Raw genomic sequence first — 42,671 nt, 5'->3', positions numbered from 1 at the left:
GCGCGTGAAGGCCCCCTTCCCTCGGCTGAGCCGAGGGAAGGGGGCCTTCACGCGCTCCCGCGGCGAGCCGGGCCCGCAGGTCGCCGCGGTAGGTACCTGAGAGAGGGTTTGCCCTAGCGACCCAAAACACTCCGAGCGCGACCAGCCCGTCGGACAACCGTGAAGTCACGCCACTTACCCCTCTATAAGTCTCGCGGTAGTTCGCGCTGCCGACTACCGCGTTCAGAGGACTGAACGCGGGTCGGGGCGGTCACTGGGAGGTGGGGAAGTTGAAGCCCGCGGTCCCGCGCCCGGCCGTGTGCGGCCAGCGGGTGGTGACGACCTTCGCCCGCGTGTAGAACCGGACGCCTTCCGGGCCGTGGATCGGGCTGTCCCCGATGAGGGAGTCCTTCCAGCCGCCGAAGGAGTAGTAGGACATCGGCACCGGGATGGGGACGTTCACCCCGATCATCCCCACCTTGACCTCGCGCTGGAACTTCCGCGCCGCCTCGCCGCTTCCGGTGAAGACGGCGGTCCCGTTGCCGTAGGGGTTCGCGTTGATCAGCGCGATTGCCTCGTCCACAGTGGACACCCGGACGATCCCGAGTACCGGCCCGAAGATCTCCTCGCGGTAGGCGGCCATCTCCGCGGTCACGTGGTCCAAAAGGGACGGTCCGACGAAGAATCCCTCCTCGTGGCCATCGACCCGCAGTGCCCTGCCGTCGACGACCACGGTCGCACCCTGCTCCGCGCCGAGGGTGACGGAGTCGATCACCCGCTGCCGCGCGGCCTGGGTGACGACGGGGCCCATGTCGTTGCCGTCGTCGTGGCCGGGACCGACCTTGATCTCGGCCGCCTTGCGTTTGAGGATCTCGACGAGTTCGTCGCCCGCCGAACCGACGGCGACGCCGATGGAGATCGCCATGCAGCGTTGCCCGGCGGAACCGAACGCGGCGGCCGTGAGGTGGTTCGCGGCGTAGTCGAGATCGGCGTCGGGCAGGACGACGGCGTGGTTCTTGGCCCCGCCGAGCGCCTGCACCCGTTTGCCGGTGGCCGTCGCGCGTTCGTGGACGTACTTGGCGATCGGGGTGGACCCGACGAACGACACGGCGGCGATGCCGGGGTGGTCGAGGATCGCGTCGACCGTGACCTTGTCCCCGTTGACGACGTTGAACACGCCGTCGGGGAGACCCGCCTCGGCGTAAAGCTCGGCGACCAGCCGGGACGCGGACGGGACGCGTTCGCTGGGCTTGAGCACGAAGGTGTTCCCGGTCGCGATGGCGATCGGGTGCATCCACAGCGGGACCATGATCGGGAAGTTGAACGGCGTGATCCCGGCGACGACCCCGAGCGGCTGCCGGAAGTCGTGCACGTCCACGTCCCGCGAAACCTGGCTGGAGAAGCCGCCTTTCAGCGCGTCGGCGATCCCGCAGGCGTACTCGACGATCTCGCGGCCGCGGACGATCTCGCCGCGCGCGTCGTCGAGCACCTTCCCGTGCTCGGTGGAGATGATGCGGGCGAGTTCGTCCTCGTGTTTCACCAGCAGCTCGCGGAAGGCGAACATCACCTTCGTCCGCTGTGACAACGACGAATCGCCCCATGCCTCGAAAGCCTTGCCCGCGGCCGACACGGCGGTGTCCACATCGGACGGTTCCGCGAGAAGCACCTCGGCTCGCGGGCGCCCCTCGGCCGGGTCGTACACGAGGGCGGTGCGGGTGGAGCCCGCCGTCGTCGCGGTGCCGTTGATCCAGTGTTCGATGGTCTTCACGCGTTGTCCTCCACAGGTGTTCACAGCAGCCCGACGGCCGTGTCGACGGCCTTGGCGACGTCGCCGTCATGCGGGTAGAGCAGGGACCGGCCGACCACGAGGCCCTGCACGGTCGGCAGCGCGAGCGCCCGCTGCCAGGCGGCGAACGCCGCGTCGGGATCCTTGACCTCGCCGCCGAGCAGGACGGCGGGCAACGTCGAGGCGGCCAGCACCCGCTCCATGTCCTCGACCACCGGGAGTTTCAGCCAGGTGTAGGCCGACGAGCGGCCGAGTCCGGAGGCGATGGTGATGGAGCGGATCACGGCCTCGGGGGAGAGGTCGTTGCGGAGGCGTCCGTCGACCCAGTCGGCGAGGAACGGCTCGACCATCGCGATCAGTTTCCGGTCCGCCAGCTCGTTGATCGCGTTCGCGGTGTTCTCGAGGACGGCGGGCGTCGCCGGGTCGGTCAGGCAGATCCGGGTGAGCGTCTTGCCGCCGTCGAAACGCATCCGCTCGATCGCTTCGGCGTCGTAGCAGGCGAACCGGTCGTCGACCTCGAAACTCGAACCGGCGAGCCCGGTGCGGTTCATCGAACCGATGACGGTTTTGCCGTCGAGGACGCCGAGGATCAGCAGATCGTCGATGATGTCCGGGGTCGCCAGCACTCCCGTGACGCCGGGGCGCTCCAGCGCCAGGCAAAGACGGTCCAGGAGTTCGCCGCGGTCGGCCATCGCGAGGGGATCGGAGCCGACGCCGTTCGCGCCGCGCGCCGGATGGTCCGCGGCGATGATCATCGCCGCGCCTTTGTCGTTGAACGGCGATTTCGCGCGGACCCGGCTGGCGGCGGCCGCCGCGATGGCCTCCGGATCGCGGACCCGCGCCGCGACTACCCGCCGTACTGTGTCGGACACTGTTCGTTCCTTCCGTCTCGCGTGATTTCTCGACCTTCGCAAGAGGTCAGGAACTTTGTCAAGACATATGGACATAAGGTCATAACGACCATGGCGTCTTCGCGGTAGGCTCCGCGCATGAATCCCTGGGAGCCTGGCGAGATCGAAGTGGAGCCGAACCGCCCGGAGCCGCTGTACTCCCAGGTCGCCCGGCAGCTCCGGGCCGCGATCGAGGACGGCAGGCTGCCGAACGGCGCGCGGCTGGACAACGAAGTGGAACTGGCCGCGCGGCTCCATCTGTCGCGGCCGACCATCCGGCAGGCGATCCAGTCACTGGTCAACCAGGGGCTGCTGGTCCGCAAACGCGGTGTCGGGACACAGGTCGTCCGCACCAAGGTCGCCCGCCCGCTGCGGCTGAGCAGCCTCTTCGACGACCTCAGCGAACTCGGCGACAAACCCGAGTCCGTCATCCTCCTCAACCAGGTCGAGCCCGCCGGTGAGGACGCGGCCGAGCGGCTCGAGACACCGGGCCTGACCCATGTCCGGCGGCTGAAGCGGGTCCGCTCGACCGACGGCGAACCGCTGGCGATCATGAACAACTACCTGCCGGACGGCATCATCGACCCGGACGACGACGAACTGCGGGACAAGGGGCTCTACCAGCTACTGCGTTCCGCGGGCGTCCGCCTGCACGCCGCCCAGCAGAACGTCGGCGCCCGGGAGGCGACCGAGGAGGACGCCGCGCTGCTGGGGGAAAAGCCGGGAGCGGCACTGCTCACCATGCGGCGCACCACCTACGACGACGCAGGCCGGGTCGTCGAGTACGGATGGCACGTCTACCGCGCCTCGCGCTACTCGTTCAATCTCTCACTGACCAACAACGTCTGACGGCTTCGGCGCGGGATCGCGTTCCAGATCGGTCTCCAGCGCCGCGTACACCGACGGGCGGAACCGGCGCAGCCAGCCGGCGAGCGCGAGCCCGGCCAGCGCGACGGCCAGGAGCAGCCACGGCAGCTGCGGGACGACGCCGTTGCTCGACCCGGCGAGCGTCGGGAAGTTGACGATCGCCAGCGTCACGATGATCCCGAGTCCCACCGCGCCCAGTCCGGGCGCGATCAGTGTCTTCACGATCCGGCGGTCACGTGTGCGGCGGAAGTGGACCAGGATCGCCACCGCCGCGAACAGTTGCAGGGTGAGGATGCCGAGGGTGCCGAAGCCGGTCATGCTCGCGGTGAGGTCGGCGACCGGGTCGAGCCCGGCGAGCCGGAAGCCCAGCGCCACCACCGAGCCGAAGGCCAGCTGGACGATCGAGGCGTAGCGCGGCGCGCCGTTGCGCGGATCGGTCCTGCCCAGTGACCGCGGCAGCACGCCGACCCGGCCCAGCGCGTACAGATACCGGGTCGCCGAATTGTGCAGTGCCAGCAACGCCGCGAACAGGCTGACCACCAGGAGCAGCAACATCACCTTGGTCAGCGGGCCGCCGAGATACTCCTGTGCGACCGAGAGCACGAGATCCCCGCTCGAAAGATGCGCGACGGCCACGTCCTGCGCCTGTTCGGCACCGATCGCGCTGACCACGGCCCAGGTCGTGAACGCGGCGAACACGCCGATGAACCCGATGGCGATGTAGGTCGCCCGAGGGATCGTCCGTTTCGGATCCTTGGCCTCCTCGCCGAACAGCGCCGTCGCCTCGAACCCGATGAAAGCGTTGGCGGCGAACAACAACGCCAGACCGCCGGCACCCTGGAACAGCACGGACGGGCTGAACGCGGCGAAGGAGAAGCCGTGCCGGAACAGCACGCTGAAGTCCATGATCAGCAGGATCGACACTTCGAGAACGAGGGAAACGCCCAGCACCTTCGCGCTGACCGCGATGCCCCGGCGGCTGAGCAGGAGGACCAGCACGACCGAAAGCGCGCTCCAGAAGAGCCAGTCGAGGTGGAGCCCGAAGACGTCGTCGATCGCGGTGGAGGTGAAGAATCCGCTCGTGCCGATCGCGCCCGCGACGAAACAGTTGTAACCGAGCATCGCGACGAAACCGGCGACGAGCCCCGGAGTCCGGCCCAGGCCCTTGACCACGAAGGCGTAGAAGCCGCCCGCGCTGGTGAGTACCTTCGACATCTGCGCGTAGCCGACCGCGAACAGCAGCAGGACGACCGTGGCCAGCAGGAAGGCCGCGACCATGCCGCCGCCGTTCCCGACCGCGATGCCGATGGCCGCGATCACGACCATCCCGGTGAGCGGCGCGACCGCGGCGAGCACCAGGAACACGATGCCGGGTACGCCGAGGACGTTCTTGGCGAGGGACGTGCCGTCTCGGCTCATTCGCCGCTCCTCATCTCCGCTGGAGGAGCCAGTATGGGAGCGGCGGGGAGGCTGGGCTTTGTCTCTGTGCGCGTATCGCTTGCCCGCTAGCGCCGGGTGACGGCGGAAGGTGCGGAGTCCGCGTCCGTCAAGGCCGCCTTGCCGCGATTTACCGCTCACGGCAGCGAGCCGATCAAGCCGTGTGCGATTGACGCTCAGCGGCACCGGACCGCTTCGAGAGCTTCAGGTACACCAGCGCCCCCAGTGCCAGCGCCGCCGCGAACAGCAGATACCAGCCCGCCAAGATGAGGACACCGAACACCAGCACCGTCGCGAGCGCGGCGAGCCACCGCTGTTTCCCGCCGGACGGCAGAAGCCGGACCCCGGCGGCCATCGCGATCAGATAGATCCCGATCAGGCAGGCGTTCTCCGCGCGGAGCGCCTGCTCCAGTTCGAAGCCGGTGAGGATCGCGACGAGGAAGCTGATCGCGGTCCCCACGGTCACCACCAGCAGGCTGCGCCGAGGCACGTCGCCCGCCTGGCTGCCCTTGGCCAGCCACCGCGGCAGCGCGCCGTCGCGGCCCAGCGCGGCGCCGAGTTTCGCCATGCTCGCCACGAAGACGTTGAGCACCCCCAGCGTCACCACCACGGCGATCACGGCGGCGACCACGCGCACCGAAGTCCCGAGCCCTTCCCCGAGCATCGCCGCCAGCGGCGCCTGGGTCTCCCCGGCGCGCGGTCCGAGCACGAGAATCGTCATCCCGCCGACGGCGAGATAGAGCACGCCGATGATGACTATGGAGATTCCTGTCGCGAGCGGCAGGTCCCGTTTCGGTTTCCGGAAATCGGGAGCCAGATGCGTGACGGTTTCCCAACCGGTGAAGGACCACACCAGCAGGCTGATCGCGGTCGCGATACCGGCGAATCCGTGCGGCGCGAACGGCTGGAGATGGGCGCTGTCCGCTTTCGGTGCCGCGACCACCACGGCGCCGACCAGGAGAACGGCGAGAAAACCGGTGAGCACCAATTGCACCCTGCCCGACAGGTGCACCCCGAACAGATTCACCCCGATGGCGATGAGGATCAGAACGGCGGCCAAGACCATCGTCATGGTCCGGCCGCCACCGGCCAGTTCGGTCACATAGGTCGCCCCGAACGCACTGGCGGCGGGCATTCCCGCCAGGGTGCCGAAATAGAACCACCAGCCGGTCACCGCGGCCGTCTTCGGCCCGAACGCCCGCGAGGCGAACGTCGCGGGCCCACCGGCGTCCGGATGACGGCCTGCCAGCGCGCCGAAGGTCGCCGCGACCGGCGCGGATACCAGCACCAGTACCAGAAAGGCGATCAGCGAGGCCGGACCCGCCGCCTTGGCGGCGAGTGACGGGAGGACCAGCAAGCCGGTGCCGAGGACCGCGCCGACGTACAGCGCGACACCTTGCGGCACCGTCAGATGCCTGCTCTTCGATCGGGACGGCTGCTCGACCGTTGATCGACTCATCTTCAGCTGATACCCGGCGAGCGCTTCGGGTTAACTGCCGGTGGAGAACTTTGTCGCGGGAAACGACGGCCACCCGTGCGGCGGCTCCAGAATCTCGATGGTCGCCTGGTCGACCAGGAAATACTGCCCGCCGTCCTCGCGCGGATTCGTATACGCCGCCGTCGCGACCGATCGGCCGAAATCCGCCATCACCGCGATGGGATAACCGCCGTCGAAGATCTCGCCGTGCGCGGCCGTGGCGACGGTTCCGGTTTCGTACCAGGTGACGAAGTACTGCGCCGGTCCGGTTTCGAAGACGCGCAGTGTCGCCTCTTTCTGCCGGACACCGGCGAAGTCACCGGAAACGCCCGTCCAGATCATCGTCGTCCGGTCCGCGTAGTGCTGCTCCAGCACGTTCCCGGAGCCGTAGTGGAAGTTCGCGCGAAGCTCGACGAGGTCGGTGCTGAGCGGATGGGTCCCGGTCACCGGGAAGAAGCGGACGTCGAGTCGCACGGGCTGAACCTCCGGATGGCGTGTTTCCGCAGGTTTATCAGCCCGTGGCGGCTCGATCGTTGTCCGGCGAAGCGATCCTGTTGTCGCTGGACGCGAGGATCAGCCGAACATGCCGGGCTGGTAGTCGCCGGCCGGGGTCCTGGCGATGACGTTGAGCCGGTTGTACGCGTTGATCGTGGCGACCAGCGCGATCAGGGCACCGATCTGCTCGTCGTCGTAGTGCTTGCACACCTGCGCCCAGGTCTCGTCGCTGACACCGTGATGCGCGTCGGCGATGCGGGTGCCCTCCTCGGCGAGTGCCAGCGCCGCGCGCTCCGCCTCGGTGAACACGTTCGCTTCCCGCCAGGCGGCGACCAGGTTGAGCCGCACCGAGGTCTCGCCGGCGTGTGCGGCGTCCTTGCTGTGCATGTCGGTGCAGAAACCGCAGCCGTTGATCTGGCTGGCGCGCAGCTTCACCAGCTCCTGGGTCGCGTGCGGCAGCGAGGACTCCTCGATCGGACGGCTCGCGGCGCCGAGACGCTTGGCGTACTTGACGATGACGTCGTTCTCGAACAGGTTGACTCGCGGTTCCATGATCTTTCCTCTCCGTCGGTTCTGCACACATGACGATGGGGCCGGAGGGGTTGTGACAGCTTTCGAAGTGACGCCGATCACTCCTCTGGGAGACGACCGGTTCGCTGATCATGCACATCTGAACGCGTCAAATGCGTGAAACTGCGCTCTCGGAGCATTGACGTTGCACAAAACTGCACCTAACGTGACAGCTATTGCGCACAACTGGCACGGATGGGGAGTTCATGAGCGGGACCTTCATGGCGGCGGAGATCGCGAGCCAGCCCGGCTGCTGGCGGGACGCGGGGGCGCTGGCCTCGGCCAACAGTGATCTGCTGCCGCCCCCGGGCGCGCGGGTCGCGATCGTCGGCTGTGGCACCTCGTGGTTCATCGGCCAGGCGTACGCCGTCCTCCGCGAGTCCGCCGGACTCGGCGAAACCGACGCTTTCGCCGCGTCGGAGTTTCCGGTGGGTCGCGGTTATGACCACGTCGTGGCGCTGACCCGGTCGGGGACGACGACCGAGGTCCACGCCTTGCTGGCGAAGCTGCGAGGCAAGACGCCGACCATCGCGATCACCGGCGTGCCCGGTGAGATCGAGGGCGCCGCGGACACCATCGTCGACCTGTCCGTCGTGGACGAGCGCTCGGTCGTGCAGACCCGCTTCGCCACCACGGCGCTGGCGATGCTGCGCGCGCACCTCGGCGAGGATCTGGACGCGGTCGCCGACCAGGCCGAACGCGTACTGGTCGAACCGCTGCCGGACGCGCTGGTCGGCGCCGAGCAGTTCAGCTTCCTCGGCACCGGCTGGTCTGTCGGCATCGCGAACGAGGCCGCGCTCAAATTCCGCGAGGCGTGTCTGCTGTGGACGGAGTCGTACCCGGCGTGGGACTACCGGCACGGCCCGATCAGCATCAGCGAACCCGGCCGCGTGACCTGGATGTTCGGTCAGGCGCCGGACGGGCTGGCCGACGACGTCGCCCGCGCGGGCGGTCTGTTCGTCGAGAGCGGCCTGGACCCGCTCGCGGACCTGGTCCGCGCGCAGCGGGTGGCCGGGGCGATCGCGGCCCGCAAGGGGCTCGATCCGGACAACCCCCGCAGCCTCACCCGCTCCGTCGTCCTGACCTGAGGCAGCCGTGATCGTCACCGTCACGCCGAACACCGCGCTGGACGTCACGTACACAGTGGACGGTCTGCGGCCCGGCGAGGTGCACCGGGCGCGGGACGTCCGGCTCCGGGCGGGTGGCAAGGGGGTCAACGTCGCCCGCGTGCTCCACGCGCTCGGCGCCGACGTCCGCGCGATCCTGACCGCGGGTGGTGCGACCGGGACCGCCGTCGTGGACGACCTCACGGCGGTGGGGGTCGCCGCGGATGTCGTCCCGATCGCCCGCGAAACCCGGCGCACCACCACGGTCCTGGCGGGCGACGGCTCGGTCACGCTGCTCAACGAGCCGGGGCCGCGGCTCGGTGGTGACGAATGGCAAGCGTTTGCGGCGGCCGTCCGGGCCCGGAACGCGGACGTGCTCGTCTGCTCGGGCAGTCTTCCGCCGGGAGCAGGGGGATACGCCGAACTTCTCGGCGCGGCACCGTCCATTCTGGACACTTCCGGCGAGGCGCTGCTCGCCGGACTGGTCGGGCGCCCGTCCGTGGTCAAACCCAACGCCGACGAACTGCGCGAGGTCACTGGTCTGCGTGATCCGGTGGCCGCCGCGGCCGAACTCCGCAGGGCCGGGGCGGAATCGGTCGTCGTCTCACTCGGAGCCGATGGCCTGCTGGCGGTCACGCCGTCCGGCACCTGGCACGCCGCACCGTCCACTGTGCTGCGTGGCAACACCACCGGCGCGGGTGACGCCGTCGTCGCGGCGCTGGCGCTGGGATTGAGCCGCGCCGAATCGTGGCCCGACATCCTGCGCCGCGCCGTCGCGTTGTCCGGGGCGGCGGTGCTCGGCCCGCTCGCCGGCGACGTCGACCTCGCGCACTACCAAGCCGAACAGGGGCTGGTCGCCGTGCGCGCCCACCCGGATTAGGAGAACCTCATGCCTCTGGTGGGAACCGGGGAGATCGTCGGAGCCGCCGCGGCGGCCAGGCACGGCTGCGGCGCGTTCAACGCGATCCAGCTCGAACACCTCACCGCGATCGTCGACGGCGCGGCCGCGGCGGAAGCGCCGGTGATCGTGCAACTGAGCCAGAACGCCGTGAAATACCACGGCTCGCTGGCGCCGGTCGGTACCGCGGCGCTGACCGCCGCCAGGGCCGCGGCCACCCCGGTCGCGGTCCATCTCGACCACGCCGAATCGGTCGACCTCGTCCGTGAGGCGGTGGCGCTCGGCTTCGGCTCGGTCATGTTCGACGCGTCCAAACTGGACTACACCGACAACGTACGCGCGACCCGGGAGGTCGCCGCGTACTGCCACGACCACGGAGTGTGGATCGAGGCGGAACTCGGCGAGGTCGGCGGCAAGGACGGCGTCCACGCTCCGGGCGCGCGCACCGATCCGGACGAGGCGGCGGAATTCGTCGCTTCCACCGGGGTGGACGCGCTGGCGGTGGCGGTGGGCAGTTCGCACGCCATGCTCACCCGCGACGCGGCATTGGACTTCGAGCTGATCGCGCGGCTACGGGACCGGGTACCGGTGCCGCTGGTGCTGCACGGCTCGTCCGGCGTCCCCGACGAGGGGCTGGCCGAAGCGGTGCGGGCCGGGATGACGAAGATCAATATCGCCACCCAGCTCAACAAGGTGTTCACCGTGGCGGCGGTCGACGACTGGCGCGCGCATCCGGAACGGGTCGACCCGCGGAAGTACCTCGGTGCCGGCCGGGCGGCCGTCGCCGTCGAGGTGCGGCGTCTGCTCGGTGTGCTCAAACTTGGGCGTGCTGAACCGGAAAAGGTGACGATTGAGCAGACTTTGCGCGATTGACTGTTGACATGTGCGTGAAACCTCACAAAACTGCGCAACAACAAGCAGAACTTGTGTGATCTTCGATCCAGGTGGTGGCGGATGCGGGTAGGCAAGCTCACGGCATTGACGGCAGGGGCGGCGCTCCTGCTCGCGGGATGCGGCGGCGGGGACGCGGGTGGCGGCACCGGCGAGAACGCGCTCCCGGGAGTCGATCAGTTCCTCAACGCGCCTTGTCCGGAGGCGGCAGTGAAACCCGCTACGGACAAGGAGTTCACGTACTGGTCCATGTGGACGGCCGACGAGCCGCAGGGCAAGGTCCTGCAGAAGGCCTTCAAATGCTTCCAGGAGAAGACCGGTGTCAAGGTCGACGTGCAGTGGCTGGGCCGTAAGGCCTACACCCAGAACCTGGTGCCCGCGCTGAACACCGACGCCGTGCCGGATCTGTTCGACCAGGACGTCAGCAAGGTCGGCGCGGCGATCATGACGCCGGGCGGCACGCAGAGCGTCGACGACGTGTTCGGCATGAAGGTCGGCGAGGGGGACAAGACCGTCAAGGACGTGCTTTCACCCAGCTCGTACGACTTCCCGCAGAACAAGGACCGCGAGGGCCACAACTTCATGGTCCCGTACACGATCCAGTCGAGCGCCTGGTGGTTCAACAAGGACACCGCCGGTGACATCCAGCAGCCGAAGACGATGGACGAGCTGATCGGGCTGTTCGACAAGGCCAAGACCGACGGCAAGGCCGCGATCAGCCTCGACGGCGACATCCCGTTCTACAACATGTACTTCTACACCCAGCTCGCCGAGCGGTACGTCGGCCCGGGCGGGCTGTACAAGGCGGCGACCGACAAGACCGGCCAGACGTGGAAGACCGACCCCGGTTTCCTCAAGGCCGCGACCGAGACCGCGAAGCTGCCGAAGTACTTCATCGACGGCTGGGACGCGGCGAAGTTCCCGCAGGTGCAGCAGCGCTGGGCCGACGGCGACTCCCGATTCCTCTACGTCGGCAGCTGGGCGCCGAGCGAGACCCGGGAGTACCTGGACAAGCAGGGTGCCGGAACGAAGATCAACTACGGTTCGTTCCAGTTCCCGATGCCCGCCGGCGCCACGCACGACACCGTCGAGCAGATGTCGATCGGCTTCTCGGTCACCAAGAAGGCCAAGCACGCCGAGGCGGCCAAGGCGTTCATCGCCTACTTCCTCAACAAGGACCTGCTTTCCGGGATCCCCGCGGTGGCCGACAACCTGGTGCCGCGCGCCGACCTCGCCGTGCCGGACGACCTCAAGCAGGTCAAGGCCGCGATGGACGACCCGAAGAAGGAACACGTCCTGCAGTACGACGGGATCGACGGCATCGCCGGTGGCAAATGGCAGACCGACGTCTTCGACCCGGCCGACATCGCGTTGCTGAAGGGGCAGCTCACCCCGGAGCGGTTCGTGGACCAGCTCGCCACCAAGGGCGCCGAGTTCTGGAAGAACCAGGGTTGATGGCCACGGTCACGACGACGAAGGTGCGGGTCCCGGAGGCCGGGGCCCACCTGCGCCGCAAGAAACGGCTGTTCTGGCCGTTCGCCGCACCGGCGCTGGTGCTGTACCTGGCCTTCCTGGTGCTGCCGACGATCGCGACCGTGGTGCTGAGTTTCACCAGCTGGGCGGGCGCCGGGGACACGCCGGAACCCAACGGCGTCACCAACTACACGCAGATGTGGTCGAGCGACTCGTTCCAGTACGCCTTCCGCAACACACTGGTCTACGTGTTCCTCGGCGGGATCGGCACGTTCGCGCTGGCGTTCCTGTTCACCATGGTGCTGCGGGACATGAAGGGCGGGAAGACCGTCCGCGCGATCCTGTTCTTCCCCAACATCGTGGCGCCGGTGGCGCTCGGGATGTTCCTCGGCTTCGTGTTCAAGTACCAGCCGGGGAAACAGGGGCTGGCGAACTACGTGATGGAGAGCCTCGGCGCGGACGCGACGAAGTTCCTCGCACCGTCCAATGTGACCGGTGTGGTGACGGCGTCGCTGATCTGGGCGAGTTCGGGGTTCTACATCACCATCCTGATGGCCGCGGTCGACCGCATCCCGCCGTATCTCTACGAGGACGCCGAGCTGGGCGGCGCGTCGCCGTGGCAGAAGTTCCGCAACATCACCCTGCCGATGACCTGGGACGTCGTCGGCGTCGCCGGGGTGCTGTGGACGATCAACGCGCTCAAGATCTTCGAGCTGGTGTTCGTACTGGCCGGGCCGGGCACCTACGCCCCGCCCAACGAGGCCTGGACGCTGGGGATCTACGTGTTCGACCGGACCTTCGGCTCGAACGGCACCCCGGACTTCGGCGCCGCCTGTGCCTGCGCGGTGGCGATGATCGCGCTGGTGTCCGTGCTCGTCGTCCTGTTGCGCCGGTTGATGCGCCGTGACGCGATCCAGTTCTGAGGGAGACGACATGTCCGTCACCGACGTCGAGGCGCCAGCGCGGCCCTCGCCGAAACCGGTGCGCAAGCCACCGCGCAAACCGCGCCCGGCGCCCGGCTCCAAAAAATTCAGCCCCTTGCGGGTGCTCGGTTCCACCATCGTGTGGCTGTTCACCGCCGGGAACATCCTGGTGCTGTACTGGCTGCTCACGGCCTCGTTCAAGACGCCGGTGGAGATCTTCACCAAACCGTTCGCCCTGCCCTACCAATGGTTCCACGTCGGCAAACCGTTCCGGAACTTCATCTACGCCTGGAGCAACGCCGGTTTCGGCGACGCCGTGGTGACCACCGTGGTCCTGGTCGGACTGGCGACGGTCGTGACGGTCGCCGTCTCGGCACCCTGCGCGTACGCGCTGACCCGGTTGGGGGTCCGCGGCGCCGGACCGATGACCAACGTCGTCGCGATCGGCATGGGTGTGCCGTTCCAGACGGTGATCATCCCGCTGTTCGTGGTGCTCAGCAAAGTGCATCTGGACAACGAGTACGGCCTGTTCGTGCTGTACGTGGCCCTGTCCATCCCGTTCACGGTGTTCCTGATGACCGGTTTCTTCCGGTCGCTGCCGGACGAACTGGAAGAGGCGGCCGCGCTCGACGGCGCGTCGCCGATGCGCACGTTCTTCTCGGTCATGCTGCCGCTGACGCGCGGCGGCATGATCACCGCGCTGACGCTGAACGCCATCGGCCTGTGGAACGAGACCCTGCTGGCGATCGTGTTCCTCAAGGACCAGGCGCATTTCACGCTGTCCCGCGCGCTGTTCACCTTCTACGGGGCCGCGAGCTACCAGTCGGAGTACGGCGGCCTGATCGCCGGGGTGGCGATCGTCGTGCTCCCGATGCTCGTGCTCTATCTCGTGCTCGCCCGCCGGATCATCACCGGCCTGACCCTCGGCGCCGGAAAGTAGGACCTGATGGCCACCGTGACCTTCTCCGACACCACGCGGTTCTACGCCGGGGTGGACCGCCCGGCGGTCGACGGCCTCGACCTCGAGGTCGCCGACGGCGAATTCCTGGTACTGGTCGGTCCTTCCGGCTGCGGGAAGTCGACGACACTGCGGATGCTCGCCGGGCTGGAAGGCGTCGACGACGGATCCATCCACATCGGCGACCGTGACGTCACCGAACTGCCGCCGAAGGACCGGGACATCGCGATGGTGTTCCAGAACTACGCGCTCTACCCGCATATGACGGTGGGGGAGAACATCGGCTTCCACCTCAAGCTGGCCAAGCTGGGCAAGGCCGAACGCGAGCGCAAGGTGCGCGAGGCCGCGGCCGTGCTCGACCTGACCGAGTACCTCGACCGCAAACCCGCGAAGCTGTCCGGCGGGCAGCGGCAGCGGGTCGCGATGGGCCGGGCGATCGTCCGCGAGCCGAGTGTGTTCCTGATGGACGAGCCACTGTCCAATCTGGACGCCAAGCTCCGGGTGCAGACGCGGACCCAGATCGCCTCCCTGCAGCGGCGGCTGGGCATCACGACGCTCTATGTCACACACGACCAGGTCGAGGCGATGACCATGGGGGACCGGGTCGCCGTGCTCAAGGACGGGATCCTGCAGCAGTGCGACACCCCGGTCGGGCTGTTCGCGCGGCCGGTCAACGTGTTCGTCGCCGGGTTCATCGGCTCGCCCGCGATGAACCTGCTGGAGACCACTGTGGACACCGATGGTGCCGTCGTCGGCGGCACGCGGCTGCCGCTGACCCCGGAGCAGCGGTCGGCGTTGACCGGACCCGGCATCGTCGTCGGCGTGCGGCCCGAAGGCTGGACGATCGGGGACGGCGGCTACGAGGCCATCGTCGAGGTCGTCGAGGAACTGGGCAGCGATCAGTACCTCTACTGCCGAGACGGCGACCGTGTGCTGACCGTTCGCACCCCGGGGATGGCTCCGTGGCAGCGCGGTGAGCCCATCTCCCTGACGCCGCAGCCGGGCGCGGTGCACCTGTTCGACGCCACGACCGGCGACAGGCTGCCGGACGCATGACCCGCCTGTACCGCACCGGGCTGGTGCTGCCTGCCGCCGAACTGGGCCCGGAGAACCCGTTGCCACCGCTGCGGAAACCCGAGGCGGTGGCGAAGGTGTCCAATGTGGACGAGCTGCCACCGGACCTGGCGGAGGGCATCGGGTACGGCCGCTTGGACACCACTCTGCCGTGCCTGCTGCAGGACGGCTATACCCGCGAGCGCACCGAACGCGAGCTTCCGGCACTGGTGCTGGAGAACGACCGGCTCCGTGCCACCGTGCTGCCTTCACTGGGCGGACGGCTGTACTCGCTGGTCCACAAACCGTCCGGCCGTGAACTGCTCTACCGCAACCCGGTGTTCCAGCCCGCGAACCTGGCCCTGCGGGACGCGTGGTTCGCCGGTGGCGTCGAATGGAACCTCGGCAGCACCGGGCACACCACGCTGACCTGCGAGCCGATGTTCGCCGCCGAGATCGAAGGTCCGGACGGCACGCCGGTGCTGCGGCTGTGGGAGTGGGAACGCACCCGTGATCTGCCGTATCAGATCGACTTCTGGCTGCCCGAAGGTTCGGACCATCTGCTCGTGGCGGTGCGGGTGCGGAATCCGCATCCCTACGACGTCCCGGTGTACTGGTGGTCGAACATCGCGGTCCCGCGGAACGACGGCACACGGGTGCTGGCACCCGCGACGCAGGCATGGCACTACGGTTATTCGGGGCGGCTGGATCTGGTCGACGTGACCGGAGACCTGACCTACCCGGCCCGCGCCGAAGCCGCGGCGGACTACTTCTTCGAGGTGGCCGGAAAGCCGTGGATCGCGGCCGTCGAGGGCGATGGCACGGGGCTGGCTCAGCTCTCCACCGGACGGCTGCGCGGCCGGAAGCTGTTCCTGTGGGGCGAATCCGCCGGTGGGCGGCGCTGGCAGGAGTGGCTGGCTCCCGGCGCGGGCGGCTATCTGGAGATCCAAGCCGGTCTCGCACGCACGCAGCTGGAGCACCTGCGGTTGACGGCGGGGGAGAGCTGGGACTGGCTGGAGGCCTACGGACCGGTCTCCGCGGATCCCGCGCTGGTGCACGGAGACGACTGGGCAGCGGCTCGCGAGGCGGTCGCAGCCGGTCTGCCGTCGGCGGAAACCCTGGACGATTACCACGACGCCTGGCGGAAGATCGCCGACGTCACCCCGGAATCCTTCCTGGCCACCGGATCCGGCTGGGGCGCGCTGGAGAACCGGCGGGCGCCGATGTGCCTGCCCGGGACGCCGTTCCCGGACGAATCGCTCGGTCCCGACCAGGAGCCGTGGCTCGCCTTGATCGACGGAACACCGCCGGACGGCGATCCGCTCGCCGTTCCTCCGCCGACGCTGGTGAACCGGTACTGGGCGGATCTCATGGAGTATGCCCCGAAGAACTGGCTGACCTGGTATCACCGCGGCGTCGCACACTGGGCGGCCGGACGGCATTCGGACGCCGTCCGCGCCTGGCGCGAGTCCGTCGCCGCCGACGAGAACCCTTGGGCGCTGCGGAATCTCGCGGTCGCCACGGCCGGCCCCGAGGCCGCCTGGCTGTACCGGCGAGCGGTCGCCCTCGCGCCGTCGTTGCGCCCGTTGGTCATCGAGGCCATCGCGGCGCAACTCGCCGCCGGGCTGCCGGGAGAAGCGGCCGCGTTGCTGGACGGACTTCCCCGCGAAGGCCGGATCGCCTTGCTGGCCGCCCGTACCTGTCTGGCACAAGGCGATATCGCCGGGGCCAAGGCCATTTATGGCGACGGCTTCGAGGTCGCGAACATCAGGGAAGGGGAAACGTCGCTTTCGGATACCTGGGCGGCGGTTTCGGAGGAACCGTTGCCGGCACAGTACGACTTCCGAATGAAGTGAGCGGCCGGGCCGCTGACCGGCGTGCCGCTCGCGGTGGACAACCGCGATGCAGCATACTGCTCGAAACAGTGGCCAACAGCGCAACCTCATGCGCGATAGGCCGCAGCGAGCTAGGAGTGGCGCGAATGGCCCGGCACGAACGGCTGAGCACCCTGCTGGACCTGCTGGGGCAGCGGGAAAAAATCGACGTCGAGGAGGTGGCCGAGGAGCTGAACGTCTCCGCGGCCACGATCCGGCGTGACCTCGACCACCTCGCGGAACAACAGCTGCTCACCCGCACCAGGGGTGGCGCGGTGGCCAACGATCTCGCCTACGACCTGCCGTTGCGGTACAAGACCGCACGGCATGTGCCCGAGAAGCAGCGGATCAGTGTGGCCGCGGCGGCGCTCGTGGCGCAGGGCATGGTGGTCGGCCTCAACGGCGGGACCACCACCGCCGGGGTCGCGCGGTCGCTGGCCACGCGCTCGGATCTCGCGAGCCTGCGTGATTCGCCGGGACTGACGGTGGTCACCAACGCGCTGAACATCGCGCACGAACTGGCCGTGCGGCCGCATGTGAAGATCGTGGTCACCGGTGGGGTCGCGCGCCCGCAGTCGTTCGAACTGAGTGGCCCGCTGGCCACGCGCGTGCTCAGTGAACTGACGATCGACCTGCTGTTCCTCGGGGTGGACGCGTTCGACGCCGAGGCCGGCGCTTTCGCCCACCACGAAGGCGAAGCGAGTATCAACCGGCTGATGGTCGAACGGGCGGAACGCGTCGTCGCGGTCGCCGACGGTTCGAAGCTGGGGCGCCGCGCGTTCGCCCGGATCTGCGCGACACCGCAGGTACACGCCCTCGTCACCGATGTCAACGCCGACCCGAAGGTGCTGCGGGCGTTCGAGGCCGCCGGGGTCGAGGTCCAAGCCGTCTGACCAAGTCCGTGAAGGCCTCCTTGCCTACTTTGAGGGTCAGGGTCCCGGCAAAGTCGAGGTTGATCAAGGGCGAGCCGAGGTAGGGCAGGCCTGATTCTGGATGCCGCGGGGCTACAGGTGCGGTTTCGGAGGAATGGCGTGAGTGGCGATTCGGGTGAGGGCCACGTGTGTCTTAGGTACCTACCATCGGGCGACACGCGTGATCCGACGGAGAGCACGCGTGAGTGAACGGAGAACACACGTGTCGAAACCTGCCGCTCCCGCGTGTCATCCATCCAGGCACAGGTGTCCTCCGTCTGATCACACGCGCCATCCATCCAGCCACGCGAAACCACCCACTCGGCCCCTCGCAAAACCGCGCAAGATGCCCAAATCGGGGCATTTGTGTCTCGAAGAGTGCCCCTTATGGACAGTCCGGACCCGGCTGAGGCCCCTTGCGTGGGCCCGCTCCCGCCGCGCGTTCGTCTTGTCCCGCTCTAGAAGTGCAGCCAACCAGCACTTATGCAACTCTGCCGGAACCCTGACCTTGAGGGTAGGGAAGGAGGCCTTCACGGCTTTCGAGCACCCCTTGCCACATAAGGATCTTCGGGCGACCCGACGAAAGTCGGCAGCACCGCTTCGGCGGATGACTTTGCGCGATCCGTGCGCTATACAGAGACCATCTTGCGTATTCATGCGCGAAAGGTGTCTGGAATGAGCAGAGTTGCGCAATCCCTGAGTTGTTTGGCCGCAGTGGCCTTACTCGGGCTTTCCCCGGTCGCCGCCCACGCCGACCCGGCCGCGGCGGCGGCAGGCAAGCTGGGCGATCTGACCGGAATCTCCGGCGACGGCGCCACGGTCACCCTGAACTCGGGAAGCGCCGCGGTGCGCGTCAGCTTCCCGGCCGAAGGCGCCGTCCGGGTCTGGCTGGCCCCGGACGGCACGTTCACCGATCCGGCCGGAAGCAAGATCGTGCTGCCGCGCACGGGCGACCCGGTCACCCCGAAGAAGACCGACAAGGGGGACTACTGGGCGGTTTCCACCGCCAAGGCGACGCTGCGGGCGTACAAGCACCCGATGCGGCTGGCGCTGTACGACGGCGCGGACCGCAAGCGGCTCTGGGAGGAGTCGGCGCCGCTGTCCTGGACCGACAAGCAGACCACGCAGACCCTGGCACGGACGGCCACCGAGCAGTTCGTCGGCGGTGGTGAGCAGAACGGCCGGTTCAGCCACCGCGACCAGACGATCCGGATCTTCGCCGACTACAACTGGAACGACGGCGGCGCACCGAATTCGCAGCCGTTCTACGCCTCCACGGCGGGATACGGCGTGCTGCGCAACACCTTCGCGCAAGGCACCTACGCCTTCACCGAGCCGGTGCGCACCACCCACGACGAGCGCCGCTTCGACGCGACCTACGTGGTCGGCGAAGGCCTCAAGGACGTCATCACCGGTTACACCGATCTGGTCGGGAAGCCTTTCCTGCCACCGCTTTACGGGCTTGAGCACGGTGACGCCGACTGCTACCTGCACAACGCCAACCGCGGTGAGCGGCACACGCTGGACGCGGTGAAGATCGCCGAGGGGTACACCCAGCACGGGATGCCGAACGGCTGGATGCTGGTCAACGACGGTTACGGCTGTGGGTACGAAAACCTCCAGCAGACAGGCGAAGGCCTGCGCAAGAACAACATGCAACTCGGCCTGTGGACCGAGAACGGCGTGCCGAACCAGGTCGAAGAGGTCAAGGCCGGGGTCCGGGTCCGCAAACTCGACGTCGCGTGGGTCGGTCCGGGCTACCAGTTCGCGCTGGACGCCTGCGACACCGCGCACAAGGGCATCGAGGACAACAGCGACGCGCGCGGCTTCGTCTGGACGCCGGTCAGCTGGGCGGGCGCGCAGCGCTGCGGCGTGCTGTGGAGCGGCGACCAAGCCGGTTCCTACGACTACATCAAGTGGCAGATCCCGACCTACGCCGGTGCCACGACGTCGGGGATCGCGTACAACACCGGCGACATCGACGGCATCTTCGGCGGCAGCCCGCAGACCTACGTCCGTGACCTGCAGTGGAAGTCGTTCCTGCCGGTCTCGATGACCATGGACGGCTGGGCCGCGTCGGACAAGCAGCCGTGGCGCTACGGCGAGCCGTACACCTCGATCAACCGCAAGTACCTGCTGCTCAAGGAACGGCTGCTGCCCTACACCTACAGCCATTCCGTGGAAGCGCACCAGACCGGCGTCGGACAGGTCCGGCCGCTGGCACTGGAATACCCCGACGACCCGAATGTCTGGGGCGCGAAGGCGAAGTACGAGTTCTTGTCCGGCAAGGACTTCCTGGTCGCTCCGGTCTACGAGAACTCCACCGTCCGCAACGGCATTTACCTGCCGAAGGGGACCTGGGTCGACTACTGGAGCGGCAAGACCTACACCGGACCGACCACTGTGGACGGTTACGACGCGCCACTCGACACGCTCCCGCTGTTCGTCCGCGCGGGTGCCGTGGTCCCGATGTGGGCTGAGGGCACGAAGTCGTGGCAGACCCGGGACAAGGGTGTGCTCGACCTCGACGTCTACCCGCAAGGCAAGGGTTCGTTCACGCTCACCGAGGACGACGGCGTGACCAGGGCGTACAAGAAGGGCGACCAGGCGAAGCAGACGTTCACCGTGGACGCGCCGGCTTCCGGTCTCGGCACGGTGACCGTGGGAATCGGCGCCAGTACGGGCTCCTATGCCGGAAAACCCGCCGCGCGGAACTACCAGCTGACCGTCCACACGGGAAGCAAGCCCGGCAGCGTAATGGTCGGGATGTCGGCACTTCGGCAGTTCGGCAGCAAGGCCGAACTGGACGCCGCGCCGTCGGGCTGGTGGTTCGACCCGGCCACGGGCGGGGTCGTGCGGGTCAAGACCGGCGTGCTCGGTGCCGGTGCCCGGCAGGACGTCCGGCTGTTCGGCACCAGCGCGGTCGGCGGGATCTTCCCCGAGGACCGCAACGGTTCGGTCACCCTTTCCGTGCCGGCGGTCGCCGGTCCCGGACAGACCGCGACGGGCACACTGAGCTTCACCAACGGCACGCCACTGCCGGTGCGGGACGTCGCGTTCTCCGTTCCCGCCAACGGCTTCCGTGTCGAGGTGCCCGCCGGTCCACGGCTGGTGATGCCCGGCGCGACCGTACGGGTCCCGGTGAAGGTCACGCCGGACGCGGGCATCAAGCCGGACGACTACCAGCTCACCGCGTCCGCGTCGTACCAGGCGCGGCTGGGGGAGAACCGGGTCACCGACTCGGTGACGGTCACCGTCCCGCACGGTTCGCTGGCGGCTGCCTACGGCAATGTCGGGGTCACCGACGCGGCCCACGTCGCGGCGGGTGACCTCGACGGTGGCGGCAGCAGCTTCCGGGCGGAAGGGCTCGCCGAGGCCGGTCTCAAACCCGGCGCGGGCTTTTCCGCTCTCGGTGCTCAGCTGACCTGGCCGCAAACCGGTACCGGGCAAAAGGACAACGTCCTCGCGTCCGGCCAGACGATCGCCGTGCGTGGGACGGGCGCCAAGCTGGTGCTGGCGGGAACCGGCACCGGCACGGCGAAGGGCACCGTCGTCGTCCGCTACGCCGACGGCAGCACGAGCCAGGCGGAACTCGGCTTCCCCAACTGGTGCTGCGCGGATCCCGCCCAGTACGGCGCGACCACGGTGGCGACCGTGATGGGCAAGAACACCCGCGCCGGGGCCGCGTATCCGACCGTGCCGTACCGGGTGTTCGCGAACTCCGTCCCGCTGACCGCGGGGAAGGAGGTCGTCGCGGTGACACTGCCCTCGAACACCGCCATGCACGTGTTCGCGGCGGGCATCGCCTAGGTAACCGCTGTCCGTGAAGGCCTCCTTGAGGGACTCAGAGTCCCTCAAGGAGGCCTTCACGGATTCGTGCTCCGCTCGCTGAGCTCCTCCGCCCAGATCAACGTCATGTACTCGGGGTAGGGCTCTGCCCGCGTGTCCCGGTGCGGGTCCGGACTGACTGACGGAAGCGGGGGCGAGGCCAGGGTGTCCACAAAGGACACTTTTTGTCAGTAAGGCGTCCGCCTTGAGCGGTATGTGTGGTTTCGCGAGGGGGTCGTGAGTGTCAAGTGGTGTTCTAACCCTAATCAGCACTCACGACCCGACTCAAAACCGTACATACAGGCCCCGATCGGACACGGAGTTGTGTGACAGTGTCCCTTGTGGATAGTCAAGGGCGCGCCGCGTCTCGCCGGGGAGTACCTGACTGCAGCCAAGTAGCGAATGCCTCTTTGAGGGCTCGCATTTGCTTACCTACTGGTGTGGAGCTTGTGTGGGTGGCCGGGGCGGTCCGTGAAGGCCTCCTTCACTACCTTCAGGGTAGGGAAGGAGGCCTTCACGGCAACGAGCCGATCACGACACCTTTACCTCTCAAGAGAACCGTCCTCACGAGACCGGACCGCTTCAGACCGCCACTGGCGTCCACAACGCGTCGATGGCGCGTTCGGCTTCGGCCAGGCTGGCTTCGGCCAGCGGGATGAGGTCCGCCATCGCCGGGTTGGTCTTCGCCATGGTCAGCTCGGCGGTGACGAACCGCGGTTCGAGGCCGGTCAGCGAGACGCCGTGGGGGATCCACGATTGAGCGTGGTCCCAGCCCGCGCGCGGGGTGCCCTCGCCGTAACCACCGCCACGCGAGGTCACGACGATGAAGTCGCGGCCGCCGAGCAGGCCTTCCCTGGTCTCGGCGTCGACTGTCAGTCCGGGCACGATCAGATGGTCGACCCAGGCCTTGACCGTGCTCGGCGGGCCGAAGTTGTACAGCGGCAGGCCCAGCAGGATCGTGTCGGCCGCCCTGACCTCGCCGACCAGTTCGGTGATGAGCCGCCAGGCCACGGCCTGGTCCGGGGTGTGCTGCTCCGGTGGCACCGTCCTGGCGATGTGGGCCGCCGTGCCCAGGTGCGGCAGGGGTTCGGCACCCAGGTCGCGGTAGGTGACGGTGCCCTCCGGATGCGCGGCGCGCCAGGCGGCGGCCGCCCGTGCGGTGAGGCGGCGGCTGATCGAGTGCTCGCCGGTGATGCTCGAGTCGATGTGCAGCAGGTTCGTCATATCTACTATCTTGCACAGATAGTTTGTGTAACGCAAACCATTGATGTCACGGCGGTCATCATGGAGGGCACGTACACTTGACCGGTGTCCGAACTCCCGGTCGTGAACCAGCCCCCGCACCGCTGCGGCGCGCTGCTCGACCACGTCACCCGCCGGATCCGGCTGCGCAGCGAGTCCGTCCTGACCCCGCTGGGCCTGCGGCCGCGGCATCTCGTCGCGTTGACCGTGCTGCGTGACCTCGGCGGCTGTTCCCAGCAGGACCTCGCGAAGACGCTGGAGATGGACGGCACGAACGTCGTCGGGCTGTTGAACGACCTCGAGGCCGCGAACCTCATCGAGCGCCGGCGCTCGCCGGTGGACCGGCGCCGGCATATCGTCGAACTCACCGACGTCGGCACCAAGCAACTCGTCAAAGCCGAGTTCGCGCTCGCCGCGGTCGAAGACGAGGTACTCGGCGCGCTCGACGACGATCAGCGCGAAACGCTCTACACCCTGCTGTACCAGGCGGCGGGACACGCCGAGCCCGCCGCCTGCGCCGGGGCCGCCCACGAAGACCACTGCTAGGCCCCGGCTTCTGACTGTCCATACAGGACACAGCTCGCGTTCCCCCGAAGCCGACGTCCGCCGCTCATGTCGCCACGTTGCCCTCACCCCCAAGAGCCGCCTGCGATTTCCCTCGATAACTCCACAATCGAACGGCGGCCGTAGGAGAATGTCAGGGTGAGTGACGCAGACGCCCGATGGCGCAACACCACGCACGACTGGACCGGTTCGGTCGACGCCGAGCATTTGGCGCTGATCCGCCGGAACCCGGGGGAGTTCGCGCCAGGCGGGGTCGTGCACCTCGTCCTCGAAGTGCTCGCCTACGCGGCGGAGGAGGCCGAAAGCACCGGCGGTGGACATGCCGTCGTCACGGTCCATCCCGACGGGTCGGTCTCCGTGGCGGACGACGGGCGGGGCACCGCCACCCGCGCAGACGGGAAAGGCGGTTTCGTGAAGAAGCCGGTCATGTCGACCAAGGATCTGCGCTTCTTCGATTTCCCTGGCGCGCAACGGCTCCCGGACGGCCATCCGCGTCGTGGCCTGTCGGTCGTGGCGGCGCTGAGCGACTGGCTGGTGCACACCAACCGGCGCCTCGATGGCTCTTGGACCCAGCGTTACGAACGTGGCGTCCCGGTCACCGATCTCACGCCGATCGCGGACGACGGCACGACCGGCACGACGGTGCGTTTCCTGCCCGGACAGGAAGCAGGCCCGGTACGGCTGCCGGAGCTCGGCGTGTGGCGGTATCTGAGTGTGGAGGTCGTCGGATGAGAAGGTGCCTGACTCTGGCCGCGGCGGCCCTCGTCCTGCTCGCCGGGTGCTCCGGCGGCGAACCTCCGCAGGCGCCACCGAAAGCGGTCTACGACCTGCCCGCCCGGGAGGTCCGCCCGGACGAGACCGCACTGCACCTGGCGCCGGTGATGAACGGCGAGACCGAGTTCTCGGTGATCGGACTGGCCGCCGGGCTCCCCGGCCTCACCGGCAGCCACGCCGAGTTCGAGGCCAAGGGGCAGTTCGTCCGGCTCCGCCTGGTGGTGACCGGAAAGGGGCTGTCCGGCATTCTCTTCGACACGCGGCGCCAGCAACTGATCACCGATTCCGGTGCGGTGATCGCGGTCGACAACCAGGCCATGACGATCAAGCGGCAGCCAGACAAGTTCGAACTCGGGCGCGGTGTCCGGGTCGAGTTCGATCTCTACTTCGACCTCCCGAAAGAGGCGAAACCCGTGTCACTGCGGGCTTTCGGTGGCCCGACGCTCACCGACATGAAGAACCTCACCGGCACCGACATCAAGCTGACATGAGAAGGGCCCCGCCGCGAGAAGCGACGGGGCCCTTTCAACGGCGTCAGACGCCGAGGTCACCACCGAGATAGGCGGCCCGCACCTGCGGGTCGTCCAGCAGCTCGGCACCGCGGGCGCTCTTGACCACTTGACCGGTCTCCAGCACGTACGCGCGGTCGGAGAGCTTCAGCGCCTGCTGCGCGTTCTGCTCCACCAGCAGGACCGTGGTCCCTCGCTTGTTGATCTCGCGGATGATGTCGAAGATCTGCGCGATCAGCATCGGCGCCAGCCCCATGGACGGCTCGTCGAGCAGCAGCACCTTGGGTTTGGTCATCAGCGCGCGGCCGATGGCGATCATCTGCTGTTCGCCACCGGACATCGTGCCGCCGAACTGGGTTTTGCGTTCGTTCAGCCGCGGGAACAGCTCGTAGACCTCGTCGAGGTCGGCCTTCAGGTCGTCCTTGCGGGTGTAGGCACCCATCAGGAGGTTCTCCTGCACCGTCATACCGGGGAACACACCCCGGCCTTCCGGTGACTGGCCGATCCCGAGCTCGACCCGTTTGTGGCCGGGCGTCTTCGAGATGTCCTTGCCGTCGAAGAGGATCCGGCCGCTGGTCAGCGGACGCAGGCCCGAGATCGTCTTCAACGTCGTGGTCTTGCCGGCACCGTTGGCCCCGATGAGCGAAACGATCTCGCCCTCGTCGACCTCGATGGTCATTCCCTTGAGCGCGGCGATCTTCCCGTAGTGGACGTTGATGTCCTGAACCTCAAGAAGCATCTTCCGCCACCCCCAGGTAAGCCTCGATCACCTTTTGGTTGTTCTGCACCTCGTGGGGGAGCCCTTCTGCGATCTTCTGGCCGAAGTCGAGCACGGCCAGCCGGTCGGCGATCTGCATGACCAAGCCCATGTCGTGCTCGATGAGCAGCACGGTCCGGCCGTCGTCACGGATCTTGCGGATCAGCTGCTGCAACGAGTTCTTCTCCGCCGGGTTCATGCCGGCGGCGGGCTCGTCGAGCAGCAGCAGCTTCGGATCGGTCGCGAGCGCACGCGCGATCTCCAGACGGCGCTGGTCGCCGTAGGAGAGGTTCTTCGCGGTGTGGTGCTCCACGCGGCCGATGCCGACGAAGTCCAGCAGATCACGCGCCAGCTCGCGGCCCCGCTTCTCTTCCCTGCGGTGCACGGGCAGGCCCAGCGTCGCCGAGATCGCGCCGGTCTTGTGGTGCGAGTCGGCACCGACCATCACGTTCTCGAGCGCCGACATGTTGTGGAACAGCCTGATGTTCTGGAACGTACGGGCGATCCCGGCCTGGTTGATCTTGAACCGCTTCATACCGCTGACCTGGCCGCCGTTGAAGCGCACCTGGCCCTCGCTCGGCTGGTAGACACCGGTGACCACGTTGAAGACCGTGGTCTTGCCCGCACCGTTCGGGCCGATCAGCGCGAAGATCTCACCCTGGTTGATGGTGAGGTTGACTTCCTTCAGGGCCGTGACACCGCCGAAGCGCATCGTCACGTCGTCGAATTCGAGCAGTGCGCTCATTTGGTCACCTCCGCCGAAGCCTCGGAATCCGGACCCGCGACTTCGGCGCCCATGGCACCCATCCCGCCCGTTCCTTCATGTAGTTCCGCCTTGCGCTGCCGCGACGGCAGCAGCCCCTCCGGCCGCATCGCCATCATCAGCACCAGCACGGCGCCGAAGATCAGGATGCGGTACTCGGACAGGAACCGGAACCGCTCCGGGAGCCAGGCGACCAGGAAGGCGCCGAGGATCACGCCGGGCAGGTTCCCCGCGCCACCGAGCACGACCGCCGCGAGGATGGTCGCCGACAGGATGAACGGGAAGTTGTTCGGCTCGATGAAGACGGCCTTGCTGGCGTAGACCGCACCGGCCATCCCGCCGAGCATGGCGCCGATGGCGAACGCCAGCAGCTTGAACTTGAACGTCGGGACGCCCATCAGTTCGGCGGCGTCCTCGTCCTCGCGGATGGCCGCCCACGCCCGCCCGACCCGGCTTCGGTGCAGCCGCACCGAGAAGACGATCGCGACCACGATCGCCGCCAGGACCAGGTAGTAGTACGGCGCCGGGTCGAGCAGGAACTCGGTACCGAAGATCGGCTCCGGATGCGGGACGTTGGTGATACCGCGGGAGCCACCGATGCTGTCGGTGTTGACCGCCGTGATCCGGACGATCTCACCGAAGCCGAGTGTCACGATCGCCAGGTAGTCGCCGCGGAGCCGGAGTGTCGGCGCACCGAGGATCACCCCCGACATCGCCGCCAGGAAGATGCCGAGTACGAGGCATCCCCAGAAACTCCAGCCGTATTTCGTGCCCATCACGGCGAGCGTGTAGGCGCCGATCGCGAAGAACGCGACGAACCCGAGGTCCAGCATGCCGGCGTGGCCGACCACGATGTTCAGCCCGATCGCCAGCAGGATGTAGATCCCGACCGGGAAGATCAGGACCGTCGTCCAGTCCGAGTCCGGCGACATGAAGGAGCCGATCGCCGGTGCGGGCAGGATCAGCGCGCCGATGATCAGGGCGAGGTAAACGCCATAACGCTGCCAATGCGGCGCGCGGGCCCACCAATCCCGCATGCCGTCGACGGGGTGAAACCCGCCGCCCGCGGGCTTTCCGTTTTCTGTAGACACTGCTTCGTCGCCCTTCATGCGCGTGCCCGCTGTAGCGATTCACCGAGGATGCCGGTGGGTCGGAACATCAGGACCAGCACCAGCACCACGAAGGCGGTGACGTCCTTCCAAGCCGAACCGAAGAAGATGGAACTCCAGTTCTCCACCAGGCCGAGCACGATGCCGCCGAGCAACGCGCCGCGCAGGTTGCCGATACCTCCCAGCACGGCCGCGGTGAACGCCTTGATGCCAAGGAGGAAACCGATCCGGTACTCGGTGTTCTCGTACTCCATGACGTACAGCGCCGCTGCGACACCGGCCATCGCGCCACCGAGCAGGAACGTGAGGCGCACGATCTTGTCGATGCTGACGCCCATCAGCACGGCGGCCTCGGGATCCTGTGCGGTGGCACGGATACCGCGGCCGATGCGGGTGCGGCTGACCAGCTGGTCGAGGACGATCATCATGATCACGGCACCGACGACGACGAACACGTGATCTGTGCGCACCACACCGTTACCGATGTGGAACAGCGGTTCGTGCGGGATGAACCGTGGCGCGTTCTGTTGCACACGGCCGGATTTGCCGGTGATCCATTCGATGATGTGGAGACCGAACGCCTCCTGGAGGAACAGCGAAGCGCCGATGGCGGAGATGAGAGCCGCGAGCCGGGTCGCGCCCTTCTTCCGGAGTGGCCGGTACGCCACCTGTTCCAGCAACACCGCCGCTCCACCGGACACGGCGGCGGAGGCGATGACGATCAGCAGCAGTACGGCGATCATCCCGAACACGCCGAGCGTGATCGGGGCGGTGCCGCCCGCGAGGCTGATCAGGACGAACAGGGACGTGATCGTCCCGATCATGAAAATCTCGGAATGTGCGAAGTTGATGAGCCGGAGCACGCCGTAGACCATTGTGTAGCCGAGGGCGATGAGGGCGTAGATGCTTCCGGCGACCAGTCCGCCGATGGTGCTACCGAGGAACTGGGCTTGCAGATCTTGGAGCATGACGTGGATGCCTTACCTGACGGGGCGGGGATTTCTTTCGCCACATTTGCGGGAAGCGGGGGTGCTGTGTACGCACAGCGCCCCCGCTTCCGTTAGGTGTTCCTACCTGCTCCGTCAGCCGTTGAGCTTGGCTTCGGTCGAGGCGCCGAGGTTCTTGATGACGCCACCGGTGACCTGGTAGACGTAGATCGCGTTCGTCGACGGCTCGCCGTTCTCCTTGAACTTGATCTGCTTCGAGGCACCCTTGAAGTCGATCGTCTTGAGGAACTCGTTGATCTTCTCCGAGGTGGTGTTGCCCGCCTTGACCGCGTTGATGATGGCGGTCGCGGCGTCGTAGCCCTCGGTCGAGTAGATCGCCGGGTCGACGTTGTACGCGGCCTTGTACTTGGTGACGAACTCGTCGCCCGCGCCGGCGTCCTTGATGTTGCAGGGGCAGCCGATGACGGCCTTCTCGGCGGCGGCGGCACCTGCGCCGCTGATCAGCTGGGCGTCGAGCGAACCGTCGCCGGTGGCGAAGGTGGCGGTCACCTGGCTGTCACGCAGCTGCTTGAGCAGACGGCTGCCCTGGGCGTAGTAACCACCGAAGGCGATGACGTCCGGGTTCGCGGCCTTGACCTTCTGCACGGTCGAGGAGTAGTCCGACGCGTCCTTGGCGAACTTGTCGCGCTCGGTCGCGACGTTCTTCTCCTTGAACGTCTTCTCGAAGGCGTCCGCCAGGCCGACGCTGTACTCCTGGTCGTCCGAAATGATGAAGGCCTTCTTCGGCGACTTCGCCGTGATCAGGAAGTTGGCGATGGCCGGGCCCTGGTCGTTGTCGTTCGCGACGACACGGTGCCAGTACTTCCAGCCGTTGGCCGCCAGGCCCGGGCCCGTCGCCGAGGGCGAGACGCTCGGGATCTTGTTCTGCTCCAGCTGCCCGCCGATGGCCTTCGACTCACCGGAGAAGGCAGGGCCGATCAGCGCGGTGATCTTGTCCTGGCCGACGGCGGTCGCGATCAGCGACGTCGCCTGCTCGGGCTTGCCCTGGCTGTCGTACTCCTTCAGTTCCAGCTTGGTAGCCGGATTCGTCTTGTTGTACTCGTCGATAGCGAGCTTGGCGCCGTTGCGGGGCGGGATCACGATCCCGGAGCCCTCACCGGTGAGGTCACCCATGAACCCGATCTTCAGCGTGCTGCTGTCACCGCTGCCGGACGAGCTGCTGCCACCAGCGCAGCCTGCCAGCGCAAGCGACGCAGCCGCCGCGACGGCGAATACCCGTCCAAAACGCACTCCTGACACCGACTACCTCCCATGACCAACCAGCCGCCGGTAGGCGTTGCCCCCGACACAGGGGCTAGGTTAGGGCAGGAAGATATCCCCATACGCCGTCATCTGCACAGGCGCCCATCACTCTGTGTCCACATCGTGACGGTCGAAACCAGAACGAACTGCACGAAAAGGCGAATGTTGCCGGTTGGCGAGCCTTTGCTGGTCACGCTGGGGATTCACCGTTACCACGTCGATCATGCTTGTGGGTAATGATCTTGTTTCGGCCGCGTATCTTGGGTGGCTTCACCACCTTCGTGGGCGGCTGTTCGCCGTAGCGATGTTGCCCTAAAGGGCGTCAACCGTGCCCTCCTTCTCCTATCGGCTTGACAACCGGTGGTTGTCGCGGAGGTCCGATGAGCGCCGCCCTTCATCGGCAAGCGCTTTCCCGAAGGTGGACGCCGAATTCTTTGCATAGGCGTTGCAAATAGGAAAGCCATTCGATCGGACCACCTGATCGAGGGCGTTGGCCCGCCCGCGTCCGGGACAGGATCCGGCCGCCCCGGTCCTCAGGCGCCCGGCGGCCGCTCGCGCACGACACAGGTCAGCCGCGCGGTGCACGAACGACGTCCCTCGTCATCGGTCAGCACGATCTCCGCGGTGATCGTCCCGCGTCCGACGTGCACCGGCGTCGCGACCCCGGTCACCCGGCCGGAGCGGACCGCGCGATGGTGGGTGCACGAGAGTTCGAGGCCCATGGTCGCCTTGTCGGTACCGGCGTTGAGCGCGGCGACCAACGATCCGAGCGCCTCGGCGACGACGGCGTTCGCGCCGCCGTGGAGGAGGCCGTACGGCTGGAGATTGCCCTCTACCGGGATGCTGCCCACGACCCGTTCGGGGCTGAGTTCGCTGATCTCGAGCCCGAGCTTGTCGTTGAGCTGCTGGCCGGCGTAGGCCGGGTCGATCCCGGCGAAGGATTCGAGGGCTTGTTCGGTCACGCAAAGCTCCTTACCATTCGTGAACCCGCGACCGCGTCGCCGGGGCGCACGTTATCGAGTTTTTCTCACGTCCTGCCCAGAGGACGCCCTGTCGCCCCGATCGCGGGGCCTCTGGCCTGGCGGGTTCCTGTGTCGAGAGGGCCGGGCGGCTCCGCCGACAGCCCGCAACGGACACGACAGGCAGGACTGTCAGACCCTCACCCTAGACTCGCTCCCGTGAGCCCGAGTGAGAACACGACCGTTGCCAAAGCCACACCTGCCACCGCACAGGCCGAGCGGCCCAAACTGCTGCTGATCGATGGCCATTCGATGGCGTATCGCGCCTTCTTCGCCCTGCCCGCGGAGAACTTCAAGACGAAGACCGGGCAGACGACCAACGCGGTGTTCGGGTTCACCTCGATGCTCATCAACCTGCTGCGCGACGAGGCGCCGACCCACCTCGCGGTGGCGTTCGACCTCTCCCGCAAGACCTTCCGGTCCGAGACGTTCAAGGAGTACAAGGCCAACCGCAGCGCCACGCCGGACGAGTTCAAGGGCCAGGTCGGGCTGGTCGAGGACGTGCTGAAGGTCCTCGGCATCCCGGCGCTGACCAAGGAGAACTACGAAGCCGACGACATCATCGCCACGCTCACGACACAGGCGACCGCCGAAGGCTTCGACGTCCTCATCTGTACGGGTGACCGTGACGCGCTCCAGCTGGTGACCGACCAGGTCACCGTGCTGTACCCGAAGCGCGGCGTGTCGGAGATGACCCGGTTCACCCCGGAGGCGGTCGAGGAGAAGTACGGCCTCACCCCGGCGCAGTACCCGGACTTCGCCGCGCTGCGTGGCGACCCTTCGGACAACCTGCCCAGCATCCCCGGCGTCGGCGAGAAGACCGCGGCCAAGTGGATCAGGCAGTTCGGGTCCTTCAACGACCTGATCGACCGGGTCGACGAGGTCAAGGGCAAGGTCGGTGACGCGCTGCGCGAGCACCTCGGCGCGGTGATGCTGAACCGCCAGCTCACCGAGCTGATCCGCGACGTCGAGCTGGAGCTCGGCCCGTCCGCGCTCGAACTGCGTCCCTGGGACCGCGAGGCCGTGCACGCGCTCTTCGACGAGCTCGAGTTCCGCGTCCTGCGTGACCGCCTCTTCGCGACCCTGCAGAGCGCCGAACCCGAGGCCGAAGAGGGCTTCGAGGTCAGCGGCGCGAAGCTCGCTCCGGGCGCGCTGAGGGACTGGCTGTCCGCGCACACCGGTCAGGGCGAGCCGGTGGGCATGGCGTTCCGCACCACCGGGGCCTCGGTCCGCTCCGACCTGAAGGCGATCACCTTCGCCGCTCCGGACGGCGAAGGCGCGTACGTCGACGTCACCGCGATGGACGCCGAGGACGACAAGGCGCTCACGGGCTGGCTCGCCGACGAGAAGATCCAGAAGATCGGCCACGAGCTCAAGGTCCCGCTGCACGCCGTCCGTGCGCGCGGCTGGACTCTCGCCGGGCTTGTCATGGACACCGCGCTCGCGGCGTACCTGGTCCGTCCCGGCCAGCGCACCTTCGAGCTCGACGACCTGGTCCTGCGCTACCTGCACCGTGAGCTGCGCTCCGAGGCCGACACCGGTGACGGGCAGCTGTCCCTGCTCGACGGTGGCGCCGAGGACATGGAGCAGAAGGAGATCCAGGCCGAGCTGGTCAAGGCCCGCGCGGTCGCCGAACTGGCGGGCGCGCTGACCAAGGAGCTCGGCGAACTCGGCGGCGCACAGCTGCTCGTCGAGCTGGAACTGCCGCTGCTGCAGGTCATCACCGGTCTCGAAGCGGCGGGGATCGCGGTCGACATCGAACACCTGACGGATCTGGAAGCGCACTACCTCAGCCGGGTCACCCAGGCCGCGGAGGAGGCGTACGCGGTCATCGGCAAGCAGGTCAACCTCGGTTCGCCGAAGCAGCTGCAGGTCATCCTGTTCGACGAGCTCGGCATGCCGAAGACCAAACGCACCAAGACCGGCTACACCACCGACGCCGAGGCGTTGCAGAGCCTGTTCGAGAAGACCGAACACCCGTTCCTGCAGCATCTGCTGGAGCACCGGGACGCGACCCGGTTGCGCACCACGGTCGAGGGCCTGATCAAGGCGGTCGCCGACGACGGCCGCATCCACACCACGCTGCTGCAGACGATCGCCGCCACCGGACGGCTCTCCTCGGTCGACCCGAACCTGCAGAACATCCCGATCCGCACCGAGGAAGGACGCCGCATCCGCGACGCGTTCGTCGTCGGCGACGGGTACGCCGAACTGATGACGGCGGACTACAGCCAGATCGAAATGCGCATCATGGCGCACCTCTCGAAGGACGAAGGACTGATCCAGGCCTTCAACAGCGGCGAGGATCTGCACACTTTCGTGGCGTCGCGCGCGTTCTCGCTGCCGCCGGAGGAGATCACGCCGGAACTGCGGTTCCGGGTCAAGGCGATGTCGTACGGCCTGGCGTACGGGCTTTCGGCGTACGGCCTTTCGCAGCAGCTGCGGATCTCGACCGAAGACGCCAAGGAACAGATGGAGGCGTACTTCTCCCGCTTCGGCGGCGTCCGCGATTACCTCCATTCGGTGGTGGGCGACGCGGCGAAGGTCGGTTACACGGAAACGATCTTCGGCCGCCGCCGCTATCTGCCGGACCTCAACAGCGACAACCGCCAGCGCCGCGAAATGGCCGAGCGGATGGCGCTCAACGCCCCTATCCAGGGCAGTGCGGCCGACATCATCAAGGTCGCCATGCTCAACGTGCACCGCGCGCTGACCGAGGCGAAGCTGAAGAGCCGCGTGCTGCTGCAGGTCCACGACGAACTCGTCCTCGAGGTCGCCGACGGCGAACGCGAGCAGCTGGAAGCCTTGGTGCGCCAGGGAATGGGCTCGGCCTACGAGCTGGCGGTTCCGCTTGAGGTCTCCGTCGGGTACGGCCGGTCTTGGAACGACGCCGCGCACTAGGCGTCGTGAATGGTGATGAGGGTCAGGGCGAACCCTCTCTCAGTTAGCTACTCGTGCAGGGTCGGAGGCAAAGTCTGCATCGTGTAGGTCGGGCACCTCTTCGTCAGGGCGCAGGCCGACGTCTGTGAAGGATTTGGGACGTTGAGTGTCCCAAATCCTTCATGGACGCGGGGTCACACCCGTTGCCAACCTTGATCGGCAGAGGATCAGGGACATGTCCCGAATCCTCCACACTCGAACCCCGCAGGCGTCGGCGATGCCCCATCCGGACCACCAAGAACAGCGCCGATCAGCAGCTCTGCGACTTTGCCGGGGCCCTGGCTACTCGTGGCCTGCGGCCTGGCTCGCGTGTAGTACCTGAAGGCCCCGTTCCTTGCACTAGGCATCGGGGTCCCGGCAAAGTGCGGCTGGCGACCGGTTGTGATCGGCAAGGTCGGAGACGGGGCAACCCGTTCGGCGATGCGGGAATCAGGACACTCACCGTCCCAATTCCCCTCGTCGAACCGCCGTAGGCACCTGAAACACCCCTGTCGTGGCACGGCAGTCGCGTGCTTGAAGCCGGAACACCCGGGTGCGGATCCAGGCACGACTGTTCCGTGTTCGAGCACGCGTGTTACGCCATCGCCCTGCCCGCATCGAGCTGTTCGCGCAGGATGTCGCCGTGCCCCGCGTGCCGGGCGAATTCTTCGATCATGGCGAGCAAGGTCCATCGCAGGCTGATGGTTCCTTCACCGGGGATGTCCTTGGTGTCGTCGAGATCGAAGCGCGCGGCGATCTCCCGTGAGCGTCGGCTCGCGCGTTCGAACTCGGCGATGACGTCGGCGAGGGATTCGTCGTCCTTGACGGCGAACGTGCCCTCGTCCCGGGCCGAGTATCCGTCGCATTCCGCTTCGCCGAGACCGGCCCAGAATCGTTGGAACCAGATCCGTTCGGCGGCCGCGGCGTGTTTGAGCAGGGAGATCGGCGTCGTCAGTGAAGTGACGAGCCGTCGGCGGGCGTCGGCTTCGGAGAGGCCGCGTGCGGTCTCGATCAGGGCTTCGCGGTTGCGATCGAGGGTGTTCTCGAGGACCGTGCGTTCGGTGCCGTCGGTGATTCTGGTGGTACTCAAGGGTTTCACTCCATTTTTTCGCATGGTCGAAGTGGAGAGCGTCGAAGCAATCGAGGGGCGTCTCGACGCGGGCAGAAGTGGACACCGCGGTCGAGGTCGGTCACCGGGAAGATCCGGTGAAGACGCCGCCGTGATCCTATGACGCGTTCGAGAGTGGGGTCAATGAAGAATAACGACGATTAAAACCGTCATTACCACTTGAGGTCGGTAGGGTCTTCTGGGTGACTTCCGAGCGCAGACGCTGGCGGGTGCGGCTGCGCGATCGTCGTGGGCGGATCCTGGGCGCCGGGACCATGCTCGATGACGAACACCTCCTCACCTGCGCTCACGTGATCGAAGGCCACGACGAAATCACCGTGGATTTCGTGGCGCTTCCCGGTGTGGAGCCCGGATTCGCCACGATCGTCGCGCAGGCGGCGCCCATCGGGGACGACGGCGGGGACGTCGCGTTGCTCCGGTTGCGTGACCCGGAGGAACAGGTCGTCGGCGCCCCGCTTCACCGGACGGCTCTCGAAGACGACCAGCGCGTCCGCGCCTACGGCTTCCCTCAGGGATCGGACGGTATGTGGTCGTTGGCGACCGTCGTCGGCGACGGCGGGCACGGTCTCGAGCGTGTCCAGCTCCATCGCACTTCCGACGCCGAGCCGATCACGCACGGATTCAGTGGCGCCGCGGTGGTCGCCGACAAGACCGGGCACGTCGTCGGCATGGTCGCCACCCGGTACGCGACCGAGGCCGCCCGTGTCTCCTGGATGATCCCGGTCGAGACCATGCTCGGCTACCTGCCCGAACTGCGCCGCTGGGCTCAAGGAAGCCCGGCGATCGACCCGAGTTTCGTGCATTACCCGGAGCCCGCCATCGACGTGCCGTTCGCGCGCGAGTTCGCCGGCTGGCTCGGCGGGCATGGCGGCTCGGATGTCTGGGTGATCATCACCGGCGAGGATGATTCCGCCATCGCCGCCTCGTTGCGCCGCGCCGTCGTGCTCGCCGACCGGGAACGCGGCGCGGGGCGGAGCGCGTCCGGGCCGACGGTGCCGCCGGTCGGCAGTGTCGTGCTCGCGGTCGACGCGGTCGGCAAGACCGCCGACGAGGTCCGCCACCGGATCGCCGAGCGGCTCGACGTCGCGGCGGGCCGTCACGGTTCCGGCCGGACGGTCGTCATCTACGGGATCGACGAGTCCGCCGAACCGGAGAAACTCGTCGGCGAGGTCCTGATCCCGTTGGCGCACCGCGTGCACGACCTCGGGCTGCGGCTCGCCCTCGCCTTCCGCGAGGAGAGTTCGCCGATGGTGAGTGAAGTCCGGACGAGCACCAGCGCCTCGCCCACCGACGAGGACGACATCGAGGGCCGCCTCGCCCTGCTGGAGACCCGACTGGCCGAACTCGCCCGGCTGGAGAAGGAAAATCTCGGTGACACGCCCCGCTTCACCGACGCCCCGGACACCCAGGTCAGGGCGCGGCGGCTGAAGGGCGCGGTGACGCAACTGCGTTCGGCGGAGCGGGACGGAGAACCCGAGTGGGTGAAACGGCAGCTGCCCGCCTGCGAGCGGACCGTGGCCAGGGCCGTGGACCGCGCCCGCGATCTGCGCCGCCTCCTCGACGAGAACCTCGCCCGGCGCGCGGAACTTCGCGCCCGGCTCGACGCGTACGGCGAGATGGCCCGTAACAATGGCTTCGTCGAAGACGTCGAACTCGATGCCGCCTACGCTCCCGCCTGGCGGATGCTCTTCGAAGGACCGTGCGACCTCGGGGCCGCGGCGGCCGCCGTCGAGCAGTACGCGAACACCGTACGGAAACGGATCGACGGATGACGGCTTGCGGACGGGACGGCTGCCACGGTGTGCTCGGCAAGACCGGCTTCTGCAAGGTCTGCGGGCTACCGCCCGGAACGCCGGAAGAGCCTGTGCGGCGCGAAAAACCCACACTGGTGATCCCCGGTCCCGGCGAGGCGCCGACCAGGATCACGAGCACGGTCGTCACCCGGTCACAGCAGATGGCCGGCCACGCGACCGCGGACGACCGGGTCCCGCTGCCGCTCGTCGAACTCCCCGACATCGCGGGCCGCCTGCTGACCGAACCGCAGGTCCCGGAGGAGGAACGGTTCTGCGGCAAACTCGGCTGCACCGGCACCCCGGTCGGCCGTTCGATCGGCGGCGGACCCGCGCCGCTCGAAGGATTCTGCCCGGTCTGCCGGACGCCGTTCTCTTTCGTGCCCAAGCTCGCGGCGGGCGACGTGGTCGACGGCCGGTACCACGTGCTCGGCTGCGTCGCCCGCGGCGGGCTCGGTTTCGTCTATCTGGCAACGGATTCCGGTCTCGGCGGCAGATATGTCGCGCTCAAGGGCCTGATCAACACGAACAACACCGCCGCCGTGCGGATCGCGGAGACCGAGAGCCAGGTGCTCACCGCGCTGGAGCATCCGAACATCGTCCGGATCTTCGACGTGGTCGAGCACCACGACCTCCGCTACATCGTCATGGAGTTCGTCGACGGTCTTTCCCTGCGGGAGATCAAGAACCGCGGCCGGGCGGGGCTGGATTCCAGCGAAGGACGGCTGCTGGTCGAGCACGTCGTGGCCTACGGGCGCGAAATCCTGACAGCGCTCGATTACCTGCACGGTGAAGGTCTGCTGTACTGCGACATGAAGCCGGACAACGTGATCCACGGCGAGAAGCGGATCAAGGTCATCGATTTCGGGGCCATCCGCAAGATCTCCGACGACGAGAGCCCGGCCGTCGTGACCGAGCACTACCAGGTGTCGGTGAAGGAACGGGCGAGACACGGGCTCACCGTCCGGTCCGACATCCACACCGTCGGCATGACGTTGCGGGAACTCTTCCAGGCCAGCGACGGCTGGTCGGTCACCCCCGACGCGCGCGGCGTCCGGTTCGGCATCGAATCCTTCGTCCGTGTCCTCGACCGCGCGACCGCCCCGTTCGAGCGGCGGTTCGCGACCGCGCACGAGATGCTCGTCCAGCTCGACGGCGTGCTCGCCGAAATCCTTTCCTTGCGGGACAGGCAATCCCGGCCCGCCGGGTCGACGCTGTTCACCGAGGGGGCGGTCCTCCTCGACGCGGGACTTGGCCAGGCGCCACCGTTGGAGCACTGGACGCGGGGGACACCCGTTTCGCTCGGCGAACGACCGACGGCCGCGGAGATCGCCGTCGGCCTGCCGCTGCCGAAGGAAGATCCGGACGACCCGCAGGTGACCTTCCTGCGGACTGTTCGCGCCCCCGACGCGGCGCGGCTGCTGAAGAAACTCGAAAAGGTCCCGAGTTCGGTCGAAGTCGAGTTCCGCCGCTGCCGGGCGCGGCTGGAACTCGGGGCGACCGTGGAAGGCGCCTTGGCGGTGGCCGAGGCCGAACGGCTGCTCGGTGACCGCGCCGCCCATGACTGGCGCGTGGCGTGGCACCGGGCCCTGCTGGCCCTCGGCTCCGGCGATTTCGCCGCGGCCAAGGAGAAATTCGACGCCGTGTACCGCGACATCCCCGGTGAGGAGCCGCCGAAACTCGCGCTCGGTCTCTGCGAGGAGCACCTCAACGGCGTGGCCGCCGCGGAGCGGTACTACGACGCCTTGTGGGCGCGGGACCGGAACCAGGTCAGCGCGGCGTTCGGGCTCGCCCGGGTCCGGCTGCTGCGGGGAAACCGCGCCGCCGCGGTCGAAATCCTCGACCAGGTCCCGGAATTCTCCCGCTACGACGAGGCGGCGCGGATCGCCGGGGTGCGGGTGCTGTCCGCGCCGATGCCCGGGACCGGGGATCTCCCGGTGTCGGCGGAACTCGACGAGGCGGTGGTCCGGCTCTCCGCCCTGGACCTCGACGGCGACGCGGCCGACCGGCTGGTGACGGCCGTGCGCGAGACCGGGCTGGCCGGGGTGCTCATCGGACAGGACGGGATCACCGACGGCGCGATCCTGCGGGCGGACGAGACGGGCGCGCGCACGGTGCTGGACCGGTCGTACCGGCGGCTCGCCCACCACGCGCCCACGCCCGAACTGCACGACGTGCTGATCGATCTCGCCAATGCGGTGAGACCGGTGACCCTGGTGTGAAAGGGGACGAACGATGAGCGGGGAGCCGAGTCTGGGGCTCGAAGTGCACCAGAACAAGTTCCTGGCCGAGGGGGACCGGGCGATGACCGCGATCGTCCGGGTCGCCTCCCGCGGTGGCGAAACGACCGTCGCCAGGACCGCCGCCGAGGTACTGATGATCGACTGCTCCAGCTCGATGCGCTTCCCCAGCACCAAGATCGGCGAGGCACGGCGTGCCGCCACGGCCGCCATCGACGTCTTTCCCGACGGCGTGCGCTTCGCCGTCATCCAAGGTACCGACCGCGCGAAGCTGATCTACCCGGCCGAGGACGGTCTGGTGACCGCTTCGGATCGGACCCGGGCGGAGGCGCGTGCCGCGGTCGAGCGTCTCGCGGCGGTCGGCGGCACCGCCATGGGCGCCTGGCTGGCGAAGGCCCGTGACCTCTTCGCCGACGAGCCCGACGCCGTCCGCCACGCCATCCTTCTCACCGACGGCCGCAACGACTCGCAGACCAGGGCCGATCTGATGAGCGTGCTGAACAGCTGCGAGGGCCGGTTCGTCTGCGACGCCAGGGGAATCGGCGACGGCTGGGAGCCGGCGGAGCTCATCCAGATCGCCAGGGTGCTGCGCGGGAACGTCGACTCCGTCGTCGAGGACGACGGACTCGCCGAGGATTTCCGGAACCTCGTCGAGAGCGCGATGACCAAGGTGCTGCCCGAGGTCCGGCTGCGCATCGGCACCATGCCGTTCAGCAGGCTGCGGTCGGTCAAGCAGGTGTTCCCGGACGAGTACGACCTCACCGACCGGTGCCAGGAGGTCGCCGTCCGCGAGGTGGAACTCTCACTCGGTTCGTTCGCCGGTGACGAGACACGGGACTACCAGGTGATCCTCGATCTCGATCCGGATCTCGAACCCAGCCACGGACAGGACAGGCAGCTGGCGTGGACGGAACTCGTGCCCGTGCCGGGAGCCACGGTCGAGGAGGACGCGCTGCCCATCGCGGGCCAGTGGACCCACGACCCGGTCCCGCCGACGCTGATTCACCCGATGATTTCGAAGTACGCCGCCCAGGCCGATCTCGGCGAGGCGTTGACCGCGGGCGGCGACGCCTACGCGGCCGGTGACCAGACCGCGGCCGAACGGCATTGGGGCCGGGCGGCCACCTTGGCCGCCGCCGCGGGCGACGAAGACACTCTCGGCCGTCTCGCGGGGGTCGTGGAGATCATCGACGCGAAGAAAGGCGTCGTACGCTTACGCGCCGACGCGACGCGAAGCCACGCTCTGCACGTCGTTATCCCTTCAAGGGTTTCCGAAATCGCTTCCGAGCAGGAAGATCGGCCGATGCCCGAGTCCCGGACCGAGGCGCCGCCGGTCGCCTGCGCCGACTGCCCCGCATTGTCTCCCGCCGGGGCGAACTTCTGCGTCGGCTGTGGCAGACGGTTCGACGAGGTGGTTTCGTGACGGCGACCCGGGTGCGGCTGGTGCGGCTCCGCGCCGGTCTGCTGGCGTTGACCCTCGTCGTCCTGGTGGTGTCGCTGTGGGCTTTCCACAGCGTCCAGAACGCCGCCGAGACGGTCCGTGACCGGACCTCGCAAGCGGTTCTCGAGGTGACCGCCGCGCGGGCGGCGCTGGTGGCCGCCGACGCCGCCGCGGTCGCCAGTTTCGCCTCGGGCGAGGCAAGGCTCGCCGGACCCGGTCAGGAGTATTCGAACCAGCTGGCGCTGGCGAGCCAGAGCCTCGCGCGCGTCGCGGAGTTCAACCAGGCGGGCGAACCCGGCGGCAACGGACTGCAGGTGGTGGAGAGCCAGGTGGCGGCCTATTCGGGTTCCATCGGCCAGGCCGACGTGCATTTCCGCCAGCTGGACGCGGCGGTGCTCGGTGCGGCCGACCTGTGGCATGCCTCGCGGCTGCTGCACGCCCCCGGCGGTGTCCTCGACGAGCTGGAATTGTTGCAGCACAAGCAACGTGAGGCATTGGACGGGCAACTGTCGTCGACCGGCGTCAGCCTCGCGATGCTCCCGCTGTGGCTCCTTCCGATACTGGCTCTGCTGGGGCTGCTGGTGTTCACCCAGCTGTACCTGAAGAAGCGGTTCCGCCGGGTGGCGAACGTGCCGTTGCTCGCGGCGACCCTGCTGATCGCCGCGATCGGGGTGGCGCTGGTGTTCACCGTGGTCAGCCGCGACCGGCTGGACTCGGTCGGAAAGCGGCTCGACGCGGTCGCCGAGGCGCGGGACACGCAGATCCAGGCGGCCGACGACGCGGGCCAGCGACGGCTCGCCGACCTGCTGAGCGAGTACTGCGACAGGGAGCAGGGATGCGGTGTGACCGCCGACGAATTCCGGGCGAAGGCACAGCAGGCGACGACGGTGGCGACGGACAACACGCGGGTGGCCACCGCGGGCGCGAAGGCGGTGGCGGCCGACGCTTCGGGGGCGGCCGAATCCGGCGGGCGGGAGTACCTGATCCCGGCGGGCACCCTGCTCGCGGGCGGACTGGTCCTGCTCGGGTTGCACGGCCGGATCGACGAATACCGGTACCGCCCGTGAAACGGTTACTGGCCTTGGTGATGGCGCTGTCGTTGATCGCGGGCGGCTGCTCCGCGTCGGCCGACAGCGGCACCGTCGTCGTGCTCGGGCCGTGGACCGGCCCCGAGGCGGACGCGTTCGGACAGGTGCTGGTCGCCTTCACGGCGGACACCGGGATCAAGCACGTCTATCAGGGCACCCGCGCGGCCGACCAGGTGCTCGCCGCCGACGTGCAGCGCGGTACGCCGCCGGACGTCGCGGTACTGTCCAGCGCCGGGGTTCTGGCGAAATACCAGAAGACAGGCGATTTGCTGCCTCTGGACGAGGATCTCTCCGCGAGAATGGAAGGCGCGTTCAGTCCGCAGTGGGTCAGCCTGCAGAAGATCGGCACCGAGAAGCTGTACGCGGTCGCGGTGAAGGCCGAGCTCAAGAGCGCGATCTGGTACAACCCGGCCCGGTTGAGCGGAATCCGCCCGACGACGTTCGACGGTCTCCGCACGTTCTCCGCGGGGCTCACGGCCGCGGGTGGCACGCCGTGGTGTGTCGGGATGGGGGCCCCGCCCACGTCGGGCTGGCCGGGAACCGACTGGATCGAGGACATCCTTCTGCACTCGGCGGGACCCGAGAAGTACCGGCAATGGGCGTCTGGCGCGCTGCCGTGGAGGTCGCCGGAGGTCAAGCAGGCGTGGGTCGACTGGGGTTCCCTGGCCGAGCCCGCCGCGATCCGCGGCGGCGACGCGGCCGCCCTGCTGACCGATTTCGGCGACGCGGGCAAGCCGATGTTCACCGATCCGCCGGGCTGCGTGCTCGAACATCAGGCGTCGTTCATCATGAGCCGCTACCAGGCCGTGAAACGCGCCGATGGGACTTCTCCCCAGCCCGGCGCCGACTTCGACTTCCTGCCCTTCCCCGGACGCGAGGTCTCCGAGGTCGCCGCCGACCTCGCCGGCCTGTTCCAGGACAACCCGCGGGCGCGGAAACTCATCCAGTTCCTGGCTTCGGAAAAGGCGCAGCGCATCTGGCCGTCGATCCCGAACGCGAGAGCGTTCTCCGCGAACCGGAAACTCGGTCTCGACGTCTACACCGACCAGGTGAGCCGGAAGGTCGCGGACACGCTCACTTCGGCGCCCGCACTGTGTTACGACGCCTCGGACCTGATGCCCGCCACGATGGCGGGCGCCTTCTACCGCGCCGTCCTCGAATATCTCGGTAACCGCGGCCGGCTGGACATCCTGCTGAAACAACTCGATGACGTCCGATCGAGCATCCAGCAGGGCGAATGGCTGAGAATCCAATGTGGACAGTGAAGGAGTAACGGTGAACGACCTGACGCGGTTCCCGCTCGAAGGCGGCGGTTCGGTGGTCGTCGAGATCGACCCCGTCCCGGGCACCTCCCGGGTCTCCCGGCGCGACGACCTGATCGAGGATGCCAAGGGATCGTTCGAAGCGGCACTGGCGAACGTGCGGGAAGCGGCCGCGTCGGCGCTGGCCACGTTCCGGTCGATGACCACGGGACCGGACGAGGTCGAGATCAAGTTCGGGGTGAAACTGACCGCTCAGGCGGGCGCCGTGATCGCGAAGACCGGGCTGGAGGGGAACTTCGAGGTCAAGCTGAAGTGGGTCCGGGAGCCCGACGTGTCGTGAGTGGCGATTCGGGTTTTAAAACCGCAAGGCACAAAACCACCCCAGTAACGAGCACGCTCA

The 42,671-nt window shown here is 67.9% G+C and carries 35 protein-coding genes; 21 read left to right on the top strand and 14 right to left on the bottom strand.

Annotated elements, in window-relative coordinates:
* Positions 1-250 precede the first annotated feature (250 nt).
* Entirely contained in the window at positions 251-1,747 is a 1,497-nt protein-coding gene (locus tag ACZ5ZX_RS32910; protein ID WP_465505879.1) for a CoA-acylating methylmalonate-semialdehyde dehydrogenase, read from the bottom strand.
* Between the two features lie 20 nt (positions 1,748-1,767).
* On the bottom strand, positions 1,768-2,637 hold the full coding sequence (locus tag ACZ5ZX_RS32905) for a Cgl0159 family (beta/alpha)8-fold protein (protein WP_465505878.1): 870 nt from the start codon (positions 2,635-2,637) through the stop codon (positions 1,768-1,770).
* Between the two features lie 117 nt (positions 2,638-2,754).
* Here ACZ5ZX_RS32905 and ACZ5ZX_RS32900 point away from each other — a divergent pair, with 117 nt between their 5' ends.
* Positions 2,755-3,504, top strand: a complete 750-nt coding sequence (locus ACZ5ZX_RS32900) for a GntR family transcriptional regulator (RefSeq protein ID WP_465505877.1) — start codon at positions 2,755-2,757, stop codon at positions 3,502-3,504.
* Here the strand turns inward: ACZ5ZX_RS32900 and ACZ5ZX_RS32895 are convergent.
* From ACZ5ZX_RS32895 to ACZ5ZX_RS32880, 4 genes are all read right to left on the bottom strand, one after another.
* Positions 3,484-4,941, bottom strand: a complete 1,458-nt coding sequence (locus tag ACZ5ZX_RS32895) for an APC family permease (protein WP_465505876.1) — start codon at positions 4,939-4,941, stop codon at positions 3,484-3,486. The genes ACZ5ZX_RS32900 and ACZ5ZX_RS32895 overlap by 21 nt on opposite strands.
* A 172-nt stretch (positions 4,942-5,113) precedes the next feature.
* The gene (locus tag ACZ5ZX_RS32890) at positions 5,114-6,418 is read right to left on the bottom strand and encodes an APC family permease (RefSeq protein ID WP_465505875.1); all 1,305 of its coding nucleotides are present in this window, start codon (positions 6,416-6,418) and stop codon (positions 5,114-5,116) included.
* A gap of 30 nt (positions 6,419-6,448) precedes the next feature.
* Positions 6,449-6,910: a MoaF C-terminal domain-containing protein gene (locus ACZ5ZX_RS32885; protein ID WP_465505874.1), complete on the bottom strand. Its 462-nt coding sequence runs from the start codon at positions 6,908-6,910 to the stop codon at positions 6,449-6,451.
* Positions 6,911-7,009: 99 nt separating this feature from the next.
* Positions 7,010-7,483: a carboxymuconolactone decarboxylase family protein gene (locus ACZ5ZX_RS32880; RefSeq protein ID WP_465505873.1), complete on the bottom strand. Its 474-nt coding sequence runs from the start codon at positions 7,481-7,483 to the stop codon at positions 7,010-7,012.
* 224 nt (positions 7,484-7,707) lie between these two features.
* Between ACZ5ZX_RS32880 and ACZ5ZX_RS32875 the strand changes: the two genes are divergently transcribed.
* From ACZ5ZX_RS32875 to ACZ5ZX_RS32830, 10 genes are all read left to right on the top strand, one after another.
* Positions 7,708-8,589: an SIS domain-containing protein gene (locus tag ACZ5ZX_RS32875; protein ID WP_465505872.1), complete on the top strand. Its 882-nt coding sequence runs from the start codon at positions 7,708-7,710 to the stop codon at positions 8,587-8,589.
* Positions 8,590-8,596: 7 nt separating this feature from the next.
* The gene (locus ACZ5ZX_RS32870) at positions 8,597-9,487 is read left to right on the top strand and encodes a 1-phosphofructokinase family hexose kinase (protein ID WP_465505871.1); all 891 of its coding nucleotides are present in this window, start codon (positions 8,597-8,599) and stop codon (positions 9,485-9,487) included.
* 9 nt (positions 9,488-9,496) lie between these two features.
* Positions 9,497-10,378 carry a class II fructose-bisphosphate aldolase gene (locus tag ACZ5ZX_RS32865; RefSeq protein ID WP_465505870.1) on the top strand — a complete coding sequence of 294 codons (882 nt, stop codon included), beginning with the start codon at positions 9,497-9,499 and terminating at the stop codon, positions 10,376-10,378.
* A gap of 81 nt (positions 10,379-10,459) precedes the next feature.
* Entirely contained in the window at positions 10,460-11,851 is a 1,392-nt protein-coding gene (locus ACZ5ZX_RS32860) for an ABC transporter substrate-binding protein (protein ID WP_465505869.1), read from the top strand.
* Positions 11,851-12,792, top strand: coding sequence for a carbohydrate ABC transporter permease (locus ACZ5ZX_RS32855; RefSeq protein WP_465505868.1), 942 nt, complete (start codon positions 11,851-11,853; stop codon positions 12,790-12,792). The genes ACZ5ZX_RS32860 and ACZ5ZX_RS32855 overlap by 1 nt, the downstream gene beginning before the upstream one ends.
* A gap of 10 nt (positions 12,793-12,802) precedes the next feature.
* On the top strand, positions 12,803-13,732 hold the full coding sequence (locus ACZ5ZX_RS32850) for a carbohydrate ABC transporter permease (RefSeq protein ID WP_465505867.1): 930 nt from the start codon (positions 12,803-12,805) through the stop codon (positions 13,730-13,732).
* A 6-nt stretch (positions 13,733-13,738) separates the two neighbouring features.
* Positions 13,739-14,806: an ABC transporter ATP-binding protein gene (locus ACZ5ZX_RS32845; protein WP_465505866.1), complete on the top strand. Its 1,068-nt coding sequence runs from the start codon at positions 13,739-13,741 to the stop codon at positions 14,804-14,806.
* Positions 14,803-16,659: a DUF5107 domain-containing protein gene (locus ACZ5ZX_RS32840; RefSeq protein ID WP_465505865.1), complete on the top strand. Its 1,857-nt coding sequence runs from the start codon at positions 14,803-14,805 to the stop codon at positions 16,657-16,659. The genes ACZ5ZX_RS32845 and ACZ5ZX_RS32840 overlap by 4 nt, the downstream gene beginning before the upstream one ends.
* A gap of 125 nt (positions 16,660-16,784) precedes the next feature.
* Positions 16,785-17,570, top strand: coding sequence for a DeoR/GlpR family DNA-binding transcription regulator (locus ACZ5ZX_RS32835; RefSeq protein WP_465505864.1), 786 nt, complete (start codon positions 16,785-16,787; stop codon positions 17,568-17,570).
* 693 nt (positions 17,571-18,263) lie between these two features.
* Positions 18,264-21,398, top strand: a complete 3,135-nt coding sequence (locus ACZ5ZX_RS32830; protein ID WP_465505863.1) for a TIM-barrel domain-containing protein — start codon at positions 18,264-18,266, stop codon at positions 21,396-21,398.
* 600 nt (positions 21,399-21,998) lie between these two features.
* On the opposite strand, the gene ACZ5ZX_RS32825 is transcribed toward ACZ5ZX_RS32830, so the two are convergent.
* Positions 21,999-22,640, bottom strand: coding sequence for an FMN-dependent NADH-azoreductase (locus ACZ5ZX_RS32825; protein WP_465505862.1), 642 nt, complete (start codon positions 22,638-22,640; stop codon positions 21,999-22,001).
* Between the two features lie 84 nt (positions 22,641-22,724).
* Here ACZ5ZX_RS32825 and ACZ5ZX_RS32820 point away from each other — a divergent pair, with 84 nt between their 5' ends.
* The 3 genes from ACZ5ZX_RS32820 to ACZ5ZX_RS32810 all read left to right on the top strand — a co-directional run bounded on the left by ACZ5ZX_RS32820 (position 22,725) and on the right by ACZ5ZX_RS32810 (position 24,487).
* Positions 22,725-23,204, top strand: a complete 480-nt coding sequence (locus tag ACZ5ZX_RS32820; protein WP_465505861.1) for a MarR family winged helix-turn-helix transcriptional regulator — start codon at positions 22,725-22,727, stop codon at positions 23,202-23,204.
* Between the two features lie 156 nt (positions 23,205-23,360).
* Positions 23,361-23,954 carry an ATP-binding protein gene (locus ACZ5ZX_RS32815; RefSeq protein WP_465505860.1) on the top strand — a complete coding sequence of 198 codons (594 nt, stop codon included), beginning with the start codon at positions 23,361-23,363 and terminating at the stop codon, positions 23,952-23,954.
* Positions 23,951-24,487, top strand: a complete 537-nt coding sequence (locus ACZ5ZX_RS32810) for a DUF4352 domain-containing protein (protein ID WP_465505859.1) — start codon at positions 23,951-23,953, stop codon at positions 24,485-24,487. Before ACZ5ZX_RS32815 ends, ACZ5ZX_RS32810 begins: the two co-directional genes overlap by 4 nt.
* Positions 24,488-24,530: 43 nt before the next feature.
* Here the strand turns inward: ACZ5ZX_RS32810 and ACZ5ZX_RS32805 are convergent, their stop codons facing one another.
* The 6 genes from ACZ5ZX_RS32805 to ACZ5ZX_RS32780 form a co-directional block, all read right to left on the bottom strand.
* Positions 24,531-25,244, bottom strand: coding sequence for an ABC transporter ATP-binding protein (locus tag ACZ5ZX_RS32805; RefSeq protein WP_037313346.1), 714 nt, complete (start codon positions 25,242-25,244; stop codon positions 24,531-24,533).
* On the bottom strand, positions 25,234-26,007 hold the full coding sequence (locus ACZ5ZX_RS32800) for an ABC transporter ATP-binding protein (protein WP_465505858.1): 774 nt from the start codon (positions 26,005-26,007) through the stop codon (positions 25,234-25,236). Before ACZ5ZX_RS32800 ends, ACZ5ZX_RS32805 begins: the two co-directional genes overlap by 11 nt.
* Positions 26,004-27,134: a branched-chain amino acid ABC transporter permease gene (locus ACZ5ZX_RS32795; protein WP_465505857.1), complete on the bottom strand. Its 1,131-nt coding sequence runs from the start codon at positions 27,132-27,134 to the stop codon at positions 26,004-26,006. The genes ACZ5ZX_RS32800 and ACZ5ZX_RS32795 overlap by 4 nt, the downstream gene beginning before the upstream one ends.
* Positions 27,131-28,102 carry a branched-chain amino acid ABC transporter permease gene (locus tag ACZ5ZX_RS32790; protein WP_465505856.1) on the bottom strand — a complete coding sequence of 324 codons (972 nt, stop codon included), beginning with the start codon at positions 28,100-28,102 and terminating at the stop codon, positions 27,131-27,133. Before ACZ5ZX_RS32790 ends, ACZ5ZX_RS32795 begins: the two co-directional genes overlap by 4 nt.
* A 114-nt stretch (positions 28,103-28,216) precedes the next feature.
* Positions 28,217-29,371 carry a branched-chain amino acid ABC transporter substrate-binding protein gene (locus ACZ5ZX_RS32785; protein ID WP_465505855.1) on the bottom strand — a complete coding sequence of 385 codons (1,155 nt, stop codon included), beginning with the start codon at positions 29,369-29,371 and terminating at the stop codon, positions 28,217-28,219.
* A gap of 545 nt (positions 29,372-29,916) precedes the next feature.
* A complete protein-coding gene (locus ACZ5ZX_RS32780; protein WP_465505854.1) occupies positions 29,917-30,345 on the bottom strand; it encodes a PaaI family thioesterase in 429 nt (142 codons plus the stop codon).
* A gap of 216 nt (positions 30,346-30,561) precedes the next feature.
* Between ACZ5ZX_RS32780 and polA the strand changes: the two genes are divergently transcribed.
* Positions 30,562-33,303, top strand: a complete 2,742-nt coding sequence (gene polA, locus ACZ5ZX_RS32775; RefSeq protein WP_465505853.1) for a DNA polymerase I — start codon at positions 30,562-30,564, stop codon at positions 33,301-33,303.
* Between the two features lie 613 nt (positions 33,304-33,916).
* Here the strand turns inward: polA and ACZ5ZX_RS32770 are convergent.
* A complete protein-coding gene (locus ACZ5ZX_RS32770) occupies positions 33,917-34,411 on the bottom strand; it encodes a DinB family protein (protein WP_465505852.1) in 495 nt (164 codons plus the stop codon).
* Positions 34,412-34,632: 221 nt separating this feature from the next.
* Here ACZ5ZX_RS32770 and ACZ5ZX_RS32765 point away from each other — a divergent pair, with 221 nt between their 5' ends.
* From ACZ5ZX_RS32765 to ACZ5ZX_RS32740, 6 genes are read left to right on the top strand one after another with little or no spacing between them, the layout of a single operon-like run.
* Positions 34,633-36,222: a S1 family peptidase gene (locus ACZ5ZX_RS32765; protein WP_465505851.1), complete on the top strand. Its 1,590-nt coding sequence runs from the start codon at positions 34,633-34,635 to the stop codon at positions 36,220-36,222.
* Positions 36,219-38,462: a tetratricopeptide repeat protein gene (locus ACZ5ZX_RS32760; RefSeq protein WP_465505850.1), complete on the top strand. Its 2,244-nt coding sequence runs from the start codon at positions 36,219-36,221 to the stop codon at positions 38,460-38,462. The genes ACZ5ZX_RS32765 and ACZ5ZX_RS32760 overlap by 4 nt, the downstream gene beginning before the upstream one ends.
* A gap of 13 nt (positions 38,463-38,475) precedes the next feature.
* Complete coding sequence (locus ACZ5ZX_RS32755; RefSeq protein ID WP_465505849.1) at positions 38,476-39,903, top strand: vWA domain-containing protein; 1,428 nt, start codon at positions 38,476-38,478, stop codon at positions 39,901-39,903.
* Positions 39,900-40,988: a hypothetical protein gene (locus ACZ5ZX_RS32750; RefSeq protein ID WP_465505848.1), complete on the top strand. Its 1,089-nt coding sequence runs from the start codon at positions 39,900-39,902 to the stop codon at positions 40,986-40,988. The genes ACZ5ZX_RS32755 and ACZ5ZX_RS32750 overlap by 4 nt, the downstream gene beginning before the upstream one ends.
* On the top strand, positions 40,985-42,274 hold the full coding sequence (locus tag ACZ5ZX_RS32745) for an ABC transporter substrate-binding protein (protein ID WP_465505847.1): 1,290 nt from the start codon (positions 40,985-40,987) through the stop codon (positions 42,272-42,274). Before ACZ5ZX_RS32750 ends, ACZ5ZX_RS32745 begins: the two co-directional genes overlap by 4 nt.
* Before the next feature lie 10 nt (positions 42,275-42,284).
* Positions 42,285-42,611: a CU044_2847 family protein gene (locus ACZ5ZX_RS32740; protein ID WP_465505846.1), complete on the top strand. Its 327-nt coding sequence runs from the start codon at positions 42,285-42,287 to the stop codon at positions 42,609-42,611.
* Positions 42,612-42,671: the final 60 nt, after the last annotated feature.

It is taken from the genome of Amycolatopsis sp. NPDC033938 (assembly GCF_055575975.1).
The sequence above is the reverse complement of the archived record's forward strand: the minus strand, read 5'-3'. Positions and strand labels throughout refer to the sequence as shown.

Bases quoted from the DNA above. Each gene is read 5' to 3' on its own strand.
- ACZ5ZX_RS32900 (WP_465505877.1), top strand. From the start codon at position 2,755: ATGAATCCCTGGGAGCCTGGCGAGATCGAAGTGGAGCCGAACCGCCCG.
- ACZ5ZX_RS32895 (WP_465505876.1), bottom strand. From the start codon at position 4,941: ATGAGCCGAGACGGCACGTCCCTCGCCAAGAACGTCCTCGGCGTACCC.
- ACZ5ZX_RS32890 (WP_465505875.1), bottom strand. From the start codon at position 6,418: ATGAGTCGATCAACGGTCGAGCAGCCGTCCCGATCGAAGAGCAGGCAT.
- ACZ5ZX_RS32880 (WP_465505873.1), bottom strand. From the start codon at position 7,483: ATGGAACCGCGAGTCAACCTGTTCGAGAACGACGTCATCGTCAAGTAC.
- ACZ5ZX_RS32875 (WP_465505872.1), top strand. From the start codon at position 7,708: ATGAGCGGGACCTTCATGGCGGCGGAGATCGCGAGCCAGCCCGGCTGC.
- ACZ5ZX_RS32865 (WP_465505870.1), top strand. From the start codon at position 9,497: ATGCCTCTGGTGGGAACCGGGGAGATCGTCGGAGCCGCCGCGGCGGCC.
- ACZ5ZX_RS32860 (WP_465505869.1), top strand. From the start codon at position 10,460: ATGCGGGTAGGCAAGCTCACGGCATTGACGGCAGGGGCGGCGCTCCTG.
- ACZ5ZX_RS32855 (WP_465505868.1), top strand. From the start codon at position 11,851: ATGGCCACGGTCACGACGACGAAGGTGCGGGTCCCGGAGGCCGGGGCC.
- ACZ5ZX_RS32850 (WP_465505867.1), top strand. From the start codon at position 12,803: ATGTCCGTCACCGACGTCGAGGCGCCAGCGCGGCCCTCGCCGAAACCG.
- ACZ5ZX_RS32845 (WP_465505866.1), top strand. From the start codon at position 13,739: ATGGCCACCGTGACCTTCTCCGACACCACGCGGTTCTACGCCGGGGTG.
- ACZ5ZX_RS32840 (WP_465505865.1), top strand. From the start codon at position 14,803: ATGACCCGCCTGTACCGCACCGGGCTGGTGCTGCCTGCCGCCGAACTG.
- ACZ5ZX_RS32835 (WP_465505864.1), top strand. From the start codon at position 16,785: ATGGCCCGGCACGAACGGCTGAGCACCCTGCTGGACCTGCTGGGGCAG.
- ACZ5ZX_RS32830 (WP_465505863.1), top strand. From the start codon at position 18,264: ATGAGCAGAGTTGCGCAATCCCTGAGTTGTTTGGCCGCAGTGGCCTTA.
- ACZ5ZX_RS32825 (WP_465505862.1), bottom strand. From the start codon at position 22,640: ATGACGAACCTGCTGCACATCGACTCGAGCATCACCGGCGAGCACTCG.
- ACZ5ZX_RS32810 (WP_465505859.1), top strand. From the start codon at position 23,951: ATGAGAAGGTGCCTGACTCTGGCCGCGGCGGCCCTCGTCCTGCTCGCC.
- ACZ5ZX_RS32805 (WP_037313346.1), bottom strand. From the start codon at position 25,244: ATGCTTCTTGAGGTTCAGGACATCAACGTCCACTACGGGAAGATCGCC.
- ACZ5ZX_RS32800 (WP_465505858.1), bottom strand. From the start codon at position 26,007: ATGAGCGCACTGCTCGAATTCGACGACGTGACGATGCGCTTCGGCGGT.
- ACZ5ZX_RS32795 (WP_465505857.1), bottom strand. From the start codon at position 27,134: ATGAAGGGCGACGAAGCAGTGTCTACAGAAAACGGAAAGCCCGCGGGC.
- ACZ5ZX_RS32790 (WP_465505856.1), bottom strand. From the start codon at position 28,102: ATGCTCCAAGATCTGCAAGCCCAGTTCCTCGGTAGCACCATCGGCGGA.
- ACZ5ZX_RS32760 (WP_465505850.1), top strand. From the start codon at position 36,219: ATGACGGCTTGCGGACGGGACGGCTGCCACGGTGTGCTCGGCAAGACC.
- ACZ5ZX_RS32755 (WP_465505849.1), top strand. From the start codon at position 38,476: ATGAGCGGGGAGCCGAGTCTGGGGCTCGAAGTGCACCAGAACAAGTTC.